This window comes from Arthrobacter sp. SPG23 (genome assembly GCF_000876655.1).
Taxonomy (GTDB): domain Bacteria; phylum Actinomycetota; class Actinomycetes; order Actinomycetales; family Micrococcaceae; genus Arthrobacter.
This window is the reverse complement of the sequence record NZ_JYCN01000015.1, coordinates 57,672-115,342: the sequence shown is the minus strand read 5'-3', so window position 1 is coordinate 115,342 and position 57,671 is coordinate 57,672. Positions and strand designations below refer to the sequence as shown.

Sequence of the window (57,671 nt, the reverse complement as noted above, 5' to 3'; positions counted from 1 at the left end):
GCAGGAACACGCGGATGCGGCTGACATCCACCTTCACCAGTTGGCCGGAATCCTCGCCGCCCTTGGCGTCGGCAGGCGCCACCCGGATCTGCTTGTCGTGAAGGAATACCACTTTCCGGCCGTCACCCGACACGCGGTAGCTGTCCAGGGCGTCCACGATGGTGGCGGTCTTGCGCTGTGCCATGTCAAAACGCACCAGGCTGGGGGCGGCGTCCTTGTCGTCGGTGCTGGCACGGCCGTCTCCGGTGACGCCAGCGAGGGCATTGTCCAGCCAGAGCAGCGCTCCGGGCGTGGCCTCGAGTGCAGAATAGTTGCCCTGCGGAACCGGAACTCCGATGACACGGTGCGCCAGCCCGTCGGCGTCCACCCGGACGGCGGGCACGCCGGGACCGGCGCCGGTTACGCCGGCGTTGTCTGCCCCGGTTCCGCCGGATTCGCCGTCCGGTCCGTCCGTGAGGTCTACCGAGGGGCCAAAGGGCGACGGCGTGTCGGCAGCCAGTGCCACGAGGTATGGCTTGATGGGGCTCGGGAAGGACAGATCAAAGGAATGTCCGTCGTATACGGGGTCGAAGCTCCGGTTGGACAGGAACGCGATGAATTTGCCGTCAGGAGTGAACGCCGGCGAAGCATCGCGGAAGCGTCCGTCCGTAACGTCTACGATCCGGAACTCCGGATCGTCCGCCTTAACAATCCGGAGCCGGCTGCGTGACCCAAAGGAAGTGACCGGTTCGGACCAGCCGAGCCACGCCGAGTCCGGGGACCAGCAGAGGCCGTCGATGGTGCCCTCGCCGATGCTGGTGACCAGCTTGATGGCCCCGGTCCGGGTATCGGCCAGGTAGACGTCGCCGAAGGAAGTCCCGACGGCAAGGGTGCGGCCGTCGGGGCTGGCTTCCATGGCACTGGCCCGGGTGGACTTGGGGAAATCGATCTTCTGCAGGCGGGCGGTGCCTGCCCCGCTTGCCTCTGAGGCCGCGCGCTCCGGCGCACTGCCGGCGACATCGCTTCGGCCTTCGGCGCCGTGCGCGGCGTTCTCTGCGGCACCACTTCGATCCTGCCCTGCTGGCGGCTCCAGTGAGTCATCGCCCGCGTGTGATGCCACGGCGGGGACGTTCGTCCCGGAAGCCGGTACTGGCTTCGGCAGGGACGCTCCGGTTTCCGGCTCCCCGGCCGGGCTGGGCTGCGGCGCCGGCGCCGGCGCTGGCCGGCCTCCGGCCACCTGCGGTGCAATTTCCTTGATGTACAGGGCCTCCGCGCCGTCATGGTCGGCGACGTAGGCGATACGGCCATCGCTGAGGGGCCGAGGCAGGCGGGCACGGACACCGGGTGTGGCCTCCACGACCCGCGAGGGTCCGTCCTTGTGGCGGAGCCAGTGGATGGTTCCGTGCGCCTCGACCGCGCTGGAGGTGCCGGTGTGGTCCGGAATCACGCCGCCGAGGTGCCGGGTGGTCTTCAGGAGCGCAGGCCTCCGTCCCTGGGACGCCGATCCCAGTGAAATTTCGAGCTTTACTGCCTCTGAATCCAGGCCGGGAACCATCCAGAGCTCTCCGGCTGATTCGAACACCACGCGCTTGCCGTCGGTGGCGGCATGGCGCACGTAGAAATCCTCGTGGTCGGTGTGGCGGCGCAGACCGGTGCCGTTTGGAAGCACCGAATACAGGTTTCCGTAACCTTCGTGATCCGAAAGGAAGGCAATCCGCCCGTCCACCCACATGGGGTCCGCAAGGTTGCCGTCCAATTCCGGGACAAGGCGTTCGAATTCCCCGTTGCCGTCGGCGTCGATCCATAGCTTTCCGGCGGTTCCGCCGCGGTACCGCTTCCACCAGGCCGGCTCACGCGAGAGCACACTGGCCACAACCACAGGGCGCTCATCGCCGTTCTCGGGACCGAACGCCACCGACTCGACGGGCCCGAAGGCGAGTTCCTCCGACCAGCCGCCCTCCAGCGGAACGCTGTAGGCGTGAGTGTGCCGGCTTTCGGCCTGCCGGAATGCGCTGGTGACCAGGACATCGCCAGCAGCGGTGAAGCCCTTGACCCGGGTCGAAGCGTGGCCGAAGTACGTCAGCTGACGGTACCCTCCGCCGTCGACATCCGCAGTGACAACTTCAGGCGCTGTCCCCTGCACAACCGTCCACACCAGCCGCTTGCCGTCAGGCGTGAAACGCGGGTTCCGGGCGGGCAGCTGAAGCGAGGAAACCCGCCAGGCGCGGCCGCCGTCCAGGGGCGCAATCCAGACATCATCTTCGGCCACGAAGGTGACCAGATCGCCGTGCAGATGCGGGAAACGGAAGTAGCTCGAAGAGGTCATCGTTAGATCATAGTCAAAGTACGTGGGCCGGACGGGAGGTTCCGCCGCCGTGCCGGACATGGTGAGATGGATCATGCGAATCATCATGGCCGGCGCCTCAGGCCTCATCGGAAGCGACATGTCCGCCCATCTGCGTTCGGGTGGCCATGAGGTCCTCAGGCTGGTGCGCCGGGCACCTGCGGCCGCCGACGAACTCCGGTGGGATCCGGCGGCCGGACAGCTTGATCCGGCACACCTTGAGGGCGCTGACGCCGTGATCAACCTGTCCGGGGCCGGGATCGGAGACCGGCCGTGGACGCGGAGACGCATCGATGAGCTGTTCCGCTCGCGGCTGGACCCCACCCGCACCCTGGCAGCAGCAATGGCGCAGACGGAGCAGCCGCCGAAGGTTTTCATCAGCCAGTCGGGCTCCAACTATTACGGGGACCGCGGAGCCGCCGTGCTCCGGGAGAACTCTCCGGCCGGAACCGGGATCATGGCGAAGATCTGCCAGGAATGGGAAGCAGCGGCGCACGGGGCTCCCGCCGGCGTCCGCGTTGTCACTCCGCGGACAGGGGTGGTGCTCAGCAGGTCGGGAGGCGCGTTGGGACGGCTGCTGCCGCTGCTTCGGCTCGGCCTCGGGGGCCCGCTGGGGAATGGGCGCCAGTGCTGGCCCTGGATCACGCTGCCGGACGTGTCCGCGGCCTTCAGCTTCCTGCTGGACACCCCCTTGTCGGGCCCGGTCAACGTCTGCGCCCCAGAAACAGCGGACGTCAATGCCCTGGTTTCCCGGCTTGCCGCCGCACTCCACCGGCCGGCCGTTTTCCGGGTGCCCGCGCCTGTGCTGCGGCTGGTCATGGGCAAGCTGGCCGACGAACTCCTGCTGGGGAGCCAGCGCATGGAGCCCGCTTTGTTGGCCGAGGCCGGGTTCGAGTGGCAGCATCCGTCACTTGCCCTGGCCGCAGCCTGGGCCACTGGCCGGGACTAGGTCTATCAACAACCTAGGCGGCAGGCAGGATCTCCTGGATCCGCCATCGCCCGCCGGAGCTGACCAGCACCAGGCGAAGCTGCTGCTCCGGTCCGGCAGGTTCCACCGCCACGACATTTCCACCGGCGTCCGTCTCCCGGTACGCGGAGTTGGCAACGGTAATCGCCACCACCGCTCGTGAGTCCGAACCGCCAGGCTCTGCCTCGGCGCGCGTCAGGGTGGTGTCGAAGCCCGTCAGGACGTGACCGGCTTCCTTTAACCTCCCGCTGATCTTGGCGTCAGCCGCGGCAGCCGGGGAATTCGCCAGGTTGACCTCGTCAAGCAGCTCCAGTTGGCCCGAGTTCAACGCAGCCGACCTCAGTGCCGCCAGCCCCCGCGCGGCCACTTCGGGCTGCTGCGAATGCGCCAGCTGCCGGGCATCCGCCGGAGCCGGGCCGGCCCCGGTCCCCGACGGGGCTCCCGGCTCCGACGGCACCTGGATCACTTCGGGCCCCGGAGCCTGCCACGGGGCCGGTTGTTGCCCGGCCAGGAACCACACCGCAGCGATACCCGAACAGGCAATCGCCGCGACCGCGGCACCGATCCACCGCCGGTTGCCGCCGGCGTGCCGGCCCGGGGTGCGGCCCTTTCGCTTCAGGGAACGGCCCGAACCGCCCAGGCGCCGCCGCCATGCGCGCAGCTTCGCCGCGCGGCGGGCTTGGTGCGACGGCGGAACGTTACGGCGCGTCAGTAGCTGTGGGAGCACCGTGGGGTGGACCGCCCCGGTGAGGTCCACCGGGGCAGCGTCTGCGCTCCGGTAGACAGCAGCGGCGAACTCCAGGGCTGTCGGACGCTCCCGGCGGTCCTCCTTCAAGCCCGCCTCCAATGCGGCGGCGAGAGCCGGGGGCACGCCCGGAACCAGGAGTGAGAGGGGCGGACGGTCCTGGCCGACTTCAGGCGCCTTCCCGGTCAGGCAGTACCAGCCGATCGCCGCCGCCGAATAGACATCCCGCTCGGGCTGCAGCCCCGCCCGCAAGGCATCGACGGGTGCCGGGTCTACAAACCCGTCGGTGCCGGCAGAAGACACATCTGCGGCGTCGCCCACCATGCGCGTGACGCCAAGGTCGGCAAGCAGGGGCTTGCCATGGGCCGTGAACAACACGTTGCCCGGTGCAACATCCGAGTGCGTGAAACCCTTGCCGTGCAGATATCCCAGGGCCTGCGCGAGGGGAGTCAGCACCGTCACCGTTTCGCCTACGCCGAGCGGCCCGCGGCAGGTGACCAGCTGGGCCAGGGACCCGCCGGCTGCATAGTCCATGACCAGCCCCAGGCCGCCGTCCGCCGGACCGGGGAGCCGGACAACATCGTGCGCCTTCACCAGGTGGTCGTGGTCCAGTGCAGAGATAATCCGGAGTTCACGGCGCACGGCCTCTTCCGCATCCCCGGCCTCCCGGCTCCCCCGGGCCGGATAGCCCGCGCAGGCCTCCGGCGCAAGGGGTCCGGACGGCTCGAAGCACTTCACCGCAAACTCGCGGAGAGTCAGCTCTTCCCGGACAAGCCACACGCTGGCGCTGGATCCGCGGCCGAGCTGCCGCCCGACCTTATATCCCGGAACCTCCGGGTCCGCGCCTCGGGTTCCGGGGCCGGCCGCATCCGGGGCTGCCGCCGCCGGAAAGGTTGCCGGCCCGCCGTCGACCGGAGCGCCGTCGTACTCGAATTTCTCCATACCCAAGGAATAGCGGAATCGGCAGAATCCCGCAGAAGTTATCCACAGGCACCCCAGTGAGAGCTTAAACACAGAACCCGGCTCTACGGCTGACGGGGTCTAAGCTGGATACCATGACTCTTGAGTTTTCCACGCTGGGTCTTGCTCCGGATTTCGTTGATTACATGAAGGGCTGGGACATCCAGCGCGAACTCCATGACAAAGTCGTCGCAGCTGAAGCACCCAGTACAGTCCTCATCCTTGAGCATGCCGCCGTGTACACGGCAGGCAAGCTCACAGAAGACCACGAACGGCCGTTCGACGGGACACCCGTCGTCGCCGTGGACCGCGGCGGCAAGCTGACCTGGCACGGTCCGGGCCAGTTGATCGCGTATCCGATCCTGAAGCTGAAGAACCGCTCGGGCATCCGCGACTACGTTGAACGGCTCGAGGCCGTCATGATCGCCGTCATGGCCGACTACGGCATTAATGCTGAGCGGATCAAGGGACGCGCGGGCGTCTGGATCAAGGCCGACGACAAGGGGCCGGACCGCAAGATCGCCGCGATCGGCATCCGTGTCCTGGACGGGGTCACAATGCACGGCATCGCCATCAACTGCAACAATGATCTGGCGCCGTATGCCCAGATCATTGCCTGCGGCATCACCGATGCCGGCGTCACCACGATGTCCATCGAGGCCGGCAGGACCATCACCCCCGGCGATATCGCGGACCGGGTAGTGGAAGAATTCCGCAAGCACGAAGAAGCACTCGTTTCAAGCCCCGAAGGAGCTCTACTGTGACACTGGCACCAGAAGGCCGGAAGATGCTGCGTATTGAGCAGCGCAATGCGGCCACACCGGTGGAGCGCAAGCCGGAGTGGATCAAGGCCAAGGTCCAGATGGGCCCGGAGTTCGTCCAGCTCAAGAACCTCGTCAAAAAGGAGGGCCTGCACACCGTGTGTGAGGAAGCAGGCTGCCCGAACATCTTCGAGTGCTGGGAAGACAAGGAAGCCACGTTCCTGATCGGCGGCTCCGAGTGCACCCGGCGCTGCGATTTCTGCCAGATCGACACCGGCAAGCCCTCCCCGGTGGACATGTTCGAACCCACCAAGGTGGCCCGCTCGGTCCAGGCCATGCAGCTGCGCTACGCCACCGTCACCGGGGTGGCCCGGGACGACCTCGCCGACGAAGGCGTGTGGCTCTACGCCGAAACGGTCCGGAAGATCCACGAACTGAACCCGGGCACCGGCGTCGAATTGCTGATTCCGGACTTCTCCGGCAAACCCGAACACATCGCCGCGATCTGCGACTCCAAGCCCGAGGTCTTCGCGCACAACGTCGAAACCGTGCCGCGGATCTTCAAGCGCATCCGGCCCGCGTTCCGCTACGAGCGGTCCCTGGATGTCATCACGCAGGGCCGGAACCTGGGCATGGTCACCAAGTCCAACCTGATCCTGGGCATGGGCGAGACCCGCGAGGAAATCTCCGAAGCGCTCCGGGACCTGCACGAGGCCGGCTGCGACCTGATCACCATCACCCAGTACCTGCGCCCGTCCGAACGGCACCTCCCGGTGGACCGCTGGGTCAAGCCGCAGGAATTCGTGGACCTCGCCACGGAGGCCGAGGAGATCGGCTTCCTCGGCGTCATGTCCGGCCCGCTGGTCCGCTCCTCCTACCGTGCCGGCCGGCTCTGGGCCACCGCGATGCGTAAGAAGGGCTGGGACATCCCGGCCGAACTCGCCCACATCGAGAGCTCCGGCAGCACCCGCCAGGAAGCCAGCTCCCTCATCGCAGCACACCACTAGGACCTTTCGTAACATTTATGCCTGAGGGCCGGCACCGGAGCAATCCGGCGTCCGGCCCTCAGGCATAAATCACGTAGAATTAAGGCACTATGGCGAATTCCCCTGATTCCAGCAAACCGACTCCGGCAGCCTCCGACGCTCCGAAGCGTGGCCTCTTCTCTCGCAAGCCGAAGGAAGCCAAGGTCAAGAAGCCCAGCAGGCTGAAGCAGATCAACGAAGTCTTCCAGATGACGCGCCGCCACGACCCCATGGTGGTCTGGATGATGCTGCTTGCCTTCCTGGGCGTGGTAGCAGTCAGCTTCCTGGTGGGGTTCCTCCTCGAAAACTGGATCACGGGCCTGATCATCGGCATCCCCCTTGGGCTGCTTGCCGCCACCCTCATTCTGTCGCGCCGTGCTGAGCGCGCCGCCTTCGCCCAGATCGAAAACCAGCCCGGCGCTTCCGGCGCCGCCCTGGGCACGCTGAAGCGCGGCTGGATCACCGAGGACCAGCCGGTTGCAGTCAACCCCCGCACCCAGGACGCCGTCTTCCGCGCCATCGGCCGCCCGGGTGTCGTGCTGGTCAGTGAAGGCCCCACCCACCGGGTCCGGCCCCTGGTCGACGCCGAACGCAAGCGACTGGCACGTATCCTGCCCAACGTTACGGTCCACGTGATCGAGAGCGGCCGCGGCGAGGGACAGGTGCCCATCAGCCAGGTTGCCAAGAAGATGAACAAGCTGGACAAGGAACTCACCAAGCTTGAGGTAAATGCGGTATCGAAGCGCATTTCCTCGCTGGGAAGCCGCCTCCCCATCCCCAAGGGTATCGATCCCTACAAAGCCCGGCCGGACCGCAAAGCAGCCCGCGGCCGCTAACAGCACAAGCAACGCCCCGGAAACCGGCCATCTTGCCGGCAACCGGGGCGTTTGCTTTGGGCCTGCCGCCAGGTCCGCCGGACCGTCGTCAGAAGAAGCCTCAGCAGAAACCGGAGTACCGTGAAACTTCCCTCAAAATCAACCGTCATCCGGGCCTTCCGGATCCTCGCCGTCGCCGAAGCCTTCAGCTGGGCAGCTCTTCTGACCGGCATGTACTTCAAGTGGGTTGCCCGGACTTCGGAGCTTGGCGTGGAGATTGCCGGACCAGTTCACGGCGCCTTATTCATTGCCTACGGCGTAGCGGCCCTGGCCTTGTGGCGGCTGCAGCGGTGGCCTTTTCCCGTAGCCTTCTTCGCCGGGGTCTCCGCCGTGTTCCCCTTCGCCACGGTCCTGTTCGAGCGCTGGGCGGTCAGGCGCGGCTACCTGACGGCGTCCGGCGCCGAACGGCACCCAGCCAAGGAGCACCAGACCGCCGGCGTCTGAGCCACGCGCGGCGGGCGCAGATGGCAGCGGCCGGGTTGGACGGGGTCCGCGGGGACGGGTTCCGCGGCACTTACCATGTGGATGCGACGGTGCGTGCTACGACCCAACCGTCTCCACGGGGTTCGAACCAGGATTGCAGCACCAGCCGCCAGGTGGCCCTGGATCCCCAGATCGTGGCGTCGGTGAGTGTGCGGGCGGTCAGCCCGGGCGTAGTTCCTTCCGCGCTGATGGTGTAATGCTGCTGCGGTCACGTCTGTCACCGCCGTCGCGCCACTGGCGTCAGTTCGTGGGTACCGTAGCTGTTGTCATCGGGGTTGACGGTCACTCCGGGCGCGACGAGCTGGTCGATGCTGTCCAGCACGTCGGTGCTTAGTTTGATGTCGCCGGCGGGCAGGTAGGACTCGAGCTGATCCATGGTGCGCGGTCCGACGATGGCCGCAGTGACGCCCGGGTGGTTGATCGCGAACGCGATGGCCAGCTCGATGAGCGTCAGCCCGGTTTGTTCGGCGAGCCTGGCCAGTCCCTCAACGATGTCGAGTTTTCGTTGGTTGGCCGGGCTGGTCATATCGAACCGGGCGTTCGGGCGCGCGGATGAGGTGGGTGCGGACGCCGAATCTTTGCGCCAGCGGCCGGAGAGCCACCCGCCGCTGAGCGGGCTGTACGTGAGGGTGCCCATGCCGTGGCGTTGCACCGTCGGGAGGATGTCTTCCTCGATGCCGCGGACCAGGATCGAGTAGGGCGGCTGTTCGGTGACGAACCGCTCCAGGTTGCGTTCCCGGGAGGCCCACTGGGCTTCGACGATCTGCGATCCTGAGTACGACGAGGAGCCGATGTAACGGACCTTTCCCTGGCGTACGAGGTCGGTGAGGGCGCCGAGGGTCTCCTCGACGTCGGTATCGGGGCTGGGCCGGTGCACCTGGTAGAGGTCGATGTAGTCGGTGTCCAGCCGGCGGAGGGAATCCTCCACCGCGCGCATGATCCAGCGGCGGGACCCGCCGCACTGGTTGGGGTCGTCCTCGTTCATGGGCATGAAGAACTTCGTGGCCAGGAAGACGTCGTCGCGCCGTCCGGCCAGGGCCTCCCCCACGATCTCCTCGGACACGCCGCCCGAGTAGACGTCCGCCGTGTCGACGAAGTTGATGCCGGCATCGAGGGCGCGGTGGATGATGCGGGTTGCGTCGGCGTGATCGTTGTTGCCCCAGGGGCCGAACATCATCGAGCCGAGGCATAGGGGACTGACCTGCACCCCGGTGCGGCCAAGCGGGCGGTATTCCATCTGGTTCCTCTTCTTTCGTCTTAGGCTTCGGGGATCGGCATGGCAAACCGCTCAGTCCGGGCTTCGTCCGGGTCCGGCCCGCTGCGCACGCCGGTGCCCAGCGCGTCGATCGCAGCGATGTCCTCGGCACTGAGCTCGAAGTCGAACACGTCGAAATTTTCAGCGATCCGTGCCGGGGTGGTGGACTTGGGGATGGCGGAGCGGCCCTGCTGCAGGTGCCAGCGGAGCATCACCTGGGCAGGTGTCTTGCCGTGGGCCCGGGCGACGGCGGCAATCGCCGGGTCGCGCATGACGTTCCGGCGGTTCTCGCCCCAGCCGGGGTAGAACGTGATGCCGCCGATGGGAGACCAGGCCTGGGTCAGGATGCCGTGTTCGGCGTCCATGGCCTGGACGTCCCGCTGGGCGAAGTAGGGATGCAGCTCGATCTGGTTCACGGCCGGGACGACGTCGGTCGAGTCAAGCAGTTGCTTCAGGTGGTGCGGCATGAAGTTGCTGACGCCGATCGCCCGCACGCGGCCCTCAGCAAGCAGGGTCTCCAGCGCCCTGTACGCGGCGATGGTTCTTTCGAACCGGTCGGGGGCCGGCTGGTGCAGGATGAACAGGTCCAGGTACTCCACGCCAAGCTTGCCCGTCGCTTTGTCCCAGGCATGCAGGGCCTGGTCGTAGCCGTAGTCACTGACCCAGACCTTGGTCTCGATGAGTACTTCCGAACGATCCAGGCCCGAGCGGCGGATGCCCTCACCGACCTCCCGCTCGTTGCCGTACGCGGCGGCCGTGTCGATATGCCGGTAGCCGGCAGCAAGCGCGGCCTCGACCGCGGCCGTGGTCTGCTCGGGGGCGCTTTGGAAGACGCCCAGGCCAAGAGCCGGCATCGGGATGCCGTTGTTGAGAGTAAGTTTCATGTCCATGTCTTTCACGGTATTCAGAGGTGCGCAGTTGTGGGAGGGCACGTCATTACCCCCTTGATGCAGCTGGCTTTAATGGTCAACGGACCTGTTGGAGCTGCGGCGCAGCGGCCGACTCCGACTGCGCTGTCCTGGCGCGGCGCCCAGCCACGTCTGCGGGCAGGATGAGGGCCACGGTGACGGCCAGGGCAAGGACCAGGAAGACACTGCCCGTCGTGAGGGCGACGCTGACCTGCGAGGCCAGGTGCGCCACGGCAGAACCCGTGGCCGGGACGGTCGCTGCGGCAGCGACCGCGATACCAAGCCCGAGGCAGGTGCCCACCTGGTGGAAGGTGTTCACCAGGCCCGATGCCGCGCCTGCGTCTGCCGCGGGGGCGCCGATGATGCCGAACGAGGTCAGGGGCGCAAAAGCGAGGCCCTGACCGGCGCCGATGAGGATCATGGGAAGAGCCACTCCGGTCAGGTATGCGGAGTCGATGCCGACCCGGCTGAGCCAGAACATCCCGGCAAGAGTGACCAGGACGCCTGCCCCGAGCGGAATGGAACCCGGCATCCTCCTCACCAGCCGCGGGATGCTCATCGCGACGGCGAAGTTGACCGCCGTCATGGGGAGGAATCCGATGCCGGCCTGCAGGGGGTCGAAGCCCAGCACTTCCTGCAGGAACTGCGTGGTGAAGAAGAAGAACCCGATCATCGCGCCAAGGTACAGGAAGCGGGCAAGATAGGCGCCGGTACGACGGCGGCTCGCGAACAGCCGCAGCGGCATGATCGGCTGGGCCGCACTGCGCTCGATCAGTACGAACACGATCAGCAGCGCGACGCCGGCACTGACGGCTGTGACCGTCACGGGGGACGTCCATCCCGCATCGACGGTGTTGATGATGCCGAACACGAGGGCGCCGACACCCAGTGTGGCGCTGAGCGCGCCGAACACATCGAAACGGCCGCGGGCCCGGCCTGTTTCCGGGATGAACCGCGGCGCGAGTGCGATCATCGCAGCGCCAATGGGTACGTTGACGAAGAACCCGGCCCGCCAGGAGATCCAGTGGGCTAGCGCCCCGCCAATGACCAGCCCCAGGCTGGCACCAATCCCTGCGGTGGCACCGTACGAAGCGACGGCCCGGGTGCGCTCCCGGCCTTCCGGGAAGCTCGCCGTGAGCAGGGACAGCGAGGTGGGCGCGACGATCGCAGCCCCGATGCCCTGAACGGCGCGGCCGAGGATGGCCCACCAGCCCGCCGGCGCCAGTCCGATCAGCAGCGACGCGATCGAGAACACCACCAGCCCGAACACGAAAACGCGCCGGCGTCCGAGCAAGTCCCCAGCCCGGGCGCCGAGGAGCAGCAGTCCGCCGAAGACCAGCGTGTAGGCATCCTGAACCCAGGAGAGCTGACCGGTGCTCAGCTGCAGGTCCTCCTGCAGGCTCGGCAGGGCAGTGAAGATGACCGAGTTGTCCAGCAGGATCATGAAGTAGCTGACGAGGATGATCGCCAGGATCACGGCCGGGCGGGGAGCGGTTGCGGGTTCAGGTTCCATGCTTTCAATGCAACCTTGGTTCCTTGCGGGCCGGGAGTCACGGCCGGTCCGGGTAACGCCAGTGCCTCCCTCGTTCCGGGGTGGCGGCGTAGCGTGGAAGCCATGACACACAGCGATGACGTGCGGAAGTTCCTGACCTCCCGGCGCGCAAGGATCACGCCTGAGGAGGCCGGGCTGCCCGTCTATGGCGGAAACCGGCGCGTTACCGGGCTGCGCCGCGAGGAAGTCGCCATGCTCGCCGGGATGAGTATCGACTACTACATACGCCTTGAGCGGGGAAACCTCTCCGGTGCCTCGGACAGCGTCCTTGAAGCCCTCGGGCGTGCCCTGAAGCTCGACGAGGCCGAAACGGCCCACCTTTTTGACCTGGCCCGCGCCGCCACCGCCGCTCCCCGTGTACGGCGCAAGCGCAGCCCGCAGACAGTGCGGCCGAGCGTGCAACGCGTCATTGATGCCATCACGGCCGCACCGGCCTGGGTCCGCAACGACCGCGGGGACGTCCTCGCAGCCAACGAGCTGGGCCGTGCGCTTTATCTGGACTTGATGGCCGAACAGACCACCCCGCCGAACAGCGCACGGTTCACCTTCCTGAACCCGAAGGCGCGGGAGTTCTTCGCCGATTGGGAACGCGCGGCGGACGACATCGTCGCTGTCCTGCGGTCCACGGCCGGGAAAAACCCGTACGACAAGGACCTCACGGACCTGATCGGGGAACTCTCAACCCGAAGTGAGGAGTTCCGCACCCGGTGGGCCAGGCACGATGTGAAGTACCACCGCGCCGGCCGGAAGCGGCTCCATCACCCGGTCGTGGGCGATTTGGACTTGAGCTTTGAAGCGCTGGAACTCCCCGCAGACCCGGGGCTGCGCATTAACGTGTACACAGCAGATCCAGGGACACCCTCCGAGGACGCACTGAAAGTCCTCGCCAGTTGGGCCGCCACCCAGCGTGAACCGGAAACGGCCGCGGTCAAGGAGAAGAAATGAGCCAACGTCCCTCCACCGTGTTGATCGTCGGCGCCACCGGCAGCGTCGGCCGCTACACCGTGGCCGAGGCGCTGCAACAGGGTCACGCGGTCCGGGCGCTCGTGCGCGACCAGACCCGCACTGCCCGCCTTCTTCCCGAAAGTGTGGACCTGGTCATTGGGGACCTGACCCGTCCCGAAACCCTCGGCCCGGCCCTCGCCGGAGTGGACGCGATCGTGTTCACCCACGGAACCACCACCAGCGAACGGGACGTGCGGGACAACGACTACACCGGCGTCACCACGTCCTCAAAGCCCTGGGCGGCCGTCGGGTCCGCATCGCGCTCATGACTGCAATCGGCACCACACGACCAGGCGTGGCCTACGCCCAGTGGAAGCTGCGCAGTGAGCGGCTCATCCGCGCCAGCGGTAACCCGTACACGATCGTGCGCCCCGGCTGGTTTGACGACAACCAGCCCGACCAGCGGAAGATCGTCATGTTGCAGGGCGACAGGCGGCAGTCCGTCTCCGACCACGGACCCGACCAGGACGACCTCACCACAATCACTGCGGGAACCCTCAAAGCCGGGGACTAAGTCGGGGCTGTTACATACGCACGAGGACGGTATTCATTGCCTTGTCGTGCAGGCCGCGGTGATCCGGATCAAAAATGACCGCCGGGATCACCAGGCACAGCAGCACGGTGCGGACCAGCGCGGCCAACGGCCCTGCCGGAGCGCCACCCAGGCGCACCACATGGATGCCCAGAAGCCGGTGGCCGATGCTGTAGCCAAGCGTGCCGATCAGCAGGATCTGTTCCGCCGCAAAAACGGCCAGCGTTGCCCACGGGTCGCCGCCGAACGCGTAATTGCTGATCAAAAGTGCCAGCCCCCAGTCAATGCAGATGGCCAGGATCCGGCGGCCCGCCCGTGCGATCGAGCCTCGGCCCGCCTCGGGCAGGCCGAGGCGCTCCCCCGGATATTTTGAAATGCCGGAGGTGTCCGGCCCGCTCAGCCAGGAACCTATGTCTCTGCGATCTACCACGGATCAAGCCTATCCGTTGGAAGGCGGCCCCGGGTCATCGAATTCCGCCGGTGAACGTTGCGGGGAAGTTCACTCTATGGATGCGGATGGACCACAGTGTGGACACCGTATAGCGTTTACATATCAGGCGGTTATGTAACCTGCCGGAAACATAGCGGACACGGACGGGAAATCCCGTGTCCCTAGGGTGGTAACAGTTGCTAGCGAGCTAGGAGCGGGGACACTTTTGTGTTTTCGCGCCGTCGGATTGCGCTGGACCATATGGCTTTCCAGCCAGTTATTACTTATGCGTAAGGAGCATAGATGTTTAAGACTGCGGACGAGGTCCTCAAGTTCATCAAGGACGAAGATATTAAGTTCGTCGATATCCGCTTCACCGACCTTCCTGGCGTGCAGCAGCACTTCAACGTGCCGGCCAAGAGCGTTGATGCAGACTTCTTCATCAACGGCCAGCTCTTCGACGGTTCGTCCATCCGCGGTTTCCAGGGCATCGCCGAGTCCGACATGCAGCTCATCCCGGATGTCACCACGGCGTTCCTGGACACGTTCCGCATGGAAAAGACCCTCGCGCTGAACTTCTCCATCGTGAACCCCCGCACCGGTGACCCTTACCACCGCGACCCGCGCGGCGTGGCGGAGAAGGCTGAGGCCTACCTCGCATCCACCGGCATCGCAGACACCGCGTTCTTCGCTCCCGAGGCCGAATTCTTCGTGTTCGACAACGTCCAGTACCAGTCCTCCCCGCAGGGCAGCTTCTACAAGATCGACTCCGAAGAAGCCCACTGGAACACCGGCCGCGAAGAAGAAGGCGGAAACCTGGGCTACAAGACCCCCGTCAAGGGCGGGTACTTCCCGGTCTCCCCCACTGACAAGCAGGCCGACCTGCGCGACGCCATGTGTGTTGCCCTGGACGAAGCCGGCCTTGAGGTCGAGCGCAGCCACCACGAAGTCGGCTCCGCCGGCCAGGCTGAGATCAACTACAAGTTCACCACGCTGACCCACGCGGCGGATGACCTGCAGAAGTTCAAGTACGTCATCAAGAACACCGCCGACGCCTGGGGCAAGTCGGTCACCTTCATGCCGAAGCCCGTCTTCGGTGACAACGGCTCCGGCATGCACTGCCACCAGTCGCTGTGGAACGGTGGCGAGCCGCTGTTCTACGACGAAAAGGGCTACGCCGGTCTCTCCGACATGGCACGGTGGTACATCGGCGGCCTGCTGAAGCACTCCTCCGCCGTCCTCGCGTTCACCAACCCGACGGTCAACTCGTACCGCCGCCTGGTCAAGGGCTTCGAAGCTCCCGTAAACATGGTTTACTCGCAGGGCAACCGCTCCGCCGGTATCCGCATCCCCATCACGGGCTCCAACCCGAAGGCCAAGCGCATCGAATTCCGCGCTCCGGACCCCTCGTCCAACCCGTACCTGGCGTTCGCTGCCCAGCTGATGGCCGGCATTGACGGCATCCGCAACCGCATCGAACCGCCGGCTCCCATCGACAAGGACCTCTACGAGCTCCCCGCCGAGGAAGCCAAGGACATCCCCAAGGCTCCGGGCACCCTCGAGGAAGCCCTGGATGCACTGGCCGAGGACAACGAGTTCCTGCAGGCCGGCGGCGTGTTCACCCAGGACCTGATCGACACCTGGATCGAGTACAAGTACGAGAACGAGATCCGTCCGCTCTCCCTGCGCCCGAACCCGTACGAGTTCGAGCTGTACTACGGCGTCTAGTCAGCCCGGACCTGAACCCCGTTTAGTCCACTGAAAAGTCCGCATGTGCTGCCACGGCAGTACATGCGGACTTTTTTGTGTCGCAGGCCCAACATTCAAATCGCGCAGGCCCAACATTTCAATACGGTCCCGGCTGCACGGGCGAACTATCTCACCGCTTGCCGTACTTCTTATGGACAGCCTGCTTGCTCACGCCGAGGCACACGGCAATGGCCTCCCAGGAAAGTCCCGCCTGACGCGCTCGGAGCACAGCTTCCGTTTCAGTGCGCGCGAGGTCCTTGTGGAGCTCCGCGACAGCGTACAGCGCCTCCGCCGGGCCCTTGCCGTCCATTGAACCGATGAGTGTTTTCATGGCCCACCTCCTGCCGTCAACCATAGTTGACGGCAAAGCCAGCGTCAACCCAAGTTGACGCACTGGCGACCGCCGCGGCGGCTCAGAAGGCCCGGTACATGGTCCGCTGCGGCCCGGCGTTTCCGCCGAGGTACTGCCCCCCGTCCTCGAATCCCGCTTTGCGGTACGCCGACTGACCGGCGGGGTTGCGTTCGTTCACGGAAAGGACGACGCCGGCCTCTCCCCCGCGAAGCCTGGCCGTCAGTTTCGCGGCTTCCCGCACCGCTGCAGAGGCCGCGAGGGTGCCCAGTCCCTGGCCTTGGCGGCGGCGGTCGATGAGGAATCCGCGCAGCAGCCACACTGACCCGTCATCGGCCCAGCCGGCGAGCGATGCCGCGCCGCGTTGGAGCGTCAACACCCCAACTGCTGCACCGCCGGAGTCCACCACGTAGGGGACGCGTGAATCCTCTTCCAGCGCCACAAGCATCATGCGCAGCGGATCGCCGGCGAAGTCCTGCTGTCCGGCGGCGAGCTCCAGTTCCGCGATTTCGCCGAGCTTGATTGCCCGCGCGTCGTCGTCGAGGTTCTTCAGGGCGATGAGCCACACGTCGTCAGGCATAAAAGAAGCGTACCCAACACCTGCGGGTGCCCCGCCACCCCGGGACATGATGGCCTCCGGGCCGGTAACGGCCTGTCTGCCCCGGGACGCTCCCCGCCGGACCCCGCCGTTACAGGACTTTGGAGAGGAAATCCCGGGTGCGCTGCTGCTGGGGGTTGCCGAATAGATCCTCCGGGCGTCCCTGCTCGCAGATGACGCCGTCGGCCATGAACAGCACGCGGTCCGCCACTTCGCGGGCGAAGCCCATCTCGTGGGTGACCAGCACCATGGTCATCCCGTCGCGGGCAAGGTCCTTGATCACCTGCAGCACCTCGCCCACCATTTCGGGGTCCAGTGCGGACGTAGCCTCGTCAAAGAGCATGATGTCCGGATTCATGGCCAGCGCCCGGGCGATCGCCACGCGCTGCTTCTGGCCGCCGGAGAGGGAGGCCGGGCGGGCATCCGCCTTTTCGGCGAGTCCGACGCGTTCCAGCAGCTTCAGAGCACTGGCCCGCGCTTCGTCCCTGCCCTGCTTCTTGGACTCCACGGGTGCCAGCATGATGTTCTCGATCACGGACATGTGCGGGAACAGGTTGAAGTGCTGGAAGACCATGCCGATGTGCCGCCGGACCTCGTTGATGTCCACTTTGGGGTCGGTGACGTCGAAGCCGTCCACCGTGACGTGGCCGCCGGTGATGTCCTCCAGCTTGTTCAGGCACCGCAGGAAGGTGGACTTGCCCGACCCGGATGGCCCGATCACGCAGACCACCTCGCCTTCGGCGACCTGGGCGTTGATGCCTTTGAGGACCTGGTTGGAACCGAAGGACTTGGTCAGCTCCTTGACGGAGATCTTGCTGGGTGCAGTGACTGCCGTGCTCATTTGTTGAACCTCTTATCCGCAACGTTGGCCAGTTTGGTCAGCAGCATGATGACCACGAAGTACATGACCGCCACTATCAGCAGGGTCTCGGTGATCCGGAAGTTTCCGGCGTAAATCTGCTGGCCCTGGTACAACAGTTCGGCGAAACCGATGGCAAGCAGCAGCGAGCTGTCCTTGAGCATGATGATCAGCTGATTGATCAGGGAGGGCGTCATGATCTTGAAGGCCTGCGGCACCACCACCTTTTGCATGGACTTGGCATACCCGAGCCCCAGGCTGCGGCTGGCTTCGAGCTGGCCCGGGTCCACGGACTGGATGGAGCCGCGGACGATTTCGGTGATGTAGGCGCCGGCGTTGAGGCTGAGCGTCAGCACGCCCGCCACCCAGATGTCGATCGGCTGGCCGGTCAGCTGGGGAATGCCGAAGTAGAAGAAGAAGGCCCAGACCAGCAGCGGGGTTCCCCGGAAGATGCTGACGAAGGTGGTGGCGATCCCGCGGAGCACCACGCTGGTGGAGATCTTCAGGAATCCCATGAAGAGGCCGATCAGCATGGCCAGGGCGAAGGAGATAGCGGTGACCAGGACAGTGTTGCCAAGGCCTTTCATCAGTGCCGGGAAGCTGTTGGCCAGCAGGTCCCAGAAGCTGGATTCTGCAGCCTGCGTGGGGTCCTTGAGATACTTGTCCAGGATTTCCTGGTACTTGCCGCTGGACTTCAGCTCCGCCAACCCGGTGTTGAATGCCTTCAGCAGTTCCGGATTCTGGCCCTTGTTGACGGCGAAGCCGTAGGAGCCGCCCTTTTCCTTTTCGGACACAGCCTTGAGGCCGTTGTTCTGGCTGATGCCGTAGGCCAGGACCGGGTAGTCGTCGAAAACGGCAACAGCGTTCCCTGACTTCACCAGTTCGTACATGGTGGCGGACTGGTCCAGGGACTTGACCGTGAAGCCGTACTTGTCGGCGATCGACTTGGCGAACGTTTCGCCTTCACTGCCGGTCTTGGCGGTGACGGTTTTCCCCTTGAGGTCTTCGTAGCCCTTGATGTCCGTGTTGGACTTGGCAACGGCCATCTGAACGCCCGACTCGAAGTAGGGGTCGGAGAAGTCGTAGATCTGCTTGCGGGGCTCGGTGATGGACATGCCGGCGATGACGCCGTCCACCTGGTTGGAGGAGAGCGCCTGCAGGGCGGCGTTGAAGCCGAGCGACTTGATCTCAACAGCGAAACCCTGGTTCGTGGCGATCTCACGAATGATGTCCATGTCGATGCCGGTCAGCTCGCCGCCCGCGTCACGGAACTCAAACGGCGCGAACGTGGTGTCCGTGCCGATCACGAAGGTCTTCCCGGAAAGGCTCGACGGCGCGGCGGCCGGCTGCGCTGAACCGGCGGCAGCCGCTGTGGCGGCAGGTGTGTCCGCCGGTGCCGCGGCGGCACCTGCGGCGCTGAAGAGCATTGCGGCCAAGGCCAGCAATGCTCCGATGACCGTGGCCGTCCGCGGCCTGGCGGCGACGGTCTTTTGGAGTCTGGGCAAGTTGATACAACCCCTTGGTAAATGCGGCAACCGGTCCGAAGACCGGAAAAGTACACCTCGAGGCTACTCGCATTTGGCCCGTTGCACCGGAGATCCTGTGCCCCGTCTCCGGCTACTGCCCGTAAAAGACCCGCTCGAACACCGCGCGGGCGCGCCGGCTGAGCCTCAAATAGTCCTCTTCGAGCGCTGCCGCCTTGCCGGGCTGGTAGCCGCACCAGCGGGCCACGGCCTCCAGGTCCCTGCGGGACGAGGGGAGGAGGTCGGACGCGCGGCCGGTCCAAATCACGTTGGCCGACCTGATGCGGCTCGCAAGGCGCCATGCCTGCAGCAGGAGTTCGGCCTCGCCCCGCTCCAGGAATCCGAGTGAGGCCGCGGCTTCCAGGGCCGGCACAGTGGACGTGGTCCGCAGTTCGGGGTGTTTGCCCGCATGTTGCAGCTGCAGCAGCTGGACGAGCCACTCGACGTCGCTCAGGCCGCCCCGGCCCAGCTTCAGGTGCCGTGCGGGATCCGCGCCCCGGGGCAGCCGCTCTGCTTCCACCCTGGCTTTGACCCGGCGGATTTCCCGCACGTCTTTCTCCGAAAGTTCGGCCGGATAGCGGATGGGGTCGATCAGCTCCACGAAGTCGGCGGCAAGATCGTCATCCCCCGCGATGGGCAGGGCCCTCAGGAGTGCCTGGGCTTCCCAGACCAGCGACCACCGGCGGTAGTACTCGGCATAGGAATCCAGGGAACGGACCATGGCGCCGCTCTTGCCTTCAGGCCGCAGGTCGGCATCCACCATCAGCACCCGTTCGGCCAGGATGGCGGGCTTGAGCGGCTGCGTCAGCAGGTTCGAAATGTGTCCCACGATCTGCGCGGCCTGGTTCTGCGCCTCCTCATCGGAGACCCCCGGCAGCCCGCGGTGCACGTACATAACGTCCGCATCCGAACCATAACCGATTTCCCGGCCGCCCTGGCGGCCCATTGCCACCACCAGGACCTTCGTCTTCAGGGGACCCGCCGCAGCCACGATTCCTTCGGCAACGCGGAGGGCTCCCAGCACGGCTGCGCGGTCCGTGTCCGCGAGGGCAGAGCCCACCTGGTCCTGGTCCAGCAGGCCTGCGCTGTCCGCAATGGCGACCCTCAGAATCTCCCGGCGCCTTATCAGCCGGATGAGCCGCATGGCGCTTTCCGGATCCTCATGCCGGGACATTTTCGACGTGATTTCCAACCACTGGGCCTCGAATCCCAGCGGGGCCAAATCCTTGTCAGTCCCCAGCCACGCCACCGATTCCGGGGAAACTTCCAGGAGGTCAGTGATCAGCCTGGAATTGGAGAGCACATGGCATAGCCGCTCGGCGGCCGCCGTCGAATCCCGCAGCATCCCCAAATACCAGTGCGTTGTTCCCAGCGCCTCGCTGACGCGGCGGAAACCCAGCAGACCGGCGTCGGGGTCCACACCGTCGGCGAGCCAGCCGAGCAGGATGGGCAGAAGCTGGCGCTGCAGGGCGGCACGGCGGCTGACGCCGGCGGTGAGAGCCTCAATATGCCGCATGGCGCCGCGCGGATCCAGATACCCAAGGGCGGCCAGCCGGCCTTGTGCTGCTTCCGGGGTCAGGCGCGCCTCTTCACTGCTCAGCTTGGCGGCAGTGTTCAGCAACGGGCGGTAGAAGATTCGCTCGTGCAGTTCGCGGACGGAGCGTTTGGTCTTCTGCCAGGCCGCCAGCAGGGCATCGGGATGCGGGCGTTCACGGGCGAACGGACCCAGCACAGCCTTCGCGAGGGCGCGCAGTGCCTCTTCCCTCACCGGCATCAGGTGGGTCCGGCGCAGCTGGAAGAGCTGGATCCGGTGCTCCAGGAGCCGCAGGTACCGGTAGGCGTGGTCGAACTCGGCGGCGTCGGTCCGCCCGATGTAGCCGCCGGCCGAGAGCGCCGCGATGGCCGAGGTGGTGTCACGCTGACGGAGGGATTCATCGGCCTTGCCGTGCACCAACTGCAGCAGCTGGACCGTGAATTCGACGTCCCGCAGGCCGCCGCGGCCCAGTTTGATCTGGCGCTGTTCCTCCTCCGCGGGAATGTTGTCCGTGACCCGCCGGCGCATGGCCTGCACGGACTCCACGAAACCTTCCCGGTTCGCCGAACCCCAGACCAGGGGAAGGACCGCTTCCTCGTACCGGGCGCCCAGCTCCGCATCCCCGGCAATGGTCCGCGCTTTCAGGAGTGCCTGGAACTCCCAGCTTTCGGCCCACCGGGCGTAGTAGCTTTGATGTGACGCCAGCGTCCGCACCAGCGGTCCCGATTTGCCCTCGGGCCGCAGGTTGGCATCCACCTCCCACAGGCCGGGTTCCCGGCCAATGGACATGATGGCCCGCGAAATCCCGGTGGCAAGGGCGGTGCCAATGGTGTTGGCACGGGCGTCGTCGAGTCCGTCAGCCTCGATCACATAGATGACGTCGACGTCGGAGATGTAGTTGAGTTCGCGGGCGCCGCATTTGCCCATGCCGATAACGGCCAGCCCGACGTCGGCTACTTCCGCCGCGTCGAACTGCTCCCCTGCTTCCGCCCGCGATACGGCCAGGGCCGCTTCGATGGCCGCGCCCGCGAGATCCGCCAGTTCGGCGCCCGCGGCGGGCATGAAGTCCAGCGGATCGGCGGCACACAGATCCTTAACCGCCAGGTCCACCACGCCCCTGCGGTACGCGGTCCGCAGGGCCACGTAGGCGTCCGGGCCGGAAAGTCCGGCCACGGGCCTGCGCGCCTTCGGGTCGGCCTGCACGGACCGCAGGAGCCTCGACCTCAGTTCCCCCGCATCCGCGGCGACCGGCTCAGGGCTCGCCACCACATCAAAAGCGTCAAGGTGCTCCGGGTGGCGGATCAGGAACTCGCCCAGGGCTTCCGAGGCGCCCAGGACCCGGTAGAGCGGCTCGCTCGTGTCAATGTCCGCGGCAGCGAGTTTCCGAAGGTCGGGATGCTTTTCGATCAGGCGCACCAGCGACTGCAGCGCGGTGTCCGGGTTGGCAGCCAGGTGGAAGCCCGCGAACAGTGCCTCCTGGTCAATCCCTTCCAGTTCCCGGGCAGCCAGGAACCGCTCCCCCTTTTCCAGGTCACTGAAACCGGCGGAGATCAGGCGACGGGCAAGGCTCACCTCTGCCCCCTACAGGATGCCGAGATTACGCTGCAGCTCGTAGGGCGTCACCTGGAGACGGTAGTCCTGCCATTCGGCGCGCTTGTTGCGCAGGAAGTACTCGAAGACCTGTTCGCCAAGGATCTGCGGCATGAGCTCCGAGTCCTCCATGGTCCTGATCGCGTCGTGCAGGCTCGCCGGCAGCGGATCGTGACCCATGGCGCGGCGCTCGGCCGAGCTCAGCGACCAGATGTCGTCCTCGGCGGCGGCGGGAATCTCGTAGCCCTCTTCGATGCCCTTGAGCCCTGCGCCCAGCAGCACCGCATAAGCGAGGTAGGGGTTGGCTGCGGAATCGATGCCGCGGTATTCGATCCGGGCCGACTGGCCCTTGCCCGGCTTGTACAGCGGGACGCGCACCAGCGCTGAGCGGTTGTTGTGGCCCCAGCTCAGGTAGCTGGGCGCCTCGCCGCCGCCCCACAGCCGCTTGTACGAGTTCACGAACTGGTTGGTCACGGCCGTGAACTCGGGGGCGTGCTTGAGGATGCCCGCGATGAACTGTTTGGCCGTCTTGGACAGCTGGAACTCGGCACCGGCTTCATAGAAGGCATTGGTGTCGCCCTCGAAAAGCGAGAAGTGCGTGTGCATGCCGGACCCCGGGTGGGCGGTGAACGGCTTCGGCATAAAGGTGGCGTAGGTGCCCTGCTGCAGGGCCACTTCCTTGATGACGGTGCGGAAGGTCATGATGTTGTCCGCCGTCTGCAGCGCGTCCGCGTAGCGGAGGTCGATCTCGTTCTGCCCGGGACCGGCTTCGTGGTGGCTGAACTCGACGGAGATACCCACGGATTCGAGCATGGTGACCGCGGTGCGGCGGAAATCCTGTGCGACGCCGCCGGGGACGTGGTCGAAGTAGCCGCCCTCGTCGACAGGGACGGGCGAGCCGTCCGGGCCCGGCTCCTGCGACTTCAGCAGGTAGAACTCGATCTCGGGGTGGGTGTAGCAGGTGAAGCCCATGTCTGCGGCCTTGGCAAGGGTCCGCTTCAGGACGTTGCGGGGGTCCGCAGCGGAGGGCTCGCCGTCGGGCGTCAGAATGTCGCAGTACATGCGCGAGGTCTGTTCGGTTTCCCCGCGCCACGGCAGGATCTGGAACGTGGAAGGGTCCGGCTGCGCCAGCATGTCCGATTCGAACACGCGGGCCAGGCCTTCGATCGCAGAGCCGTCGAAGCCCAGGCCTTCTTCGAAGGCGCCCTCAACTTCGGCGGGGGCAAGCGCAACAGACTTGAGTGAACCCACGACATCCGTGAACCACAGACGCACGAACCGTACATCTCGCTCTTCGATCGTCCGCAGGACAAACTCTTGCTGGCGGTCCATTATGGCCTCTTCTCCGGATCAACATTTTGATGCCCCGGGTCCGTATTCCATAGAGCCGGCGGCAGCTCACGATTCACTTTACTAAGCATTCCCGCCGAATGTTGGAGCCGGACCTCCGCGTAACACAGCGTTAACACGCAGACCGGCACGCTGAACCGGGCTCCGGGGACGCTACCGGCCTTCGGGGGCGCCGCTTTGTGACGCGATTCACCGGAACGGGCGGACAGTCCGGTAGCTAGGACGCGCAGTACCGCACTACGCTCTAGCCATGGCCACAAGCAACAGTTCCGATTCCAGCATGTCCGCTGAAGTACCTGCTCCCTACGGCAACGGTCCCGCCGACGCGCCCGCAACGCCGTCGGACACCGCCAAAAAGCCCGTGGCACGAATCCGGACCCATCACCTGCAGCAGGCCAAGGACAAAGGTGAGCACTTTGCCATGCTGACGGCCTACGAACAGTACACGGCCGAGATCTTCGACGAAGCGGGCATCGAGGTGCTCCTGGTCGGGGACTCCGCGTCCAACAACGTGTTCGGTAACGAAACCAGCCTCCCGGTCACCGTGGACGAGCTCCTTCCGCTGTGCCGCGCCGTGGCGAGGTCAGCCAAACGTGCACTGGTGGTCGCCGACCTTCCATTCGGAAGCTACGAGGTCTCGGCCGAGCAGGCCGTGGCCACCGGAGTCCGCTTCCTGAAGGAAGGACTTGCCCATGCCGTGAAGATCGAAGGCGGCAAGTTCTACGCGGACACCGTCCGGGCCATGGTCCAGGCCGGCATTCCGGTGATGGCGCACATCGGCTTCACCCCGCAGAGCGAGCATTCACTGGGCGGCTACCGGGTCCAGGGCCGGGGCGATGACGCGCAGCGTCTGATCGATGATGCCGTGGCACTCGCCGACGCCGGCGCCTTCAGCGTCCTGATGGAGATGGTCCCGGCCGCCACCGCCGCAGCCGTTGATGCCGCCATTGCAGTTCCCACCGTGGGCATCGGCGCAGGCAACACCACCACCGGCCAGGTCCTGGTGTGGCAGGACATGGCGGGACTTCGCGGCGGCAAAATGGCCAAGTTCGTCAAACAATATGCTGACCTGCGCACGTCGCTGAGCAATGCGGCCAAGGCCTACGGAGACGATGTACGGACGGGCCAGTTCCCCGGCCCCGAGCACTCGTTCTAGCCGGACGCCGGGCCGCGCCCAGGCCGCGCCGCGTGGTTCGCTCCGCCTGGTTAGCTCCGCCTGGTTGGCGACTTAGTCTTCGTCGCCCTTTTCCCAAGACTCGTTGCGTGCCTTGACCTTCTCCAGCGCATGCTCGGCTTCGGCGCGCGTCTTGTACGGCCCGATCAGCTGCGTCCAGTCGGACATGGCGTCCTCTTCCACCTCATGGGTCTTGACGTTGTACCAGTACTCGGTCATCGCTGCTCCTCGCATCGTTCAGGCTCCGCGCCCGCTGAAAGTGATCCACGTAACGTAGGGCGTCATCGGGTTCCGATCCGGCTGTCCGTTACATGGGCTTCTGTGCCTGCTTATATGATCAATCTATGCCTTCTCTTGCCTCGACTGCACCCACCGGCACGCTGGTCCCGGGAACCGTCAGCCCGCAGCTGCCTGTCCCGGCGTCAATTCCCCGCCCCGAGTATGTGGGCAGGCCGGGTCCGGAGAAGTTCACCGGCTCGGAGGTGAAATCCGCGGAGACCATCGAGAAGATCAGGGTTGCCAGCCGGATCGCCGCCCAGGCCATCGTCGAGGTCGGCAAACACATCGAACCCGGCGTAACGACAGACCAGCTGGACAAGATCGGCCACGAGTTCCTGCTGGACCACCATGCCTATCCGTCCACGCTGGGCTACCGGGGCTTCCCCAAGTCGCTGTGCTCGTCGCTGAACGAAGTGATCTGCCACGGCATACCGGACAGCACGGTGGTCCAGGACGGCGACATCCTGAACATCGACATCACCGCGTTCATCGGGGGTGTCCACGGCGATACGAACTTCACGTTCCTGGTGGGAGATGTGGATGAAGAGTCCAGGCTCCTGGTGGAGCGCACCAAGGAATCCCTCAACCGTGCCATCAAGGCCGTGGCACCCGGACGTGAAATCAACGTCATCGGCCGCGCCATCCAGTCCTACGCCAAGCGTTTCGGCTACGGCGTAGTCCGGGATTTCACCGGCCACGGCGTTGGCGAGGCCTTCCATACCGGCCTGATCATTCCGCACTACGACGCCGCTCCCGCCTACAACACGGTCATGGAAACGGGCATGGTGTTCACCATTGAACCGATGCTGACCCTCGGTACGGTTGAGTGGGACATGTGGGCCGATGACTGGACCGTGGTGACGCGCGACCGCAAGCGCACCGCCCAGTTCGAGCACACCCTCCTCGTCACCGAATCCGGCGCAGAAATCCTTACCCTGCCCTGATGACCCTCCCGGCCCGCCGGAATTTTTGCCTGTAAACCCTTTGCCCGCCCACAGCCACGAACGGAATCACATTGGCCAAGAAGGACGACAAGTCAACCAAGAACGCCCCGCTGATCGGAATCGATATCGGCGGAACCGGAATCAAGGGCGGCATCGTCGACCTCAAAAAGGGCAAGCTCGTGGGCGACCGCTTCCGCGTTCCGACGCCGCAGCCCGCGACGCCTGAATCGGTCGCCGAAACGGTCGCCGCGGTGGTCGCTGAGCTCGACGCACGGCCGGACGCGCCGTCCCCCGACTCGCCGATCGGAGTGACGTTCCCCGGCATCATCCAGCACGGGGTGGTCCATTCCGCGGCCAACGTCGACAAGACCTGGCTCAATACGGATATTGACACCCTGCTGACCAAACGCCTCGGCAGGCCGGTGGAGGTCATCAACGACGCCGATGCCGCCGGCCTCGCCGAAGCCCGCTACGGCGCCGGTGCGGGTGTCTCCGGGACAGTCCTCGTGATTACCCTTGGAACGGGGATCGGCTCGGCCTTCATCTTCAACGGCAAGCTGGTCCCGAACGCCGAGCTCGGCCACCTTGAGATCGATGGCTTTGACGCCGAGAGCAAGGCTTCTGCCGTAGCCCGGGAACGCGACGGGCTGAGCTGGACAGAGTACAGCGTGCTCCTCCAGCGCTACTTCTCGCACGTCGAATTCCTCTTCTCCCCCGAGCTTTTCATCGTCGGCGGCGGCATCTCCAAGCGGGCCGACGAGTACCTTCCACACATGAAGCTGCGCACGAAGATCGTCCCGGCAGAGCTCAAGAACGACGCCGGCATTGTGGGCGCCGCCATCGAGGTTGCACTCACGCACAAACTGGCCAAGTAGGCGGGCTGCCGGTTCCATGACTGCCACCCCGGGGGACGTTGGCATAGTCACCGGGGCCAGCCGTGGAATCGGCGCCGCCATTGCCCACCGCGCCGCACGGGCCGGTTACGCCGTTCTGGTCAACTACTGATTTACGTCTGCCAGGAAGCCATAAGGCGGCTCGGCACGGGCGGGAGCGGTGGTGTGGCTGCTGTCGGGCGAAGCCGGCTACATTACCGGAGCCGTACTCCCGTCGCCGGCGGCCGCTGACCGCAACGGGAATCCGGGGGCTGGTGCCGGTGGTGGCGTCGGCTTCCCCTCCGCTGCCACCACCGGAGTCTAGAGCGGGCTCTTCTCGGACTTCTTGCCCTTTGCCGCCTTGGCTTCGACTTCCGCTTCATGGCGAAGGATGGAAATGGCGGTCTCAAAGTCTTCCAGCGATTCAAAGGCCTGGTAGACGCTGGCGAAGCGGAGATAGGCCACTTCGTCCAGTTTCTGGAGCGGGCTGAGGATGGCCAGGCCCACCTCGTGGGCATCGATTTCCGCAGCGCCGGAAGCGCGGATTGTTTCCTCGACCTCCTGCGCCAGCATCGCAAGGTCATCTTCGGTCACGGGCCGGCCCTGGCAGGCTTTCCGCACGCCGTTGATCACCTTGCTCCGGCTAAACGGCTCGCCGACGCCGGAGCGCTTGATCACCGTGAGGCTGGTGGTTTCGACGGTGGTGAAGCGCCGTCCGCATTCGGGACACTGTCGGCGGCGGCGGATGGCGGAGCCGTCGTCTGCCATCCGGCTGTCCACCACGCGGGAATCAGGGTTACGGCAAAACGGGCAGTACACGTCATTTCCTTCCCCTGGCCGAGCTTGAACCGGCCGAACTTCAGCTCGGCGGACTAGTACTTCTTGCACCCTAGTTTACGACTACATGTAGCTGAATAACAAGCCTGTAATTACTACATGTAGTGGTTAGCCGCCCTAGGCGAATCGCGCCGTCACGGCCTCGCCGTGGGCCGGGAGGTCCTCTGCTCCGGCGAGGCTGACGATGTAGCCGCTGACCTTTTCGAGGGCAGGCTTGCTGTAGTTGACCACCTGGATGGCACGCAGGAACGTGGTGACGTTGAGGCCGGAAGAGAAAGCTGCCGTGCCGCTGGTCGGCAGCACATGGTTGGACCCGGCGCAGTAGTCCCCCAGGCTGACGGGGCTGTAGTCCCCTACAAAGATCGCTCCCGCGTTGCGGATGCGGGCAGCAACAACCGGGGCATCCGCCGTCATGATCTCAAGGTGCTCCGCAGCGTAAGCGTCACAGGCTGCGATTCCCTGTTCCAGGTTATCCACCAGCACCACGCCGGACTGTGGGCCGGACAAGGCTTCCCGCACCCGCGCGGAGTGTTTGGTCAAGCCCGCCTGCACGGCAAGTTCCGCGCGGACGGCCTCCGCAAGGTCCTCTGAGTCGGTGATGAGGACCGAGGCTGCCTTGGGATCGTGTTCGGCCTGGCTTATGAGGTCAGCGGCCACCAGTGACGGGCGGGCGCTGCTGTCCGCAAGGATGGCGATTTCCGTGGTGCCGGCCTCGGAATCGATGCCGACCACACCCTTGACCAGCCGTTTGGCCGTGGCAACAAAGATGTTCCCGGGCCCGGTCACCACGTCCACCGGATCCAGGGCTGCCTCCGCGTTATCCGACGGAACACCGTAGGCAAAAGCCGCGATGGCCTGGGCGCCACCAATGGCGTACACCTCATCAATGCCCAGCAGCGCCGCTGCGGCCAGGATGGTGGGGTGCGGGAGTCCCCCGAAGTCTTTCTGGGGAGGCGAGGCCAGGGCAATGGAGGCAACGCCGGCAGCCAGCGCAGGCACGACGTTCATAATGACCGACGACGGGTAGACCGCCAGCCCGCCGGGAACATACAGCCCCACGCGGCCCACCGGCACCCAGTTCTGGCTTACGACGGCGCCCTCGCCCAGTTCGACGTCGACGTTTGCCGGCCGCTGGCTGTCAGCGAACTTGCGCGCGCGGCTGATCGATTCTTCCAGCGCGGCCCGCACTGCCGGGTCCAGCTCCTCCAGGGCTGCGCGCAGCGCTGCGCCGGACACGCGCGGGTGCTCCTGCTCGACGCCGTCGAACGTCTTTGCGAATTCACTCAGCGCCGCGAAGCCCCGCGAGCGGACCGCAGTGATGATGTCCGTGACCTTCTGTTCGGCGTCGGCCATGGCCTGGTGCCGGGCGCGGGGAACAGCCGATCGGAGTCCGGCCAGGGACAGGCGCTGACCGCGCAGGTCAATGGTGCGGTAGTCGATGGCCGGGGCGGTGGTCTGAGCAGGGCTGTCGGGAGAAATGGTCACCCGCCCATTTTACGTGCCTTGGGCGGCAGCTTCGTTCCCTGGTGGCTTTTGCCCCGGAAGGGCTGATTCGCCGGGCTGCAGACTCCTAGGTGTCCTGCGCCGGCGGTTTGCCCAGGAGGCTGAACAGGTTTGCCACGAAAACCGCGATCGCCGCCGCCGCCGGCCAGATGGCCAACACAGCGAAGGCGCGGAGCGAGAACGCGATACTGGCGTTCCGGGAAGTGTCTTCGTCCGGGCCCCACCATTGCCCCGCCAGGACCCCCGTCTGCCATGCGATAAGTCCGCCGAGTGCCCCGCCGGCTACGGCGAAGAGCACCGCAGCGGGCGCGGGGACCCCGGTTCGTTTTCCGTTAAGGAGGAACCCGGTCACGCAACCCGCCAACAGGAACAGGCCGGCCAGCACGAGGTCCCTGGGAAGCCAGCCTTCGGCATTCGTGCCGGTGGCCAGGGAGGGATCGCCGGACAAAAGGTTCAGGCCGCCGGGCGCCAGCAGCCACCACAGAAGTCCTACCGGGATCCCGGCAACGGCTATGAGGGCCGGCAGACGCCATGAAGGCCCGTCACCACGGTAAAGTTCACCATAGGCGGGCGGGTTGCCGTGATCCCCGGAATGCTTCGGATTCTGCGGAACCGGGCCGGTGCCTGATGGCTGTGTCATGAAACAAACATTAACAAACGTTCACGGCCGTTAAACAAGTGACGCGGCAGGTAACCAAGTCACGCACAGCACCGGGCGCCCCATACGCTGGCTAGCAAGACCCACCCAGGATTATTTCAGCAGGGAGTTAGATCACAGTGACCTCAGACGAGGCAGCCTTCGAAGGCACGTTCAAGGAGATGTTCCGACGGCATGCGGCCGGTGTGGCGATTATCACGGTGAACTACAACGGCACCCCGTACGGATTCACGGCCACCTCCGTGGCGTCCCTGTCGGCCCAGCCGCCGCGCTTTACCTTCAACATGGCCCGCAGCTCCAGCTCCTGGCCCGCCATAGCCAACACCACGCACATCGGTGTCCACATGCTTGGCCTGGACAACCAGGAACTCGCCGACCGCTTCGCGCGGACCAAGAACCGCTTTGAAGGCGACCACTGGGAACTCGGACCCCACGAAGTGCCCATCCTCAAGGACGTGGCGGGCTGGCTGATCGGCAAGATACAGATGCGCCTCTCCTTTGAGAACAACGCGGTTGTCGTTGTGGAGGTCGTGGAAGGACAGGTGGGCCAGGACGGCTCACCGCTGCTCTACCATTCGGGCGCCTACGGCCAGCCTGTTCCCCTCGACTACGAAATCTAGGGAGCTACCAGGGCAGGGACACGGACGAGCCCAGCTCGAAGAACCGCGGACCGGTGCCGCGGTGGTCGTTGAACTCGCGCAGGAGCTCCGTGGCCGCCACTGCGGGCTCCTTCGACGCTCCTGCGCGTCCCATTCCGGTCTTCAGCACCCCGGGGTGGACGGACCATGCGTCCATTTCCGCACCAAATTCCTCATGCAGGCTCAGCGTCAGCATGTTGAGCGCCGCCTTGCTCAGGCGGTAGCCATAGCTCGTCCCGAAGCCGGCGAATGCGCCCTTCGCCTGCAGTGCTGCCGAACCCAGCCTGGATGACACGTTGACCACGAGGGGCCTGCGGCCGCTTTGATCCGGCCGGAGCAGCCCGGCGAGGGATGCCTGGGTCACCCGCACGGCGCCTGCGACGTTGTTGTCCAGAAGCCGGGAGAGGGAAGCGGCGTCAACTGAGCCGAGCGCCTTGTGGCTGCTGCCCACCGCCGCATTGTTCACCACGACGTCGATGCTGGCTCCTGCAAGCACCTCTGCCACGTCTTCCGGGCACGAATGCGCAATGTCCCATTCCAGGAACCGCACGCCGCCGCCGGGCCCGGTGGTCGCCGCGGATCCCGGCCGGACGATGCCGTAGACCGTCCACTGTTCAGCTGCCAGGACGGCCGCCAGTGCGGCGCCGAACCCGCGCCCGGCACCGGAAATCACCGCCGTGCCCGGTGCCGGCTTCACGGAAGGTTCCGGCAACTAGCTGTCCAGGCAGGTCGGTCCGAGGAGCACTTTCAGGTCGCCAAAGAGGGACGGACTCGGGTTGACCCTCAGATGGACCGGAAGCGCCATCACTTCCACCCTGGTGTCCCCCTGCAGGTGCAGCCTGACTTCGGAGTTGCCCCGGTGCGTCCTGAGCACGTCTCCCAGCTCCGTCACCACGGCCTCGGTGGCTTTGTGAGTCTGCATGGTGATCACCAACGGCCCGTTCAGGCCCTCGCTGAGGTCCGGGACGGACAGCTCCATGCAGTTCAGGGCGACGGCGCCGTCGTCGCGCCGTTGCAGTCTTCCCTTGACCACCACGATCAGGTCTTCGGCGAGAACGGACGCAATGGGACCGTAGACCTGGCCGAAGAACATGACCTCCATGGAACCGCCCAGGTCCTCGATTTCCGCTCGGGCATAGGCGTTGCCGCTGGCCTTCGCGATCCTCCTGCTCAGCGAGGTGATCATGCCCGCAATGGTGATGATGGCGCCGTCGTGCGGGCCGTCCTCCGCGATGATCGAGGTGATGGACTGGTCCGCGTGCTGGCTCAGCAATCCCTCAAGGCCCTGCAGCGGATGGTCCGAGACATAGAGCCCCAGCATGTCGCGTTCGAAGGAGAGCTTGTCCTTCTTCTCCCACTCCGGCAGGTCGGGGATTTCGATGCTCAGCGACGCCTCGGATTCGGCTTCGTCGAAACCGGCGAAGAGGTCGAACTGCCCGATCGCCTCGTTGCGCTTGAGGGTGATGACGGAGTCAATGGCCTCTTCGTGGATCATGGCCAGTGCCCGGCGGTGGTGGTTCAGGGAGTCGAAGGCACCGGCCTTGATCAGGGATTCAATGGTGCGCTTGTTGCAGACCACCGCGGGCACCTTCATCAGGTAGTCCTTGAAGGACGTGTAGGCGCCTTCCTTTTCACGCGCCGCCACCATGGCTTCGACGGCATTCACGCCGACGTTGCGGATGGCGCCCATGCCGAAGCGGATGTCGTTGCCCACAGGGGTGAAGTTGAGGGCTGACTCGTTGACGTCGGGCGGCAGCACCGTGATGCCCATGCGCCGGCATTCGTTGAGGTAGATCGCCGATTTGTCCTTGTCATCGCCAACCGAGGTCAGCAGTGCGGCCATATACTCCGGCGCATAGTGCGCCTTCAGGTACGCGGTCCAGTAGGAAATCACACCATAGGCGGCCGAGTGCGCCTTGTTGAAGGCGTAGTCGGAGAACGGGAGCAGGATGTCCCAGAGTGTTTTCACGGCTTCCATGGAGTAACCGTTGTCCTGCATGCCCTGGGAGAAGCCGGCGAATTGCTTGTCGAGCTCTGATTTCTTCTTCTTGCCCATGGCGCGGCGCAGGATGTCTGCCTGGCCGAGGGAGTAGCCGGCGAGCTTCTGCGCCACGGCCATCACCTGCTCCTGGTACACGATCAGCCCGTAGGTGCCGCCGAGGATTTCGGAGAGCGGTTCCTCAAGCTCCGGGTGGATCGGAATGACTTCCTGGATCTTGTTCTTACGCAGCGCGTAGTCGGTGTGCGCGTTGGCGCCCATGGGACCCGGGCGGTAGAGCGCCAGCACCGCGGAGATATCTTCGAAGTTGTCAGGCTTCATCAGCCTGAGGAGGGAGCGCATGGGGCCGCCGTCAAGCTGGAACACGCCGAGGGTGTCGCCCCTGGCCAGCAGCTCGTAGGACGCGGTGTCGTCGAGGGCCAGGGTTTCGAGGTCGAGTTCGATGCCGCGGTTCATTTTGATGTTTTCCAGGGCATCCGAAATGATCGTGAGGTTTCGGAGGCCCAGGAAGTCCATCTTGATCAGGCCAAGGCCTTCGGACGTCGGATAGTCGAACTGGGTGATGACCTGGCCGTCCTGGAAGCGGCGCATGATCGGGATCACGTCGATGATCGGGTCCGAAGACATGATGACACCGGCGGCGTGCACGCCCCACTGCCGCTTCAGGCCTTCGATGCCCAGTGCTGTTTCGAAAACCTTTGCAGCTTCGGGGTCGGTGCTGATCAGTTGGCGGAAGTCGCCGGCCTCGCCGTAGCGCTTGGCTTCCTTGTTCTGGATGTCGGCCAGCGGGATGTCTTTGGCCATCACGGCCGGCGGCAGCGCCTTGGTCAGCGTCTCGCCCATGCTGAACGGGTAGCCCAGCACGCGCGAGGAGTCCTTCAGCGCCTGCTTGGTCTTGATGGTGCCGTAGGTGACGATCATGGCGACGCGCTCGTCACCGTACTTGCGAGTGACGTAGTCGATGACTTCGGAGCGGCGCCGGTCATCGAAGTCGACGTCGAAGTCAGGCATGGAAACGCGGTCCGGGTTGAGGAAGCGCTCGAAGATCAGGCCGTGGTGCAGCGGATCAAGGTCGGTGATGCGCATCGCGTACGCCACCATGGAGCCTGCACCCGAGCCACGTCCGGGACCCACCCGGATCCCGTTGTTCTTGGCCCAGTTGATGAAGTCGGCAACCACCAGGAAGTAGCCCGGGAAGCCCATGGAGGTGATGACTTCCAGCTCGTAGTCGGCCTGCTTGCGCACCTTGTCCGGGATGCCCTGGGGGTAGCGGTAGTGGAGTCCCTTGTCGACTTCCTTGACCAGCCAGGAGGTTTCATCCTCCCCTTCCGGGCAGGGGAAGCGGGGCATGTAGTTGGCGCCGGTGTTGAATGACACTTCGCAGCGCTCGGCGATCAGGAGCGTGTTGTCGCACGCCTCAGGGTGGTCGCGGAAAAGTTCACGCATTTCCTGCGGTGACTTCAGGTAATAGCCGCTGCCTGAGAAGGCGAAGCGCGAGCCGCCGTTGTCGTAGGTCGGTTCCAGGAGGGTGGAACCTGACTGGATGGCCAGCAGGGCCTCATGCGCCTTCGCGTCGTGCTCGTGCGTGTAGTGCAGGTCGTTAGTGGCCACCAGCGGCAGGTTCAGGTCCTTGGCCAGGCGCAGAAGATCGCCCGTGACGCGCCGCTCAATGTCCAGGCCGTGGTCCATCAGCTCGCAGAAGTAGTTCTCCGCACCAAAGATGTCGCGGAACTCCGCAGCAGCCTCCAGGGCTTCGCGGTACTGGCCGAGCCTCAGCCGGGTCTGGACCTCACCTGACGGGCAGCCGGTGGTGGCGATGAGCCCCTCCGAGTAGGTGTTCAGCAGCTCACGGTCCAGCCGGGGCCATTTGCCGAAGACCGAGTCCAACGACGCGATGGACGAGGCCCGGAACAGGTTCCGCATGCCCACGTTGTTGTAGCTCAGCAGGGTCATGTGGGTGTAGGAGCCACCGCCGGAGACGTCGTCCTTGCGCTGGCTTTCCTCGCCCCAGCGGACACGGCTCTTGTCGCCGCGGGCGGTCCCGGGAGTCACATAGGCTTCGACGCCGATGATCGGTTTGATGCCCTTGTCAGTCGCCTTGCGCCAGAAATCGAACGCACCAAAAAGATAGCCGTGGTCCGTCGTGGCGAGGGCAGGCATCCCCAGGCGTTCGGTTTCGTCGAACAACTCCCCCAGGCGGGCCGCCCCATCCAGCATGGAGTATTCGGTATGGGTGTGCAGGTGGACGAACGAGTCATTGCTGGAAGTCACCGGACCATTCTAGTGCCGGGCAGCGACAGTTCCGGCTCAGGCGTCCCCGGAAGCCAGAACTTCGAGTGCGTACGCGAGATCCTGCGGGTACTCGCTGGTGACCGTCACGCGTTCCCCGGTGCGGGGGCTGTCGAAGCCGAGCTGCCGGGCGTGGAGCCACTGCCGGGTCAGGCCGAGCGTCGCCGCGAGCCGCGGATCCGCCCCGTAGGTCAGGTCGCCCGCGCAGGGGTGGCGCAGGGCGGAAAAGTGGACACGGATCTGGTGGGTGCGGCCTGTTTCGAGGTGCACTTCAACCAGGGATGCCTTACCGAAGGCCTCGAGGACCTCGTAGTGGGTCACGGATTCGCGGCCGTCTTCGATGACAGCGAAGCGCCAGTCATGGCCCGGATGGCGGCCAATGGGCGCGTCGATCGTGCCCACGAGGGGATCCGGCAGCCCCTGGACCACTGCGTGGTACACCTTGTCCACCGTGCGCTCCTTGAAGGCGCGCTTGAGCGCCGTGTAGGCGCGTTCCGACTTGGCCACCACCATGACCCCGGACGTACCCACGTCGAGGCGGTGCACGATGCCCGCCCGTTCGGGGGCACCCGACGTCGAAATCCGGTAACCCAACCCCGCGAGTCCCCCCACGACGGTGGGTCCCACCCAGCCCGGGGACGGGTGCGCGGCCACGCCCACCGGCTTGTCGATAACCACGAAGTCTTCGTCGTCCAGCAGTACTTTCAGGCCTTCCACAACTTCCTCCACGACTTCCAACGGGTCCCGCCGTTCGGGAACAACGACCTCCAGCACGGCGCCGGAGGCCAGCTTCAGGGACTTGCCCACTGCCTTTCCACCGGAGCTGACATTGCCTTCGGCGATCAGGGTGGCCGCCTGGGAGCGGGAGATTCCCATGAGCCTGGCGAGGCCCGCGTCGACGCGGATGCCGGCGAGTTCTTCGGGAACGGTCAGTTTCTCAGGCATCCTTGCCCTCCGCGGTTTTCTGGAGCCGTGAACCGTCGAGGGAAATGCCCCGGAGCGTCAGCAGGCAGATGATCACGACGGCGGACACCACGGCGGAATCGGCAATGTTGAAAATCGCGAAGTTGGGCAGCTGGATAAAGTCCACCACGTGGCCCATGGCGAACGACGGTTCACGGAACAGCCTGTCCGTGAGGTTCCCCAGGGCGCCGCCAAGGAGCAGGCCGAGGGCCAGGGCCCACCACGCCGAGCCGAGTTTGCGCAGCTGCAACAGAATGGCAATCGAAACGCCGGCCATGATGATGGTGAAGACCCAGGTCACGTTCTCGCCAATGGAAAAGGCGGCTCCGGAGTTGCGGATGTAATACCAGTGCAGCAACGGGGGCAGCACCGGAATACGCTCCCCCTCCACCATGGTGCTTGTGACCCACAGCTTGGTCAGCTGGTCGAAGACATAGGCGAAGACAGCGAAGCCGGCGAAGAGCGACAGCAGGACCGACTTTCGCGGCCGGGCCTGGGTCGTTGCTGGCTGCGCTGCGGCAGGTGCTGTTTCGTCAGTCATAAAGCTTTCATTCAGGAGCCAGTCCCGGGACTGGAAGGAAGTTGCTGCTGCCCGCCATGGACCGCACCGTTGGCGGTTAATGGCAAAAGCCGGTGGCCGAGGAGTCCTCAGCCACCGGCTTTCAGAATACTTGCTAAACGGCGGGGCTGCCGTCGCCAACCTCGGGCGCAGCCACGGAACCGCGGGCGTCCAGGTCGCGGAGCTGGCCTTCGATGTAGGCCTTCAGGCGTGAACGGTAGTCGCGCTCGAAGCCGCGCAGCTGCTCCACCTTGCGTTCCAGGACGGACCGCTGCTGCTCCAGGGCACCCAGGATCTTGCGGGACTTCTCCTGCGCGTCGTTGACCAGGCTGCTGGCTTCGATCTGCGCCTCGGCGATGATCTTGTCCTTCTGCTGCTGGCCGTCGGCGACGTGCTTGTCGTGCATCTGCTGTGCCATGGCGAGGAGGCCGGCTGCGGACTCCGCCGTCGCGTTGGCCGCAACAGGAGCAGCAGGGGCGGGAACCGGAGCAAGTGCCGTTGCCGGCTCGGGAGCCTTCTTCTTGGCTTCAGCGGCCTTGGCCTCGGCTTCAGCCTTGGCCCGGGACTCGTCCTTTTCAGCCTTGACCGGGGCGGGGACCTTTTCCACCACCGGCGCCGCTGCTGCGGAGCTGGCGGGCGTGCCTGAGCCGCTCTCGGCAAGCTTCTTGCGAAGCTCGTCGTTCTCTTGGTTCAGGCGGCGCAGTTCGACGACGATTTCGTCCAGGAAGTCGTCAACTTCGTCCTGGTCGTAGCCTTCGCGGAACTTGGTCGGCTGAAAGCGCTTGTTGACAACGTCTTCTGGCGTCAAAGCCATCTGGTCACCTCGTTGGTCTAGTTAGTCAGTAGGCCTTCCGGCCGTCAAAACTACGGTACCTAAATATGGTCTGGTTCCTCTAATTCAACACTGAGGTGTCAAACCGGAGTTTCTACGCGATGCCGTGGATGGCGGTTTCCCGCCTGTCAGTGCGCCGCAAGCTGTAATGAAAATTACGCGAGATTCTTCACGATTGCCATAGCCACGCTGATAGCGATGAACAACAGCAAAAACCCGAGATCCAGCGAAATCCCGCCCAAGCGGAGGGGCGGAATAAGGCGCCTCAGCACCTTAAGGGGCGGATCTGTGACGGAGTAGACAGTGTGGGCCGCCACCAGCGCGGCGCCCCTCGGCCTCCACTCGCGCGCAAACATCTGCACCCAGTCGTAGACCAAACGGATGATCAAAGCCACAAATACGAATAGTAAAGCGATATAGACAAGTCCGAAAACAATTCCCATGAGTTAACTCATATCTCCATGTTCATTCCGGATACCGCAGTGTCCTGTTGCCGTTCTTATCTATTTCAGCACAGATGCCAGACAGGTCGCCTGCCTGGCATCCTTACTGGTCCGCTGCTAGCTCTGGTTGAAGAAGCTGGCCTGTGTCTCGCTGACCTTCTTGTCATCGCCGATGACCTCCACGTACGACGGCGAGAGAAGGAACACCTTGTTGGTAACCCGTTCGATGCTGCCGCGGAGACCAAACACCAGCCCGGCCGAAAAATCGACCAGGCGCTTGGCGTCGGCTTCGCCCATGTCCGTGACGTTCATAATGACGGGGATGCCATCACGGAAGCTTTCACCGATCAGTTTGGCGTCGTTGTAGGACCGCGGGTGGATCGTGGTGATCTGGCGGAGTCCGGTGGTCTCTTCGCGGCTCGAAGCCGCGCGCTTGATAGGTGTCACAGGTGCGCGATATTCCTCTTCGGCGGCGTGTGGAGTCGGCGTTTCACGGGCGACCTCGCGAACGGGCGCCGGTGCCCGGCGTTCCTCGCGGTCATGCTCCATTGAATCGTCCTCGTCCTTTTGCGGTGTGTGGTGCTCAGACTCGTAGTGTTCATCGCCATCGGCGAGCCCAAGATAGATCATTGTCTTGCGCAGAGCGCCAGCCATGGTCGACTCCTAATCGTGTCCGTAAGCGGGCCGCTGAGTTGACTTGACAGCATTGGAATCCCCGCCATTCTCTTCCAATGCTTTGACGCTACCCCAACGCAGGACGCGAACCCAATATATCCGACCCTATTCGCAGGTGTGTCGCACCCGCCCTGATGGCGGATTCAAGATCCTGGCTCATGCCGGCCGAAATCCCCGACGCCGAAGGGTGGTCCTTGACCAGCTGCGCTGATATCTCCGCCAGTTTGGCGAAGGCCGCGTCAGGATCCGAACCGAGGGGAGCCACAGCCATGACGCCGGCAAGTACAAGCCCGGGTGATCCCGCCAACTGGTCCGCCAGCGCGGGAACCTCGAGCCTGCTTGCGCCGCCCCGGGGGCTTCCGGCGTCCTCGTCCAGGCTCACTTGGATAAAGCACTCAAGCGGGGCCCTGCCGGTCCGCTCCTGCTCCGCGGCAATGGACTTGGCCAATGCTGCTGCCAGTTGCGGCCGGTCCACGGAGTGTATGGCGTGGGCATACCGGACGACGGACTTGGCCTTGTTGCTCTGCAGCTGACCGACGAAGTGCCACCGGAGTCCCAGATCGCTGAGCCCGGCGGCCTTCTCCGACGCCTCCTGGTCCCGGTTCTCCCCCACATCCGTTACACCCAGCGCTGCCAGCCTGCGCACGTCGTCGGCGGGGTGGAACTTGGTGACAACTATGAGCTCCGGCGGGTTGTCCGGGCGGCCTGCAGCTTCCGTGGCGGCCGCGATCCTGCGCCGGACCGCGGCAAGGCGCTCCTTGATGTCGATCAGGCGGGGGTCGTCCGGGGCCGTCACGTCAAGGGTCTCACTCACTGATCCACACCAACCCGGCGAACCGGCCCGTGGCCGGGTCGCCGCGGTAGGAGAACAAATCTTCATTTTCAAGGGTGCAGGGTCCGGAATACTCCACGGTGACGCAATGTGCTTCAAGCTGGCTGCGCGCTCCGGCAGGAAGGTCCAGGCCGGGGGTGCCCCAGGACGTTGTTGACCAGGTCGCAGGTACGGCTTCCGCAACCTCGGCCCGCATGCTTTCGGGCACTTCGTAGCAGGATCCGCAGATCGAAGGACCGATCCAGGCCCGGATGTCCTCAGCCCCCGCGGCGCGCATGCGCGCCAGGGTTTCGGGGATGACGCCGCTGGCGACTCCCGGGCGTCCTGCGTGGGCAACAGCCAGGATCGGATTTCCTCCTGCTGCCGTTCCGGCGAGGACCACCGGGACGCAGTCCGCCACCATCACGGCTAGCGGCCGCCCTGAGGACACCATCCCGTCGGCAGTGGGGCCGCCGGGTTCCGGGCCGTCCGCCGCATCGCCGATATAGGCCACGGCATTGCCGTGAACCTGGTTCATGTACTGGAAGGCGCCTGCCGGCAGCCCCACTTCAGCCTCAAGGGATTCGCGCCGGCGATGAACGTCGGCGGGGTCGTCTCCCACATAGAGGGCGAGGTTGCCGGCCCTGGCGTCAGTAAATGCAACCCAGACGCCGGGCCGGACTTCGGTTCGCCACCAAAACAATCAAAACACCGCTAACTGACTAGCTGACAAAACGTCCCGCAAGGCCTACTTCAGGAAGTCGGGGACATCCAGGTCGTCCGAGCGGCTGCCGGACAGGTCCGGCTCCACAACCGAGGGAAGGTCGACGTCGAAGCCCGAGTCGGCGGGGACCGCCGAGGGACGCTGCTGGCCCCAGTTGCTCAGGCCCGAAGCGCCGATGCCGGCGTGGACCGGCTGGACGTGCTGTGCCGGCGCCTGCGCCGCGGCAGGAGCCGAGGTGGGCGCAGCCGGACGCTGGGGGGCGGCCTGCGGCTGCGACTGGTCCATCGAAGGCGAGGTGGCTTTGACGTCGTCGAAGCCTGCTGCGATGACCGTCACACGGGCCTCGTCGCCCAGGGCGTCGTCGATGACGGCACCGAAGATGATGTTGGCCTCCGGGTGGGCAACTTCCTGGACCAGGCGGGCGGCCTCGTTGATCTCGAAGAGCCCCAGGTCCGAGCCGCCCTGGATGGACAGCAGGACGCCGTGGGCGCCGTCGATGGATGCTTCCAGGAGGGGGGATGCGATGGCCAGTTCCGCAGCCTTGACGGCGCGGTCCTCTCCACGGGCCGAGCCGATGCCCATGAGGGCGGAACCGGCACCCTGCATCACGGACTTGACGTCCGCGAAGTCAAGGTTGATCAGGCCCGGGGTGGTGATCAGGTCGGTGATGCCCTGGACACCGGACAGCAGGACCTGGTCGGCGGAGCGGAAGGCGTCCAGGACGGAGACATTGCGGTCACTGATGGACAGCAGCCGGTCATTGGGGATCACGATCAGGGTGTCCACTTCGTCGCGGAGGGCGTCAATGCCCGCCTCGGCGGACCCTGCGCGGCGCCGGCCCTCAAAGGTGAACGGGCGGGTGACAACACCGATGGTGAGGGCGCCGAGCGAACGTGCGATGCGGGCAACCACGGGGGCGCCGCCAGTACCGGTGCCGCCGCCTTCGCCGGCGGTGACGAAGACCATGTCTGCGCCCCGGATGACCTCTTCGATCTCGTCGGCGTGGTCCTCGGCCGCCTGCTTGCCGACCTCCGGGTTTGCGCCGGCGCCAAGTCCACGCGTCAGCTCGCGGCCCACGTCAAGTTTGACGTCGGCGTCGCTCATGAGCAGAGCCTGGGCATCGGTGTTAATTGCGATGAATTCGACACCGCGGAGACCGACTTCGATCATGCGGTTGACTGCGTTCACGCCACCGCCGCCGATGCCGACGACCTTGATGACGGCCAAGTAATTCTGCGGAGCTGCCACGTTACGTGTCCCTTGTTCGTGTCCTATTGCGAAAACTGATGGAGTCTTACTTGAATCCTCTAACCTTAACCTTCGACTTGAGGGTTATAGTTATGTCAAGTAACTCATGTTGTGACGCTATTTCCTATGCCTGAGACATTCAATGACCTGCTCCGCGTGTCGTGGGAATACCCGCTAAATAGAGCGGAAATCTCCTGACGCCACGGCCGCCGGTCCACTGGTTCCACAGCGGGGTTGAATGCCTGTCCCGGCGCTTGCCCCGGGACGTCGTCCACTATCGTGTCACGGGATGCCGCGGCACGCTGACATCGTAGACCTGGACGGGGTTCCGGGGGTCGGCGGGCGCCTTGAGCAGGGCCGCCAGCACCTTGGCTTTGAGTTCCCTCTCCCCCGCGTTGCCCCAGACAATTGTCTGTCCGTCCACGAGTTTGAGTTCGACGGCGTCAACGGACTTCGCCGAGGCATCGGAGAGCCTGGCGAGGACGTCGGCAGGCAGCGCGGCCAGCACTCCGGTGATGGCTTTGAAGAGATCTTTGCCGATCACTCCCGCCCCGCCGTCGATCACCGGCAGCTGGATGCTGCCGGGATCCTGGGTGGTCCCAAGCTGCACCCCGTCGACGTCGACCAGCTGGAAGACTTCCCCCTGCTTGACCAGGGCGACGGGCGTGCGTTCATGGATGTGCACTACCAGCACCGACGGCGGACGCGCGTCCGTCGTCACGTCCCTGACCTGGACCAGCGGCTGCAGCAGCTGTTTCACCTCGTCGTCATTCACCTGCGGCAGCGGCCTGCCGCGCAATGGCTCGAGTGCGGCCTTGACCTGCTCGGGCGTCAGCATCTTGGTGCCGTCCACCGACACGGTCTGAACTGCGAACACCGGCGAGTAGACGGCTGCCGCCAGCAGGCCGGCCACGAGTGCCGCTACGGTACCCGCGGCCAGGATGATGTTGCGCCGGATCCGCTTGCCCTTGGGTTCCGGGAAGGACAGCACGTTGTCGGTAGCGGCTGCGGGACGGGGTGCGCCGTCGGCCGCGGGAGCGGCCTTCGAGGCGGATATAACGTCCCCGCTGCCGTTCCCCGGCTGGGCCTTCCCCGGCTCGCCCTTCCCCTGGGAGGCCGGCGCCCCGGTCTTGTAGGTTGGCCGGCGCGTGCTAGCCACCCGGCGCCTCCGCCCGCAGTGCCTCCACAATCAGGGGGCCGTAGGCCGTCACGTCGCCCGCACCGGCGGTGAGCACAATGTCCCCCGCAGCCGCGTTGGCCACAACGGCCCGGACTGCGTCGTCCGCCGCCACCAGCCGGCCGCCACCGGCGAGGCGGTCTCCGATCAGCTGGCTGCTGACCCCGGGAATGGGATCCTCCCGGGCGGGATAGATGTCCAGCACCAGGGCGGTGTCAGCCGTATTGAGTGCCTCGGCAAACTCTGCCGCGAACTCCCGGGTCCGGGAAAACAGGTGCGGCTGGAAAAGAACGTGCACCTTGTGGTCGCCTGCCACGGAACGTGCCGCAGCCAGCGCCGCCCGGACTTCCGTGGGGTGGTGGGCATAGTCGTCGTACACCCGCACGCCCCGGCCTTCTCCCTTGAACTCAAAGCGTCGTGACGCTCCGGTGAAATGGGCCAGGGCGCCGGCCGCCGCTCCGGGCGCGACGCCTAGTTCCAGTGCCACGGCAAATGCCGCCGCAGCGTTGAGCGCGTTGTGGCGTCCGGGAACCTGGAGTTCCAGCGCAAACCGTGCCGTGTCGGTCGACACCCAGACGTCGCCCGGGCCGCCATCATGCAGCCGCAGCTCCGCATCTTCAGCGGTGCCGTAGGTGACCACCCTGGTGTTGCCCCGGGCCTTGGTCCGCTCCGCCAGCGCGCGGGCACCGGGATCATCGGCGCAGGCCACCAGAACGCCGTCGGCCGGGAGCAGTTCAGTGAAGCGGTCAAACGACTCGTAGACGGCCTCGGCGGTGCCGTAATAATCAAGGTGGTCGGGTTCCACGTTGGTGACAACCGCAATGTGCGGACGGTAGTTGAGGAACGATCCGTCGGATTCGTCGGCCTCGGCAACAAAAATGTCCGACGTGCCGCTGGCAGCGTTAACCCCCAGGGCCGGAACGTTGGCACCGATCGCAAAGGTGGGATCCAGGCCGGCACCTTGCAGCAGCACTGTGACCATGGACGTTGTGGTTGACTTCCCGTGGGTTCCGGCCACTGTGACCACCCTGTCGCCCGCCATGGCGGCCGCCAACGCCTCCGAACGGTGCAGCACGGGCAGCCCGGCGGCACGCGCGGCCTGGAGTTCCGGATTGTCCGCACGGATGGCGGAGCCGGCCACCACAGTCTGGGCCGCGCCCAGGTTGCCTGCGGAATAACCCACGTGGACTCCTGCCCCGGCAGCCGCGAGGTCCGCCATGACCGGAAGGTCCTTGGCATCGGAGCCCGTCACCGGGACGCCGCGGGCCACCATGATGCGTGCCACCGCGGACATGCCGACTCCGCCAATGCCGATGAAGTGCACGCGGCCCAGTGATTCCAGGCTCCGCGCCGCCGTGCCTGCTGTGGACGTGGTCATTTGCTTACCGCTTCCAGGACCAGATCGGCCATGCGGCGATCTGCGTTTCGAATACCGAGGGATTCGGAGCTTACTGCCATTTTCGCCAGCCGTTCGGGATCTGTGAGCAGGGGGATGATTTCACGGCTGACCCACTCCGGCGTGAACGATTCGTCGTCAACAACCAGAGCCCCTCCGGCCGCCACCGCGCCGGCGGCATTGAGGGCCTGTTCACCATTGCCGATCGGGAGCGGAACGAACACGGCCGGAACGCCCACGGCAGCGGTTTCGCAGACCGTGGCTGCTCCTGCACGTCCCAACAGCAGGTCGGCGGCCGCGTAAACGTTCTCCATCCCGTCGACATACTCCACCTGGCGGTAGCCGTCTGCAGCGAGCGGCCTGCCGCCGCCGTCGAGGACCGTTTTGCCCTTCCCGGTGATGTGGAGGGTCTGGATGCCGGCCTTGGCAAGTGCCTCGACCGAGGCCGCAATCGTCCGGTTGATGCTCTGCGCGCCGGATGAGCCGCCGGTGACAATAAGCGTGGGCATATGCAGGTCCAGCCCCAGCAGCTCACGTGCCGCCTGACGGGAGGCGGAACGATCCAGCCCGGACACCTCCTTGCGCATAGGCATGCCGACGTGGCGGGCCCCCCGCAGCTTCGTGTCCGCGAACGCGACGCCGACATGGCTGCTGAACCGGGCACCTACTCTGTTGGCCAGACCAGCCCGCGTGTTGGCTTCGTGGATGACGATGGGGATTTTCCGGCGCCGGGCGGCAAGGTACAACGGGGTGCAGACGTAGCCGCCGACCCCGACCAGCACGTCCGCCCGAGCGTCATCGAGGATTTTCCCGGCCTGCCGTACCGCACCGGCAAGCCGTCCCGGCAGTCTCAGCAGGTCGAGGGACGGCCGCCGGGGAAACGGCACGCGGCTTATGGTGGCCAGCTCGAGTCCGGCCGCGGGGACCAGCCTGGTTTCCATTCCGCTGGGCGTGCCCACAGCCAGGAGGCGAACGTCCGGACTCACGTCCCGCAACGCGGCCGCGATGGCCAGCAGCGGACTGATGTGCCCGGCCGTTCCGCCGCCGGCAAGGACTACTGACAAAGACTCGGCATTCATTAAGTGCTATTTACGCTTTCGTGTGGGGTGGGGGCGCCCGCCCTTGATGCGGAACTTGAGCAGACGCTTGGGCTGAGCGCTTGGCGCCATCTGTTCCCGGGCCAACGACAACACTACGCCGACGGCGCACAGCGACATCAGCAGGGCCGAACCGCCATAGGAAATGAACGGCAGCGGCACCCCGATGACCGGCACGAGTCCGGTGACCACGGACATGTTGACGGTGGCCTGGCCCAGCAGCCACACCATGATGGTCCCTGCAAGGACACGGTGGAACAGGTCCTCCTGCGCCACCACCACGCGGTAGATCGCCGCACCCAGGATGGCAAAGAGGACGAGCACGACGACGGTGCCCACCAGGCCGAGTTCCTCGCCGATGATCGCGAAGATGAAGTCGTTGTGGGCTTCCGGGATCCAGCTGTACTTCTGCCGGCTTTGGCCCAGTCCGACCCCCAGCCAACCACCGGAGGCGAGGCCGTACAAGCCGTTGGTTGACTGGTAGTTGGCGTCAATGCCTTCGCCGCAGGAGTTTCCGGTCCACCACGAGGTGATGCGGCACATCCGGTTGGAGCTCGTCACAGCCATGAACCCGGCGCCGGCCACGGCAACCATTGCCGCAATACCGAACATGTGGAGCGGGACCCCGGCGAAGAAGAGTGCGGCGGCCATGATCATCATGATGATCATGCCTGTGCCGAGGTCGTTCCCTGCCAGGACCAGCCCGATGATGCCGGCGGCGGCAGGAAGGACGGGAACCACAACGTGCTGCCAGCGGTGGAGCAGTTTGGCTTTGACCGCCAGCACGGTGGCCATCCACAGTGCCAGGGCGAGCTTGGCCGCTTCTGAGGGCTGGAAAGTGATGCCGCCGAATTCAATCCAGTTCTGGTTGCCGTTGGTACTGGTACCGATCAGCAGCACGAGGACCAGGAGCACATAGGCCCCTGCGATCCCCGGCCAGGCCAGGCGCTTGAGCCACACAACATTGACACGCGACAGCACGAACATCAGGAAGACGCCGATTGCGGCGAACATGCCCTGTTTGAGTGCTGCCGTGTACGGCGACTCTCCCGCGGCAATGGCTTCGACGCTGGATGCTGAGAGCACCATCATGATGCCGATGGCCGTGAGCGCGAGGGTGGAACCCAGGATCAGGTAGTACGTGGAACCGTTGCGTGACTTGCCGGTTCCTTCCAGCTTCGCCCAGAAGCTCCGGTACCAGCCGCGGAGCCTGGCCAGCGGCGGTACATGGCCTTTCCCTGCGCTCCCCCGTGCCTGGGCCGTTGGCGACGTCCGCGAGGAACCTGCCGCTTTTCCCGTCCGCGGGGTGGGCGGGAGCGGGGTTGCGCCCCGCTGCCTGGCAGCCGGGGCACGGGTGGGCGTGCTGACCATTGTTACTCCTCGCCGGTCTGAGCCTGCCCTTCCACGAGCCCGCGGACAGCTTCAATGAAGGCGTCGCCACGGTGAGCGTAGGAAGAGAACTGATCCATGGAAGCAGCCGCCGGGGCCATGAGCACAGTGTCTCCCGGAGAAGCCAGCTGTGCCGCTGCGGCAACGGCCTGGGCCATCACAGTTTCCCCGTAAATCGGCGAGGGCACCGTGCCGGCATCGCCCGTTTCGGCAGACTGCACGTCTTCAGTTTCGCCTTTCGTTCGCCCGATCACGGGGACATCGGGCGCGTGTCGCTTGAGGGCATCCGAGAGCGCGGTCGTATCCGCTCCGATCAGGACTACGGCCTTCAGTCGCGGCGCCTGTTCCTGAACCAGTTCGTCGTAGCTCACGCCTTTGGAGAGCCCGCCGGCAATCCAGATGACGTTGCTGAACGCGGACAGCGACGCTGCCGCGGCGTGCGGGTTTGTGGCTTTTGAGTCGTTGATCCACAGCACATCATTGTGGCGGGCAACAAGCTGGATGCGGTGTTCTCCCGGGATGTAGCTCTTCAGTCCTTGGCGCACCGCCTTCGGTTCCACGCCGTACGCCCGGACCAGTGCTGCGGCTGCCAGTGCATTGGCCACCATGTGGCGCGGGGCCACCGGACCGAGGTCCGCCATGGCCGCAAGCTCGGCCGCGCTGTCCTTGCGTTCGGGGATGAAGGCACGGTCAACCAGGAGGCCCTCCACCACACCAAGCATGCTGATGGCCGGCGTCACGGTGGTGAAGCCTACGGCGCGGCACCCTTCCACCACGTCCGCATTCTCCACCATGCGTTCGGTTTCGATCTGCTCGGCGTTGTAAATACAGGCCTTTTGCGTCTGCTCATAGACCTTCGCCTTGTCGGCCAGGTACGAAGCGTAGGATCCATGCCAGTCCACGTGGTCCTCGGCGACGTTGAGGCAGACACTTGCCACCGGCGAGACGGAGTGGCTCCAGTGCAACTGGAAGCTTGACAGCTCCACGGCAAGGACGTCGTACTCCACCGGATCCCGGAGGGCGTCAAGGATGGGTGTTCCGACGTTGCCGACGGCAATGGCTTTGAGCCCGGCGGCCTGCAGCATGGACTCGGTGAGGCCCACCGTGGTGGTCTTCCCGTTCGTTCCGGTGATGGTCAGCCAGTCCGCGGTCTTTCGGCCCGCCCGCTCGCGCACCCGCCAGGCAAGCTCAACATCGCCCCAGACCGGGACGTGCGTCCGTGCAGCCAATGCGAGCAGGGCCTGATCCGGGCGCCACCCGGGCGAAGTCACAATTAAATCCGGCTTCTGGCCGTCGATCTTCGGCATGGAGTGCACGGCGTCCTCGCCGAGGAGGACGTCTACGGCACCCACGATTTTCAGGGTTTCCGCCTGGGCACGGGCCTTTGCGCTGGTGGCGGCATCCACCACTACAACCCGGGCACCGAGCTCGATCAGGGTATCTGCGGCGGCGAAGCCGGACACGCCGATTCCCGTCACGACCACCCTGAGGCCTGCCCAATCCGAGTCCCAGGTGACCAGGTTCTCGAGCCGGGGGGACGTCGCCAGCGGCGAAGGTATAGGGCTGCTCACAGCAGGACCACCCATTCTGCGTAGAAGATACCCAGACCCGCGGCGACGAAGAGGCCGCCGAGGATCCAGAACCGGACCACCACGGTGACTTCCGCCCAGCCCTTGAGTTCAAAGTGGTGCTGGAGCGGTGCCATTTTGAAGAAGCGCTTGCCCTTGGTGACCTTGAAGTAGCCCACCTGGATGATCACCGAGAGGGTGATCAGGACGAAGAGGCCGCCGATGAAGGCGAGCAGCAGCTCGGTCCGGGACAGGATGGCGAAGCCTGCGACGGCTCCGCCGATGGCCAGCGAGCCGGTGTCGCCCATGAAGATCTTCGCCGGGGAAGTGTTCCACCACAGGAAGCCGACCAGCGCCGCGCTCAGGATCGCGGCGAGCAGCGCCAGATCCAGCGGGTCGCGGACGGAGTAGCAGCCGCCGCCGGCCTGGCGCGGTGAGCCGCACGCCTGGTTGCTCTGCCAGATACCCATCAGTGTGTAGGCGCCGAACACCATCACGGATGCCCCGGCCGCGAGCCCGTCCAGGCCGTCCGTGAGGTTAACGCCATTGGTGGCTGCCGTCACGATCAGGTTGGACCACAAAACGAAGAGAATGGCGCCCAGGACAGTTCCGCCGAAAGCGAGGTTCAGCCACGGGATGTCCCGCACCAGGGAGATCTGGGTGGATGCTGGCGTGACGCCGTCGGCATTGGGAAAGTTCAAGGCCAGGATGGCGAAGATGATGCCGACGGCGCCCTGCAGTACCAGCTTGGCTTTGGCGTTCAGGCCAAGGCTGCGCTGCTTGGATATCTTGATGAAGTCGTCCAGGAACCCCACCAGGCCCATCCCCACCATCAGGAACAGGAGCAGGAGCGCGGAGGCCGACGGCCCGGGTGACCTGGGATTCATCATCCACATGATGAGGTGCGTCAGCGCGTAGCTCAGCAGGACTGCGAAGACCACGACAGTGCCGCCCATGGTCGGGGTGCCGCGTTTTGTGTGGTGCGAGGTGGGACCGTCGTCGCGGATGAACTGGCCGTAGCTCTTCCGTACCAGCAGACGGATGAACAGCGGGGTTCCCACCAATGCAAACAGCAGGGCCAGGCCAGCGCCGATGAGCAGTGCAATCACAGCGACTCGCTCCCTTCATTGGCGGTTGCTCGGGCTTGTGGGGGTAATGCTATCCGATCGCCCAGATGCCTCAGACCCACGCTGTTGGAGGATTTAAAGAGGACAAGATCGCCTGGTTCGAGTTCGCGTTGGAGCAGATCGTAGGCCTCGTCAGCTGACTCGGTGAAGACGCATTCGTCACCCCAGGAGCCTTCGTTGACGGCGGAGACATAGAGCGAACGTGCCTCGCGGCCAACCACCACCAGGCGGGAAATGTTGAGTCGCACCACCTGCGTGCCCACTGCCATGTGCTCTCGAATGGACTCGTCGCCCAGTTCCAGCATGGCGCCCAGAACGGCCCAGGTGCGGCGTCCGCGGCCGAGGTCTGCCAGCGTCCGCAGGGCTGCACGCATGGATTCGGGGTTGGCGTTGTAAGCATCATTGATGATGGTCACGCCGTCGGGCCGCTCGGTGCGTTCCATCCGCCACCGGCTGGCGGCGGTCTGCGCGCTAAGGGAGGCGGCAATCCGCTCGCCCGTGACGCCGGCAGCGTAGGCCGCTCCGGCCGCCGCCAGGAGGTTGGTCACGTGGTGGGCGCCGATGAGGCGGCTGCGTACCTGGTGCCCGGCGGCTTCGCCGGGAAAGAAGAGTTCGAACTCGGGATTTCCGGCCGGGTTGGTCTCGACGTTGACGGCACGCAGGTCGGCACCCGGGACGTCGTCGGCCGACTGCGCCGAGAAGCCCAGGACGTTCGCGGTGGTCCTGCTCCTCATCGCGGCTACACGGCCGTCATCCAGGTTGATCACAGCGGTTCCGCTGTCCGGAAGGGCTTCAAGCAGTTCGCCCTTGGCTACGGCGATGTTGTCCACGCCGCCGAATTCACCGGCATGGGCTGTTCCGATACCCAGGACCACTCCGATCGAGGGCTTGACCATGTCCGCGAGATAGCGGATGTGGCCAATCCCGGTGGCGCCCATCTCGATCACCAGGTAGCGGGTGTCGAACCCGGCCCGGAAGACGGTGAGCGGAACGCCCACCTCGCCGTTGTAGGAGCCTTGGGGGGACACGGTGTTGCCTTCGGCGGAGAGGATTCCGGCGAGGAGGTCCTTGGTGGTGGTCTTCCCGGCGGAACCTGTAATGCCGATGACGGTGAATCCCGAACCCTCTGCCTCGCGGCGGGCACGGATCCGGCGCACGGCTTCGGCGGCCAGTGCTCCCATGGCAAGGACCGCATCCTGCACCACGATGGAGGGATACGGACTGCCGGCGTCGTCGGCAACGTTCCGTTCCACCAGCGCGAGGACGGCGCCGCGTTCGAAAGCTGCGCCGATGAAGTCGTGGCCGTCAGCGGCCTCACCGGGCTTGGCTACATAGAGGGAACCCTCCGTTGCTTCCCGGGAATCGGTGACCACTGCCGAAGGCGTAAGGGTTGGATCGGCGGCAAGGCGGCCGGCTGTAATTTCGGCAATTTCCGCCGCAGTAAATGCAATCATCTCGGTCTAGGACTCTATCCGCTCGTCATCCAGAACGGTGAATCCGCGGGCTGTCAAGGCCTCACGGAGCTCCACCCTGTCGTCGAGCGCCAGGTTGACGCCTTGGACTTCCTGCCAGACCTCGTGGCCTCGTCCGGCCACGAGGATAGTGTCCCGGGGCTGTGCCATGTCGACAGCCTGCCGGATCGCCGCGTCGCGCGGGTAGGATTCCAGAATCGTGCAGCCGAGGCCACCGGATTCCTTGGCCTCACGTGCCCCTGCCAGGACGTCCGCGCGGATAGCCGCAGCGTCCTCGTCATGGGGATCGTCATCGCTGATGATCACCACGTCCGCAAGCCTTGCGGCGATGGCCCCCATGGCCGGGCGCTTGCCCTGGTCCCGCTGCCCCGTGGCCCCGAAGACCACGATCACCCTTGAGCCGGGTTCGGTGGAGCGCACAGCCTCCAGCGCACGCTGCAGGGCATCCGGGTTGTGGGCAAAGTCGACGACGGCGGCCGGCGCTGTGGAGACCAGCTGCATGCGGCCGGGGACCGCAACGGTGAACGGATCGGCCGAGTCGAGGGCAGACTGCACCGCTGCCGGGTCAACCCCGCTGGCCAGGACCATGACGGTCGCGAGGGCGGCGTTGGAAACGTTGAAGCTGCCCGGCAGGCCCGTGTGCACACGGAGCTCCGTGCCGTCACGGTGCCGCAGCCGGAACTGGGTGCCGAGCCCCCGGGCGGCAAGGTCCATGACGGCCCAGTCGGCCGCTGAGGCGGCGGGGTCGAACCCCTGGGCGGTTGCCAGGGTGGTGACCGGGATTCCGGCACCGGCAGCGAGGCGCCGGCCCCAGTCGTCGTCCACGGTGACCACTGCTGATTTGGCGTGCAGCGGCGTGAAGAGCCGGGCCTTGGTCTGGAAATATTCGTCCATGGTTCCGTGCAGGTCCAGGTGGTCCTGTGTGAGGTTGGTGAACCCGGCAACGTCGAACTGCACCCCGTCCACCCGGTGGAACGATACTGCGTGCGAGGAAACCTCCATCGAGGCCGCGTCCAGGCCGCGTTCGCGCATCAGGGCCAGCAAGGCGTGGATGTCTGTGGACTCCGGTGTCGTCAGCAGGCTGGGAATGGGCTCGCCGCCGGCGAGGATCTCGATTGTACCGATCAGGCCGGTCCTGCGGCCCAGCGCCTGCAGGAGGGCATTGATGAAATACGTGGTGGTGGTCTTGCCGTTGGTGCCGGTGACACCGAACAGCGAGGGCGCCGTCCCGCCCTCAGGCCGGCTCTGGTAGATCAGCGCCGCGAGCCCGCCCACAGCGGTGCGGGGCTCGTCAACCACCAGGACCGGCACGGGAGTGTCAGCGGACAACGCCAGGAGCCTGGCGCCGTCGTCGTCCGTCAGTACCGCAACGGCACCTGCCGTGACGGCCTGCGACACGAAGTCGGCTCCGTGCCTCGTGGCACCGGGCAGGGCGACATAAAGGTCACCCGGCTGGACTGTCCGGGAATTCAGTGAAATCCCGGTAACGGGGACGGAACTGGACGCTCCCGGGACGACGACGCCGACAGACTCGCCGATGGTGCCGAGGGGCACCGCGGCAACGGCGGTCGGCCGGAACCCGGAACCGGGAACCGTGCCGCTCGTTGCGTCGGTACTGCCTGGGGCATGATGCTCTGACAAGTGGATCTCCGTTGGCGCTAGTGGATCACACCGGGCGTAGGGGACGTTCCCGTGGTGCGTACGATGTTGTGGACGTGCTACTTGACGTATTGGGGCAGCCTGACCGGCTCGCCCGTTGATGGCGGGACATTGTATGTCCGCAGGGTCTGGCTCATCACGGAGCGGAACACCGGACCATTGGTGATTCCATAGATACTGCCTTTGGGACGCTGCAGGACAACTTCAACAATAAACCGCGGATTGTCCATCGGCGCCATCCCCACCATGGAGGCCGTGTAGCCGCAGTACCCGGATTTACCGTCATCGCACGGTGATTCGGAGGTTCCCGTCTTGGCGCCGACGCGGTAACCGTCAATGGCCGCATCCTTGATCTGGCCTTCGGTCACTGCGCTCTCCAGGATGTCCCGCACCTGCTTGGCCGTTTCCTTTGACACGATCTGCCGGCTTTCCTTCGCCGGGACCTTCTCCTCGGTTCCGTCCGGGCTGATGTAGCTGTCGATCAGGCGCGGCTGAAGCATCACCCCGTCGTTGGCAATCGACTGGTAGGCGCGGACGGTCTGCAGGGTGGATTGCGAAACGCCCTGACCGAACAGCACGGTGTACTCCTGCCGGCCGTCCCATTGGTCAGCCGGCGTGAGGATGCCGCTCGCTTCGGCGGGAAGACCGATGTCGGGTGCTTCGCCGATCCCGAACTTCTGCAGCCAGTCGTGGCGTTGTTCCTTGGTGAGTCGCTGGCCGGCCATGACAGTTCCGGTATTCATGGACCAGCCCAGGATGCCGGCCAGGGTCCGTTCTTCGGTCCCGTGGTCGAATGAGTCCGTGAAGACCTGGCCGTCCACGACGAGGGACGGCGGGATGGTGAAATGATCCAACGGGCTGGACTTGCCTTCTTCGATGACGGACGCGGCGGTGATCATCTTTTCCACGGAACCCGGCTCGTAGGCGGCTGTCACGGAACGAACGCCGCGGTCCTTGGCGGCCACCTTGCCGGGGTCGTTGGGGTCCGGGGCGTTGGTGTCTGCCATGGCGATGATGTTGCCGGTCTTGATGTCCTGGACAATGATGACGCCCCATTCGGCGCTCAGCTTGTCCGACTGGTTCTGGATGGCCTGCTGGGCAAAGTACTGCAGGTCCGAGTTGAGGGTGAGGCGGATGTCCTTGCCGTCGACGGCGGGCGTCAGTTCATCCACGCCAACCGGGATGCGCAGGCCGTCGGCTCCGATCTCGAAGAGCCTCTTGCCGGGCGTTCCCTTGAGTACGTCATCCTGTGTCTGCTCCAGCCCCGCCTGGCCGGTTGTCCCGTCCTGCAGGAACCCGATGATGCCGCCGGCTACGGCGCCGTTGGGGTAGACGCGCTTGCTGGTGCCGACGGTGACGATTCCCGGAATCTGCAGCTTGGAGATCCGGTCCTCCATGTCGGGCTTAAGGTCCTTCGCCACGATGTAGTAGGGCTTCTCCCCCGTCAGTGCGTCCTTGACGTCTGCCGGGTCCTGCCCCAGCACCGCAGCCAACTCCTGGATGCCTTTGTCCCTGGACACGGTGACGAGCTCGTCCTTCCCGCCGACGGTGTCCAGGCGCTTGAATGACTCGGTCTTGGTGTTGACGCGCTGATCCACCACCACGTTGTAGCGGATGACACTGTTGGCGAGGACTGTTCCGTTGGCGTCCAGGATGCTGCCGCGCTCGGCAGGGAGCTCAATCGGGGTGAGGCGGTTGTTCAGTGCGGCCTCGGCCATTCCGCCGATATCCAGCCCTTGGACCATGAACAGCTTGCCGCCGACAACAAGCAGCAACGCCAGCATCATGCCCAGGCCGAGGCGGAGCCGTCTGGTGGCGTTGGGCACTTTTGCGGTTGTTTTCTTGCCGGTGCTCTTCGCCACGGTGAGTCCTTGCTGCTTGCGTACTGGGTGGTCAGTCCTGTCAGTTACTGTCCCGGCGTTTTTTGCTTCGGCGCCGGCACGGATCCGCCGTGGAGATCAACACCCGGCTTCGGGGCAGCTGCCGGGGCCGCAGCGGCAGGGGCGGGAGCTGCTGCCGCAGGGGCGGCTGCTGCCTCTGCGGGCTTACGGGCGGCCAACGGGTCCTTGGTAGTAGCGGGCGGAACCACCGTGAGCTGACCGGCGACAGCCGGCGCAGCGATGATGGCTCCGGGCTTGTCTCCCTTCACTGCGGGCTTCGGACTGCCGCTGACAGTCAACGTGGACAGATCGATCTGGCCCTTGCCGGTGGAAGCCACCATGCCCAATTCAGTGGCCTTGGCAGCCAGGTTCTGGGGAGCGTCGAAGTTCTGGACCTGCTGTGTCAGGTCCTGGTTCTGCTTTGTCAGCGTGGACTGCTCACTGCGGAGCTGCACCAGCTGGTACTGCGCTGTTGACACGGAGATATTGAGCACCAGGACCGCCATCAGCGCCACGGCCAGCAGCGCGAAGCAGAGCACCACGAAGGGTGCCCTGCGCTTGCGCGGAGTGGACCGGACCACGGACAGCGGGGTCCGCAGTTTCCGTTCGGATCCTCCGGAAGGCTTGATCCCCGTGAGGGCACGGGCCGCCGTGCCGGACACGACTGGGAAGTTCTTAGCAGCGGCGGTGCTCATGCGGCCCTCCTGGCTTTGATTCGTTCAACTGCCCGCAAACGGGCGGACGCTGCGCGCGGGTTTTCGGCGACTTCATCGGCGGTGGGCACCTCGGTGCCCTTGGTCAGGGTCTTGAGCTCAGGCTTGTGTTCTTCCAGTTCCACCGGGAACCCCAACGGCGCTGAGGACTTGGAGCCGGCTTGGAAAACCTTCTTGACGATCTTGTCCTCCAGCGAGTGGTAGGACATCACCACCACGCGGCCTCCCATGGCGAGTGCGTCCACCGCGGCCGGCACAGCCCGTTCCAGGACATCAAGTTCTTCGTTGACTTCGATCCGCAGGGCCTGGAAGGTCCGTTTGGCCGGGTGCCCCCCGGTCTTTGCCGCGCCGGCCGGAACCACGGCCCGGATGGTGTCAACCAGTTCGCCAGTGGTGGTGAACGGCTTCGACTCACGTGCAGCCACGATGCGGTTTGCGATCCTGCCGGCGAACTTCTCCTCACCCCACTTGCGGATGATGCGGACAAGGTCCTCTTCGCTGTAGTTGTTCACCACGTCCGCGGCAGTCTGGCCGCGGCCGGTGTCCATGCGCATGTCCAGGGGTGCATCAAAGGAGTAGGCAAAGCCGCGTTCGCGTTCGTCCAGCTGGAGGGAGGAGACCCCCAGGTCCATGAGGACCCCGTGGACTTCCGTAACGCCAAGATCCCGGAGAACGTCCGGGATCTCGTCGTAAACAGCGTGGACCAGGTCGGTGCGGTCCGCGAAGGGCCTAAGCCGCTCCCCGGCGAGGGCCAGCGCTTCTTCGTCGCGGTCGATCCCGATCAGGTGGAGGTCCGGAAAGCGCTGGAGCAGGGCTTCGGAGTGGCCGCCCATTCCCAGTGTTGCGTCGATGACCACGGGCGTCTCGCCCCGCTTGCGGGCCGCTTCGATTCCCGGGGCCAACAAATTGATGCACCGGTCCTTGAGGACCGGCACATGGCGTTCGGACGTGGGTTTTGGCTGGTTGGGATCGCTCATACCTTCGTCCTTTCGTGCCTATGTTCGCCGTTGCGGGCCTCGGTGGTCCTTGGTGCGCTTCTTAAGCCAGATCCCCATCCGCGCCTATCCGGGCGTCAGCCTGGCTCCGGGGAAGTGAGCCAGGACAACGTTCGGATGGGCGGCTGGAGATCTCGTTCAAGAAGCGCTTCCGTTGCCGCCTCCGGGCCTCAGAAGATTCCCGGGATGGCGTCGTCGGTTTCTGAGAAGGAGGTTTCCTTCTCAGCCAGGTACTCGTTCCAGGCCTGGGCATCCCAGATCTCCGCGCGGGAGCCGGCGCCGATAACGGCAAGCTCCCTGCCAAGACCTGCATATGCCCGGAGCGCGGGAGGAATAGTCACGCGCCCCTGCTTGTCAGGTACCTCGTCCGAGGCTCCAGAGAGAAAAACCCGGATGTAGTCACGAGTCTGCTTGGAGGAGATGGGCGCCTCCCGCATTTGCTCGTGAATCCGTTCGAATTCCCGCTCACTGAAGACGTAGATGCAGCGTTCCTGGCCTCTTGTGAGTACCAGTCCGCTGGCAAGTTCCTCGCGGAACTTCGCTGGGAGGATGATCCGCCCCTTTTCGTCCAAACGCGGCGAATGAGTGCCAAGAAACATGGCCACCCGCCTGTCTGTCGTCAGGAGCTGCACGTCCCCTGTGCTGCCACTACCCTCTTACCTGCTCCACTTTACTCCACATCGCTCCACAGTCAACGCGACACGGAAGATTCGTCCTTGGATTGGAGGAATCCTTCCCCGTAATTCCGGGGTTAACGGCCGGTGGTGGAAAGTGGAGGGATTTCAGCGTCGGGTGGCGCGCACGGGCGCCCAGGGGAAGTACGACGGCGGGCCGCCCGGCCGCCGCCGGTGTCGCGCCCGTGAATGGGGGGTTTAAATGCAAAAGACCCGCCTGGGCGGGTCTTCCTGCAGGCCTGCCAGGGGCAGGTGGTGCAAAGTGGAGGATTAAAGGACGGCCGTCACCGTCGGTTCGTTGTGGCCGGGCTTTTACGGTTCGCCGCGGCGGCGTTCGTCCCAGCGTTCCTCAAGGCTGCTCATGAATGAGCTGCGCCCCTTGCCGGCTTTCTTGCCACCGGTTGATTTCGCTTTCCCGGCGGCGGAGCTGCGCATCGTTGCGAAATAGACTCCGGCTCCCATCACGATAAATCCGAGGACACCCACAAAAATGCTCTGAAGTGATACGCCCACCAGCAGGAGGAGGACACCGGCCAAGGTGGCCAGCACGCCGATCACGATGTGGCGCGTGGACCAGTTACGGCCCGGATCCGATCCCATTGAATTGGCAAACTTCGGATCGTCCTCGTGCAGCTGCTTCTCCAACTGCTCGAGCAACTTCTGTTCGTGCTCCGAGAGCGGCATCACGACCTCCTTAAGTCGGCCAACGTCCGGACCTGCCGTGGCCTTAATGTTGTCAATCCGATAACGACCGGCATGCGCAGGAGGTTCCCGGCCACCGTATATCGGAACACCGGATTCCACGCATTCGGACGGCGGGCGGACCAGGAAGGCTTTTTAGTATGTCCAGACGTTCGAAATCTATGTATATCTAAGGATAGTTTGTTGCGCCCTGTTCTGAAAGACGCTGCCGCAGGGCTGCCGGGGCAGCGTCCGGGCGCCTGTGGGACGGGCGCCTTCCCGGTACACCGGCCGGCCGAAAAGCCACTGTCCGTTGCGGGTGAGGGCGGTCAGTCGGCCGCGTTGTGGGGATCCAGCAACCGGGCTGGGAGCACCGACTTCGAACCGAACTTTTCCGCCACCCTGTCCAGGGCTTGTTCCGCCGCCCGCCAGTTGTCGTCGCGGCGGTCCAGGCTCAGCTGCAGCGAGGTCTGCGCAGCATCCTCAAGCTGCTCGGCCCTCACGCCGACAAGGCGTACCGTCATGGCCCGCGGGCCGAGCGACTCGAGGAGCTGGACCGTGACGGCATAGATCAGCTGGGCGCTGTCCACCGGGGCGTGCACCGTCCGGCTGCGCGTGATGGTGGAGAAATCCGTATACCGGAGCTTGAGGGAGATGGTCCTGGCCACCATTCCGGTGCTTCGCAGCCGCTCGGCTGTCCGGTGCGAAAGGCGCAGCAGCTCTCGGTGGAGGAGGGCGTCGTCGGCTGTATCCACGGCGAACGTTTCCTCGGCACCGATGCTCTTCTCGAGGCGGACCGGAGTCACGGGCCGGGGATCAATCCCCCAGGACAACCGGTACACGTGCTCCCCCGACGCCCCGAGCAGCTTCTTCAGGGCGGACGGCGGCGTTGCGGCAACATCCGCCACGGTGCGGATTCCCATGCGGGCCAACACCTCGCCGGTCTTGGCCCCCACGCCCCACAACGCGTTGACGGGAAGGCTGTGCAGATAGGCCACGGTCTCATCCGGCCCGATCAGCAG

The 57,671-nt window shown here is 65.3% G+C and carries 53 protein-coding genes (2 of these 53 cut by a window edge); 13 read left to right on the top strand and 40 right to left on the bottom strand.

Annotation, left to right across the window (positions count from 1 at the left end; genetic code table 11):
- Positions 1-2,305, bottom strand: the 5' portion of a protein-coding gene (locus tag TV39_RS08260; protein WP_043480842.1) for a S41 family peptidase. The gene continues 1,250 nt to the left of window position 1, outside the view; the window shows 2,305 of its 3,555 coding nt (coding positions 1-2,305); it begins with the start codon at positions 2,303-2,305; the stop codon falls past the left edge of the window.
- A gap of 73 nt (positions 2,306-2,378) precedes the next feature.
- Here TV39_RS08260 and TV39_RS08255 point away from each other — a divergent pair, with 73 nt between their 5' ends.
- On the top strand, positions 2,379-3,272 hold the full coding sequence (locus TV39_RS08255) for a TIGR01777 family oxidoreductase (protein WP_043480538.1): 894 nt from the start codon (positions 2,379-2,381) through the stop codon (positions 3,270-3,272).
- Between the two features lie 13 nt (positions 3,273-3,285).
- Here the strand turns inward: TV39_RS08255 and TV39_RS08250 are convergent, their stop codons facing one another.
- On the bottom strand, positions 3,286-4,977 hold the full coding sequence (locus TV39_RS08250; RefSeq protein WP_082049570.1) for a serine/threonine-protein kinase: 1,692 nt from the start codon (positions 4,975-4,977) through the stop codon (positions 3,286-3,288).
- Positions 4,978-5,090: 113 nt separating this feature from the next.
- On the opposite strand from TV39_RS08250, the gene lipB reads away from it, so the two are divergent.
- From lipB to TV39_RS08230, 4 genes are all read left to right on the top strand, one after another.
- Positions 5,091-5,759 carry a lipoyl(octanoyl) transferase LipB gene (lipB, locus tag TV39_RS08245; RefSeq protein ID WP_043480535.1) on the top strand — a complete coding sequence of 223 codons (669 nt, stop codon included), beginning with the start codon at positions 5,091-5,093 and terminating at the stop codon, positions 5,757-5,759.
- Positions 5,756-6,763, top strand: coding sequence for a lipoyl synthase (lipA, locus tag TV39_RS08240; protein WP_043480533.1), 1,008 nt, complete (start codon positions 5,756-5,758; stop codon positions 6,761-6,763). The genes lipB and lipA overlap by 4 nt, the downstream gene beginning before the upstream one ends.
- An 89-nt stretch (positions 6,764-6,852) precedes the next feature.
- On the top strand, positions 6,853-7,617 hold the full coding sequence (locus tag TV39_RS08235; protein ID WP_043480530.1) for a DUF4191 domain-containing protein: 765 nt from the start codon (positions 6,853-6,855) through the stop codon (positions 7,615-7,617).
- 120 nt (positions 7,618-7,737) lie between these two features.
- Complete coding sequence (locus TV39_RS08230; protein WP_043480528.1) at positions 7,738-8,100, top strand: DUF3817 domain-containing protein; 363 nt, start codon at positions 7,738-7,740, stop codon at positions 8,098-8,100.
- Between the two features lie 256 nt (positions 8,101-8,356).
- On the opposite strand, the gene TV39_RS08225 is transcribed toward TV39_RS08230, so the two are convergent.
- The 3 genes from TV39_RS08225 to TV39_RS08215 form a co-directional block, all read right to left on the bottom strand.
- The gene (locus TV39_RS08225) at positions 8,357-9,376 is read right to left on the bottom strand and encodes an aldo/keto reductase (RefSeq protein WP_043480526.1); all 1,020 of its coding nucleotides are present in this window, start codon (positions 9,374-9,376) and stop codon (positions 8,357-8,359) included.
- Between the two features lie 20 nt (positions 9,377-9,396).
- The gene (locus tag TV39_RS08220; RefSeq protein ID WP_043480838.1) at positions 9,397-10,278 is read right to left on the bottom strand and encodes an aldo/keto reductase; all 882 of its coding nucleotides are present in this window, start codon (positions 10,276-10,278) and stop codon (positions 9,397-9,399) included.
- 82 nt (positions 10,279-10,360) lie between these two features.
- A complete protein-coding gene (locus tag TV39_RS08215; protein ID WP_043480524.1) occupies positions 10,361-11,815 on the bottom strand; it encodes an MFS transporter in 1,455 nt (484 codons plus the stop codon).
- Positions 11,816-11,917: 102 nt separating this feature from the next.
- Here TV39_RS08215 and TV39_RS08210 point away from each other — a divergent pair, with 102 nt between their 5' ends.
- From TV39_RS08210 to TV39_RS22720, 3 genes are read left to right on the top strand one after another with little or no spacing between them, the layout of a single operon-like run.
- Positions 11,918-12,799, top strand: a complete 882-nt coding sequence (locus tag TV39_RS08210) for a helix-turn-helix transcriptional regulator (protein WP_043480522.1) — start codon at positions 11,918-11,920, stop codon at positions 12,797-12,799.
- On the top strand, positions 12,796-13,128 hold the full coding sequence (locus TV39_RS22725) for an NAD(P)H-binding protein (RefSeq protein ID WP_052500524.1): 333 nt from the start codon (positions 12,796-12,798) through the stop codon (positions 13,126-13,128). Before TV39_RS08210 ends, TV39_RS22725 begins: the two co-directional genes overlap by 4 nt.
- Positions 13,125-13,373: an NAD(P)H-binding protein gene (locus TV39_RS22720; RefSeq protein ID WP_200890985.1), complete on the top strand. Its 249-nt coding sequence runs from the start codon at positions 13,125-13,127 to the stop codon at positions 13,371-13,373. Before TV39_RS22725 ends, TV39_RS22720 begins: the two co-directional genes overlap by 4 nt.
- 10 nt (positions 13,374-13,383) lie before the next feature.
- Here TV39_RS22720 and TV39_RS08200 read toward each other — a convergent pair whose 3' ends face one another.
- A complete protein-coding gene (locus TV39_RS08200; RefSeq protein WP_043480520.1) occupies positions 13,384-13,821 on the bottom strand; it encodes an RDD family protein in 438 nt (145 codons plus the stop codon).
- A 303-nt stretch (positions 13,822-14,124) separates the two neighbouring features.
- Between TV39_RS08200 and glnA (TV39_RS08195) the strand changes: the two genes are divergently transcribed.
- The gene (gene glnA, locus TV39_RS08195) at positions 14,125-15,549 is read left to right on the top strand and encodes a type I glutamate--ammonia ligase (RefSeq protein WP_011691460.1); all 1,425 of its coding nucleotides are present in this window, start codon (positions 14,125-14,127) and stop codon (positions 15,547-15,549) included.
- Between the two features lie 151 nt (positions 15,550-15,700).
- Here the strand turns inward: glnA (TV39_RS08195) and TV39_RS08190 are convergent, their stop codons facing one another.
- From TV39_RS08190 to glnA (TV39_RS08165), 6 genes are all read right to left on the bottom strand, one after another.
- The gene (locus tag TV39_RS08190) at positions 15,701-15,901 is read right to left on the bottom strand and encodes an AsnC family protein (RefSeq protein ID WP_144406353.1); all 201 of its coding nucleotides are present in this window, start codon (positions 15,899-15,901) and stop codon (positions 15,701-15,703) included.
- 82 nt (positions 15,902-15,983) lie between these two features.
- Complete coding sequence (locus TV39_RS08185) at positions 15,984-16,499, bottom strand: GNAT family N-acetyltransferase (protein WP_043480516.1); 516 nt, start codon at positions 16,497-16,499, stop codon at positions 15,984-15,986.
- Between the two features lie 109 nt (positions 16,500-16,608).
- Positions 16,609-17,358, bottom strand: coding sequence for an amino acid ABC transporter ATP-binding protein (locus tag TV39_RS08180; protein ID WP_043480514.1), 750 nt, complete (start codon positions 17,356-17,358; stop codon positions 16,609-16,611).
- Positions 17,355-18,881 (bottom strand): amino acid ABC transporter substrate-binding protein/permease, encoded by a 1,527-nt coding sequence (locus tag TV39_RS08175; protein ID WP_043480512.1) that lies wholly within the window; start codon positions 18,879-18,881, stop codon positions 17,355-17,357. The genes TV39_RS08180 and TV39_RS08175 overlap by 4 nt, the downstream gene beginning before the upstream one ends.
- Positions 18,882-18,993: 112 nt before the next feature.
- On the bottom strand, positions 18,994-22,005 hold the full coding sequence (locus tag TV39_RS08170; RefSeq protein ID WP_043480509.1) for a bifunctional [glutamine synthetase] adenylyltransferase/[glutamine synthetase]-adenylyl-L-tyrosine phosphorylase: 3,012 nt from the start codon (positions 22,003-22,005) through the stop codon (positions 18,994-18,996).
- A 9-nt stretch (positions 22,006-22,014) separates the two neighbouring features.
- On the bottom strand, positions 22,015-23,355 hold the full coding sequence (gene glnA, locus TV39_RS08165) for a type I glutamate--ammonia ligase (RefSeq protein WP_043480507.1): 1,341 nt from the start codon (positions 23,353-23,355) through the stop codon (positions 22,015-22,017).
- 268 nt (positions 23,356-23,623) lie between these two features.
- On the opposite strand from glnA (TV39_RS08165), the gene panB reads away from it, so the two are divergent.
- The gene (gene panB / locus TV39_RS08160) at positions 23,624-24,529 is read left to right on the top strand and encodes a 3-methyl-2-oxobutanoate hydroxymethyltransferase (protein ID WP_043480506.1); all 906 of its coding nucleotides are present in this window, start codon (positions 23,624-23,626) and stop codon (positions 24,527-24,529) included.
- A gap of 72 nt (positions 24,530-24,601) precedes the next feature.
- Here the strand turns inward: panB and TV39_RS22015 are convergent, their stop codons facing one another.
- Positions 24,602-24,766, bottom strand: a complete 165-nt coding sequence (locus TV39_RS22015) for an SPOR domain-containing protein (RefSeq protein WP_144406352.1) — start codon at positions 24,764-24,766, stop codon at positions 24,602-24,604.
- Between the two features lie 125 nt (positions 24,767-24,891).
- Here TV39_RS22015 and map point away from each other — a divergent pair, with 125 nt between their 5' ends.
- Together map and ppgK are read left to right on the top strand one after the other, a co-directional pair.
- Positions 24,892-25,770 (top strand): type I methionyl aminopeptidase, encoded by an 879-nt coding sequence (gene map / locus TV39_RS08155; RefSeq protein ID WP_043480504.1) that lies wholly within the window; start codon positions 24,892-24,894, stop codon positions 25,768-25,770.
- Between the two features lie 71 nt (positions 25,771-25,841).
- On the top strand, positions 25,842-26,645 hold the full coding sequence (ppgK, locus tag TV39_RS08150) for a polyphosphate--glucose phosphotransferase (protein WP_043480501.1): 804 nt from the start codon (positions 25,842-25,844) through the stop codon (positions 26,643-26,645).
- A gap of 318 nt (positions 26,646-26,963) precedes the next feature.
- Here ppgK and nrdR read toward each other — a convergent pair whose 3' ends face one another.
- From nrdR to TV39_RS08135, 3 genes are all read right to left on the bottom strand, one after another.
- Positions 26,964-27,461 carry a transcriptional regulator NrdR gene (gene nrdR, locus TV39_RS08145; protein ID WP_043480499.1) on the bottom strand — a complete coding sequence of 166 codons (498 nt, stop codon included), beginning with the start codon at positions 27,459-27,461 and terminating at the stop codon, positions 26,964-26,966.
- A gap of 135 nt (positions 27,462-27,596) precedes the next feature.
- A complete protein-coding gene (gene hisD / locus TV39_RS08140) occupies positions 27,597-28,964 on the bottom strand; it encodes a histidinol dehydrogenase (RefSeq protein ID WP_043480496.1) in 1,368 nt (455 codons plus the stop codon).
- Between the two features lie 85 nt (positions 28,965-29,049).
- Positions 29,050-29,622, bottom strand: a complete 573-nt coding sequence (locus TV39_RS08135) for a hypothetical protein (RefSeq protein WP_043480493.1) — start codon at positions 29,620-29,622, stop codon at positions 29,050-29,052.
- A gap of 179 nt (positions 29,623-29,801) precedes the next feature.
- Here TV39_RS08135 and TV39_RS08130 point away from each other — a divergent pair, with 179 nt between their 5' ends.
- On the top strand, positions 29,802-30,260 hold the full coding sequence (locus tag TV39_RS08130; protein ID WP_442853489.1) for a flavin reductase family protein: 459 nt from the start codon (positions 29,802-29,804) through the stop codon (positions 30,258-30,260).
- Positions 30,261-30,264: 4 nt separating this feature from the next.
- Here TV39_RS08130 and TV39_RS08125 read toward each other — a convergent pair whose 3' ends face one another.
- The 24 genes from TV39_RS08125 to dinB form a co-directional block, all read right to left on the bottom strand.
- Complete coding sequence (locus tag TV39_RS08125) at positions 30,265-30,975, bottom strand: SDR family NAD(P)-dependent oxidoreductase (RefSeq protein WP_160292486.1); 711 nt, start codon at positions 30,973-30,975, stop codon at positions 30,265-30,267.
- A 15-nt stretch (positions 30,976-30,990) separates the two neighbouring features.
- Complete coding sequence (gene dnaE / locus TV39_RS08120; RefSeq protein ID WP_043480484.1) at positions 30,991-34,548, bottom strand: DNA polymerase III subunit alpha; 3,558 nt, start codon at positions 34,546-34,548, stop codon at positions 30,991-30,993.
- Between the two features lie 36 nt (positions 34,549-34,584).
- Positions 34,585-35,511, bottom strand: a complete 927-nt coding sequence (locus TV39_RS08115) for an RluA family pseudouridine synthase (protein WP_043480480.1) — start codon at positions 35,509-35,511, stop codon at positions 34,585-34,587.
- Complete coding sequence (gene lspA / locus TV39_RS08110; RefSeq protein ID WP_043480477.1) at positions 35,504-36,070, bottom strand: signal peptidase II; 567 nt, start codon at positions 36,068-36,070, stop codon at positions 35,504-35,506. Before lspA ends, TV39_RS08115 begins: the two co-directional genes overlap by 8 nt.
- A 133-nt stretch (positions 36,071-36,203) precedes the next feature.
- Entirely contained in the window at positions 36,204-36,902 is a 699-nt protein-coding gene (locus tag TV39_RS08105; RefSeq protein ID WP_043480474.1) for a DivIVA domain-containing protein, read from the bottom strand.
- A 173-nt stretch (positions 36,903-37,075) separates the two neighbouring features.
- Entirely contained in the window at positions 37,076-37,363 is a 288-nt protein-coding gene (locus tag TV39_RS08100) for a YggT family protein (protein WP_043480470.1), read from the bottom strand.
- 117 nt (positions 37,364-37,480) lie between these two features.
- Positions 37,481-38,017 carry a cell division protein SepF gene (locus tag TV39_RS08095; protein WP_043480469.1) on the bottom strand — a complete coding sequence of 179 codons (537 nt, stop codon included), beginning with the start codon at positions 38,015-38,017 and terminating at the stop codon, positions 37,481-37,483.
- Between the two features lie 88 nt (positions 38,018-38,105).
- Complete coding sequence (locus tag TV39_RS08090; RefSeq protein WP_043480467.1) at positions 38,106-38,852, bottom strand: YggS family pyridoxal phosphate-dependent enzyme; 747 nt, start codon at positions 38,850-38,852, stop codon at positions 38,106-38,108.
- Positions 38,845-39,552 carry a polyphenol oxidase family protein gene (locus TV39_RS08085; protein ID WP_043480464.1) on the bottom strand — a complete coding sequence of 236 codons (708 nt, stop codon included), beginning with the start codon at positions 39,550-39,552 and terminating at the stop codon, positions 38,845-38,847. Before TV39_RS08085 ends, TV39_RS08090 begins: the two co-directional genes overlap by 8 nt.
- Positions 39,553-39,597: 45 nt before the next feature.
- Positions 39,598-40,821, bottom strand: a complete 1,224-nt coding sequence (ftsZ, locus tag TV39_RS08080) for a cell division protein FtsZ (protein WP_043480462.1) — start codon at positions 40,819-40,821, stop codon at positions 39,598-39,600.
- A 274-nt stretch (positions 40,822-41,095) separates the two neighbouring features.
- Positions 41,096-41,980 (bottom strand): FtsQ-type POTRA domain-containing protein, encoded by an 885-nt coding sequence (locus TV39_RS08075; RefSeq protein ID WP_043480460.1) that lies wholly within the window; start codon positions 41,978-41,980, stop codon positions 41,096-41,098.
- Positions 41,973-43,376 (bottom strand): UDP-N-acetylmuramate--L-alanine ligase, encoded by a 1,404-nt coding sequence (gene murC, locus TV39_RS08070; protein ID WP_043480458.1) that lies wholly within the window; start codon positions 43,374-43,376, stop codon positions 41,973-41,975. The genes TV39_RS08075 and murC overlap by 8 nt, the downstream gene beginning before the upstream one ends.
- The gene (murG, locus tag TV39_RS08065; RefSeq protein WP_043480456.1) at positions 43,373-44,473 is read right to left on the bottom strand and encodes an undecaprenyldiphospho-muramoylpentapeptide beta-N-acetylglucosaminyltransferase; all 1,101 of its coding nucleotides are present in this window, start codon (positions 44,471-44,473) and stop codon (positions 43,373-43,375) included. Before murG ends, murC begins: the two co-directional genes overlap by 4 nt.
- A gap of 6 nt (positions 44,474-44,479) precedes the next feature.
- Positions 44,480-45,862: a putative lipid II flippase FtsW gene (gene ftsW / locus TV39_RS08060; protein ID WP_043480454.1), complete on the bottom strand. Its 1,383-nt coding sequence runs from the start codon at positions 45,860-45,862 to the stop codon at positions 44,480-44,482.
- Positions 45,863-45,864: 2 nt separating this feature from the next.
- On the bottom strand, positions 45,865-47,466 hold the full coding sequence (gene murD / locus TV39_RS08055) for a UDP-N-acetylmuramoyl-L-alanine--D-glutamate ligase (protein WP_043480452.1): 1,602 nt from the start codon (positions 47,464-47,466) through the stop codon (positions 45,865-45,867).
- On the bottom strand, positions 47,448-48,557 hold the full coding sequence (mraY, locus tag TV39_RS08050) for a phospho-N-acetylmuramoyl-pentapeptide-transferase (protein ID WP_043480449.1): 1,110 nt from the start codon (positions 48,555-48,557) through the stop codon (positions 47,448-47,450). Before mraY ends, murD begins: the two co-directional genes overlap by 19 nt.
- On the bottom strand, positions 48,554-50,029 hold the full coding sequence (locus tag TV39_RS08045; protein ID WP_043480446.1) for a UDP-N-acetylmuramoyl-tripeptide--D-alanyl-D-alanine ligase: 1,476 nt from the start codon (positions 50,027-50,029) through the stop codon (positions 48,554-48,556). Before TV39_RS08045 ends, mraY begins: the two co-directional genes overlap by 4 nt.
- A 6-nt stretch (positions 50,030-50,035) precedes the next feature.
- Positions 50,036-51,688 carry a UDP-N-acetylmuramoyl-L-alanyl-D-glutamate--2,6-diaminopimelate ligase gene (locus TV39_RS08040; RefSeq protein ID WP_043480442.1) on the bottom strand — a complete coding sequence of 551 codons (1,653 nt, stop codon included), beginning with the start codon at positions 51,686-51,688 and terminating at the stop codon, positions 50,036-50,038.
- A gap of 77 nt (positions 51,689-51,765) precedes the next feature.
- Complete coding sequence (locus TV39_RS08035) at positions 51,766-53,568, bottom strand: peptidoglycan D,D-transpeptidase FtsI family protein (RefSeq protein WP_043480438.1); 1,803 nt, start codon at positions 53,566-53,568, stop codon at positions 51,766-51,768.
- 44 nt (positions 53,569-53,612) lie between these two features.
- On the bottom strand, positions 53,613-54,281 hold the full coding sequence (locus tag TV39_RS08030; protein ID WP_043480435.1) for a hypothetical protein: 669 nt from the start codon (positions 54,279-54,281) through the stop codon (positions 53,613-53,615).
- Entirely contained in the window at positions 54,278-55,276 is a 999-nt protein-coding gene (gene rsmH, locus TV39_RS08025; RefSeq protein ID WP_043480432.1) for a 16S rRNA (cytosine(1402)-N(4))-methyltransferase RsmH, read from the bottom strand. The genes TV39_RS08030 and rsmH overlap by 4 nt, the downstream gene beginning before the upstream one ends.
- Positions 55,277-55,464: 188 nt before the next feature.
- Entirely contained in the window at positions 55,465-55,893 is a 429-nt protein-coding gene (gene mraZ / locus TV39_RS08020) for a division/cell wall cluster transcriptional repressor MraZ (protein ID WP_028271726.1), read from the bottom strand.
- A gap of 387 nt (positions 55,894-56,280) precedes the next feature.
- Entirely contained in the window at positions 56,281-56,652 is a 372-nt protein-coding gene (locus TV39_RS08015; protein WP_043480429.1) for a DUF3040 domain-containing protein, read from the bottom strand.
- 326 nt (positions 56,653-56,978) lie between these two features.
- On the bottom strand, positions 56,979-57,671 hold the 3' portion of the coding sequence (gene dinB / locus TV39_RS08010) for a DNA polymerase IV (RefSeq protein WP_200890984.1). It continues 468 nt past the right edge of the window; 693 of the gene's 1,161 nt are visible here — the last part of the coding sequence; the start codon falls outside the window, past its right edge; it ends in the stop codon at positions 56,979-56,981.

Bases quoted from the DNA above. Each gene is read 5' to 3' on its own strand.
- TV39_RS08255 (WP_043480538.1), top strand. From the start codon at position 2,379: ATGCGAATCATCATGGCCGGCGCCTCAGGCCTCATCGGAAGCGACATG.
- TV39_RS08250 (WP_082049570.1), bottom strand. From the start codon at position 4,977: ATGGAGAAATTCGAGTACGACGGCGCTCCGGTCGACGGCGGGCCGGCA.
- lipB (WP_043480535.1), top strand. From the start codon at position 5,091: ATGACTCTTGAGTTTTCCACGCTGGGTCTTGCTCCGGATTTCGTTGAT.
- TV39_RS08235 (WP_043480530.1), top strand. From the start codon at position 6,853: ATGGCGAATTCCCCTGATTCCAGCAAACCGACTCCGGCAGCCTCCGAC.
- TV39_RS08225 (WP_043480526.1), bottom strand. From the start codon at position 9,376: ATGGAATACCGCCCGCTTGGCCGCACCGGGGTGCAGGTCAGTCCCCTA.
- TV39_RS08220 (WP_043480838.1), bottom strand. From the start codon at position 10,278: ATGAAACTTACTCTCAACAACGGCATCCCGATGCCGGCTCTTGGCCTG.
- TV39_RS08215 (WP_043480524.1), bottom strand. From the start codon at position 11,815: ATGGAACCTGAACCCGCAACCGCTCCCCGCCCGGCCGTGATCCTGGCG.
- TV39_RS08210 (WP_043480522.1), top strand. From the start codon at position 11,918: ATGACACACAGCGATGACGTGCGGAAGTTCCTGACCTCCCGGCGCGCA.
- TV39_RS22725 (WP_052500524.1), top strand. From the start codon at position 12,796: ATGAGCCAACGTCCCTCCACCGTGTTGATCGTCGGCGCCACCGGCAGC.
- TV39_RS22720 (WP_200890985.1), top strand. From the start codon at position 13,125: ATGACTGCAATCGGCACCACACGACCAGGCGTGGCCTACGCCCAGTGG.
- glnA (WP_011691460.1), top strand. From the start codon at position 14,125: ATGTTTAAGACTGCGGACGAGGTCCTCAAGTTCATCAAGGACGAAGAT.
- TV39_RS08190 (WP_144406353.1), bottom strand. From the start codon at position 15,901: ATGAAAACACTCATCGGTTCAATGGACGGCAAGGGCCCGGCGGAGGCG.
- TV39_RS08185 (WP_043480516.1), bottom strand. From the start codon at position 16,499: ATGCCTGACGACGTGTGGCTCATCGCCCTGAAGAACCTCGACGACGAC.
- TV39_RS08180 (WP_043480514.1), bottom strand. From the start codon at position 17,358: ATGAGCACGGCAGTCACTGCACCCAGCAAGATCTCCGTCAAGGAGCTG.
- glnA (WP_043480507.1), bottom strand. From the start codon at position 23,355: ATGGACCGCCAGCAAGAGTTTGTCCTGCGGACGATCGAAGAGCGAGAT.
- panB (WP_043480506.1), top strand. From the start codon at position 23,624: ATGGCCACAAGCAACAGTTCCGATTCCAGCATGTCCGCTGAAGTACCT.
- TV39_RS22015 (WP_144406352.1), bottom strand. From the start codon at position 24,766: ATGACCGAGTACTGGTACAACGTCAAGACCCATGAGGTGGAAGAGGAC.
- map (WP_043480504.1), top strand. From the start codon at position 24,892: ATGCCTTCTCTTGCCTCGACTGCACCCACCGGCACGCTGGTCCCGGGA.
- TV39_RS08135 (WP_043480493.1), bottom strand. From the start codon at position 29,622: ATGACACAGCCATCAGGCACCGGCCCGGTTCCGCAGAATCCGAAGCAT.
- TV39_RS08130 (WP_442853489.1), top strand. From the start codon at position 29,802: ATGTTCCGACGGCATGCGGCCGGTGTGGCGATTATCACGGTGAACTAC.
- TV39_RS08115 (WP_043480480.1), bottom strand. From the start codon at position 35,511: ATGCCTGAGAAACTGACCGTTCCCGAAGAACTCGCCGGCATCCGCGTC.
- lspA (WP_043480477.1), bottom strand. From the start codon at position 36,070: ATGACTGACGAAACAGCACCTGCCGCAGCGCAGCCAGCAACGACCCAG.
- TV39_RS08105 (WP_043480474.1), bottom strand. From the start codon at position 36,902: ATGGCTTTGACGCCAGAAGACGTTGTCAACAAGCGCTTTCAGCCGACC.
- TV39_RS08100 (WP_043480470.1), bottom strand. From the start codon at position 37,363: ATGGGAATTGTTTTCGGACTTGTCTATATCGCTTTACTATTCGTATTT.
- TV39_RS08095 (WP_043480469.1), bottom strand. From the start codon at position 38,017: ATGGCTGGCGCTCTGCGCAAGACAATGATCTATCTTGGGCTCGCCGAT.
- murC (WP_043480458.1), bottom strand. From the start codon at position 43,376: ATGACCACGTCCACAGCAGGCACGGCGGCGCGGAGCCTGGAATCACTG.
- murG (WP_043480456.1), bottom strand. From the start codon at position 44,473: ATGAATGCCGAGTCTTTGTCAGTAGTCCTTGCCGGCGGCGGAACGGCC.
- ftsW (WP_043480454.1), bottom strand. From the start codon at position 45,862: ATGGTCAGCACGCCCACCCGTGCCCCGGCTGCCAGGCAGCGGGGCGCA.
- murD (WP_043480452.1), bottom strand. From the start codon at position 47,466: ATGGGTGGTCCTGCTGTGAGCAGCCCTATACCTTCGCCGCTGGCGACG.
- TV39_RS08045 (WP_043480446.1), bottom strand. From the start codon at position 50,029: ATGATTGCATTTACTGCGGCGGAAATTGCCGAAATTACAGCCGGCCGC.
- TV39_RS08030 (WP_043480435.1), bottom strand. From the start codon at position 54,281: ATGAGCACCGCCGCTGCTAAGAACTTCCCAGTCGTGTCCGGCACGGCG.
- rsmH (WP_043480432.1), bottom strand. From the start codon at position 55,276: ATGAGCGATCCCAACCAGCCAAAACCCACGTCCGAACGCCATGTGCCG.
- mraZ (WP_028271726.1), bottom strand. From the start codon at position 55,893: ATGTTTCTTGGCACTCATTCGCCGCGTTTGGACGAAAAGGGGCGGATC.
- TV39_RS08015 (WP_043480429.1), bottom strand. From the start codon at position 56,652: ATGCCGCTCTCGGAGCACGAACAGAAGTTGCTCGAGCAGTTGGAGAAG.